The sequence below is a fragment of the Streptomyces sp. NPDC004788 genome (assembly GCF_053601115.1).
Genome location: NZ_JBSGBF010000004.1, coordinates 55,617 through 109,065, shown reverse-complemented (window position 1 = coordinate 109,065; position 53,449 = coordinate 55,617). Strand labels below are relative to the sequence as shown.

Below are 53,449 nucleotides of genomic sequence, written 5' to 3'. Positions count from 1 at the left end.
CACCGTACGGAGCCCCACACGACGCTCATGGTCAACCCGAGCGCAGGCGACGGCAAGGTCATGCGGCTGTACGAGGGCTGGGGCTACCAGGAAATCGGGGTCGTCCAGCCCTCCCCAGACTCTCCGTGGCTTGTCTGCATGGGGCGGAACACGCACTAGCCGCCGGCTTCCGTCGGAAGGCGCGGGCACACGCCAAGAGGCCCCCACGGAGTGGCCTGGGGGCCTCTGGTGTCTGTCCGCATGACTTCACTCAGCTCGGCGGTACTTCCGTACCGACAGCGTCCGGAACACCGCGATGATCAGCACCGACCAGATGATCGACGCCCATACCGGGTGGACCATGGGCCAGGCGTCGGAGGTGGAGACCCCCGGGTTCCCGAACAGCTTGCGGCACGCCTGCACAGTCGCGCTGAAGGGGTTCCACTCGGCGATCGGTTGGAGCCAGCTGGCCATCTGCGCGGAGTCCACGAACGCGATCGAGATGAACGTGACCGGGAAGAGCCAGATGAGACCGCCGGAGGTCGCCGCCTCCGGTGTGCGGACCGAGAGGCCGATGAGCGCGCCGATCCAGGAGAAGGCGTAGCCGAGGAGGAGCAGCAGTCCGAAGGCGAGGAGCGCCTTGGGGACGCCCTCGTGGATGCGCCAGCCGACGAGGAGGGCGACGATCACCAGGACCACGACGGTCAGCGCGGTCTGCACGAGGTCGGCGAGCGTGCGGCCGGTGAGGACCGCGCCGCGGGCCATCGGGAGCGAGCGGAAGCGGTCGATCAGGCCCTTGTGCATGTCGTCGGCGATGCCGGCGCCCGCGCCGGCCGTGGCGAAGGTGACGGTCTGGGCGAAGATGCCGGCCATCAGGAACTCGCGGTAGGTCTGCGGGTCCGTGCTGCCCCCGACAGTCATCGAGCCGCCGAAGACGAAGCTGAACAGCACCACGAACATGACTGGCTGGAGCAACCCGAAGATCAACATCTCGGGAATCCTGGACATGCGAATCAAGTTCCTGCGGGCGATCACCAGGGAGTCGGCCATCATGCTCATGCGCCCTGCCCCTTCCCAGTGAACGCCCGCTGACCTGCGCTTATACAGCTGCAATGAAACTCAACTCTGCGAACGAGATTCGGGATGCGGCTCATCCGGATCAGGTTGCGCTTGGTGATGACCAGCGAGTCGCTGATCGACTGGGCGATGGCGCCGCGCGTCTTCGGCTTCGCCAAGGTATCGGTCACCGCGGTCACTTGACGGCCTCCTTCTTGCTCGCCTTCTCGTTCGCCTTCGCGTTCGCCTTCTTCTCCGCCTTCGCGTTCGCCTTCTTGTCCTCCTCCTCGCGCTGCTCGGCCGCGTGGCCCGTCAGCGAGATGAAGACGTCGTCGAGGGTGGGGCGGCGCAGGCCGATGTCGTCGATCTCGATGTCGAGGGCGTCCAGGTCGCGGATGACCTCGGCGAGGATCTTGGCGCCGCCGGCGACGGGGACGGTCAGCTTGCGGGTGTGCTCCTCGACGGCGATGTCGCCGTGGCTGATGCCGGCCAGGCCGTAGCGGGCCAGGACCTCGCGGGACTGCGGGATCATGTCGCGGTCGTGGACGACGACCTCGACGCGCTCGCCGCCGGTCTGGGCCTTGAGCTGGTCGGAGGTGCCGCGGGCGATGACGCGGCCGTGGTCGACGACGCAGATGTCGTGGGCGAGGTGGTCGGCCTCCTCCAGGTACTGGGTGGTGAGGAGGAGGGTGGTGCCGCCCGCGACGAGTTCCTGGATGACCTCCCACAGGGCCTGCCGGTTGCGGGGGTCGAGGCCGGTGGTGGGCTCGTCCATGAACATGACGGGCGGGGAGACGACGAGGGCGGCGGCGAGGTCGAGGCGGCGGCGCATGCCGCCGGAGTAGGTCTTGGCGGGGCGGTCGGCGGCGTCCGCGAGGTCGAACCGCTCCAGGAGCTCGCCGGCGCGGGCCTTCGCGGCCCTGCCGTCCATCTGGTAGAGCCGGCCGACCATCCGCAGGTTCTCGCGGCCGGTCAGGTACTCGTCGACGGCCGCGAACTGGCCCGACAGACCGATGGAGCGGCGCACCTCGTTGGGATGTCTGAGCACGTCCAGGCCCGCGACCACCGCCCGGCCGCTGTCGGGTTTGAGGAGCGTGGTGAGCACGCGCACGGTCGTGGTCTTCCCCGCGCCGTTCGGTCCGAGCAGGCCCAGGACGGTGCCCTCGGGCACGTCGAGGTCCACGCCGTCCAGTGCTCGTACGTCGCCGAAGGTCTTCACCAGACCTTCGGCGTGGATCGCGCCTGGCATGTGTGTCTCCCAGCGATTTCCAGCGACTTCCAGCGGATTTGGCTAGATTTGAGAGTTTCTGTCCAAGTCTAGGTACGCCGAGCGGGCAGCGCCCGGCGCGCGAGTGACCTGCACCACACGCTAACGCGATACATCGCGATACACAACCCGTTTGCGACGGCTCCCCGGATCAGCCCAGCACCGTGTACCCCGCGTCCCGCAGCGCCGCAGTGACCTCCTCGCAGTGCTCGGGGCCCTTCGTCTCCAGGTGCAGCTCGACCTCCGCCTCCGTGAGACCGAGCCGCGGATCGGTCCGTACGTGACCGACGTCGAGCACGTTCGCGTCGACCACCGTCAGCACCGCGAGCAGCGTCGCGAGCGTCCCCGGCCGGTCGGTCACCTTCAGGCGAAGGCCGAGATAGCGGCCCGCGGCCGCCATGCCGTGCCGCAGCACCCGCTGCATGAGCAGCGGGTCCACGTTCCCGCCGGACAGCACCGCCACCACCGGCCCCCGCCCGTGGAACGCCTCCGGGTCGGCGAGCAGCGCCGCCACCGTGCTCGCGCCGGCCGGTTCGACGACGAGCTTCGCCCGCTCCAGGCAGAGCAGCAGCGCCGAGGAGAGCGCGTCCTCGGAGACGGTGCGCACCTCGTCCACGTACTCCTGGACGAGCCCGAAGGGCACGTCGCCGGGCCGCCCCACCTTGATGCCGTCCGCCATCGTGACCGGCGCGTCGATCGCCACCGGGTGCCCGGCCGCGAGCGAGGGCGGGTACGCCGCCGCGCCCTCCGCCTGCACGCCGACCACCCGCACGTCGGGCCGCACCGACTTCACCGCGAGCCCGATCCCCGCCACCAGACCGCCGCCGCCGACCCCGACCAGGATCGTCCGCACCTCGGGGCACTGCTCCAGGATCTCCAGGCCGACGGTGCCCTGTCCGGCGATGATGTCGGGGTGGTCGAAGGGGTGGATGAAGACCGCGCCGGTCTCCCGCGCGTACTCCTCGGCGGCCGCCAGGGTCTCGTCCACCACGTGTCCGTGCAGCCGCACCTCCGCCCCGTACTCCCGGGTCGCCGCCACCTTCGGCAGCGGGGCGCCCACCGGCATGAAGACCGTCGCGTGCACGCCGAGCAGGTGCGAGGCCAGCGCCACGCCCTGCGCGTGGTTGCCGGCCGAGGCGGCGACCACCCCGGCCGCCCGCTGCTCGGGCCGGAGCCCCGCGATCCGTACGTACGCGCCGCGCAGCTTGAACGAGCCGGTGCGCTGCAGGTTCTCGCACTTGAGGTGCACCGGCGTGCCCACCAGCGACGACAGATGGCGGCTGCCCTCCATCGCGGTCACCCGGGCCACCCCGCCCAGCATCTTCTGCGCCCCGCGGACGTCGTCGAGGATCAGCGGCGGGTGCGGCGCGTGGTGCGCGGGCCGCGGCCGGCCGTGGCTCGGGAAGTGGCTCAGAGGGTGAAAGGGGTCTGGCGTACCGAAGCTCATGACCGCAGTCTCGCAGCTCACGCGGGCCCGGGCCGCCCGGCGAGCGGCCGCCGTGCCCCGTTCGAATCCGGTTCGCGCAGCGCCGGTACGGACCGGGTCCCGTCCGCGTACTCTGTCCCCCACCGACCGCACCGAACACACCGAACATCCACCTGAACCCACCGTCCCCGCACAGGAGAGCCACCACAGCCATGCCCACGTCCCAGGACATGACGACTGAGCTCGACCCCGGTCTCCTCGACGCCCTCCAGCACCAGGTGGCCGTCTTCGCCCGGCGGGCCGAGCAGACCCGGCTCGGCGGCACCGGGCAGCTGCGCAACTCCATGGACCGCGCCGCCTATCTGCTGCTCAACCGACTCGACCAGGAAGGCCCGATGGGCGTGAAGGCGCTCGCCGCCGGCATGGGCATCGACTCCTCCACGGTCACCCGCCAGGTCGCCCCGCTCGTCGACACCGGCCTGGTCAAGCGCACCTCGCACCCCGAGGACGGGCGCGCCGTGGTGCTCCAGCTGTCGCCGCGCGGCCAGGCCCGCCTGGAGGAGGTCCGCACCTCGCGCCGCCAGCTGATGGCGGAGGTCACCGACGGCTGGACGCCCGCCGAGCGGGAGTCCTTCTGCACGCTGCTCACGCGCTTCAACTCGGCGCTCTCCGCACGCCAGTCGGGCCTGCCGGCCGCCAAGGACGAGTCCGCACCGAAGTCCGTGCCGAACTCTTGACCACAGCCGCGCGCTGATCTCATATGAGGACGTGCGCGAGTCGAACAGCAGCCATACCGGCCACCTAGCCGAAAACACCGCTCGCACCCGGGAGTTCCACGCGTTCGTCGCCGGGGCGTCGGGCCGGCTGCTGCATGTCGCGACCCTGCTCACCGCCGAGCAGGCCCACCGCAACCCGCTCGCCCAGGGGCTGCTGACCGGCGCCCTCGCGCACACCTACGCGCACTGGGACCGGTTGCGCGGCGAGGACCCGTACCAGCGCACCCGTTCCGAACTCGCCCTGCGCTTCGCCCGCACGGCCTGGCGCTACCAGCGCGGCCGGGGCGGGGTGCTCGCCGCGCTCACGCCGCAGGAGCGGCTCGTCGTGGTGCTCCGGCTGCACGAGGGGGTCGCCGAGGAGCAGACCGCGGCCCTGCTCGGACTGCCCGAGGAGCGGATCCGGGCCGTCTGCGCCCGCTCCGTGAGCCAGCTGCGGGAGGCGTCGTGAACCGTCACGAGCGCAAGGAGGACGAGGTCCGCCGGCTGATGGAGACCGGGCGGCACCCGCACGTGCCGGGCGACCTCGCCGCCCGGGCCGTGGCCCGCGGCACCCGGCTGCTGCGCCGGGACCGGATCGTCCGCCGCATCGGGTGGGCGCTGCTCGCGCTGGCGGTCGTCGCGTTCGTCGTCTGGGCGTCGGTGGTGCGGCCCTGGGAGGTGCCGCCGGCCGGGACGACGCCCCCGCTCGAAGGCTTCTGAGAACGGACCTAGCCTGGAACCAGGAGCTTGTACGGGGCTTGACAGGAGGTCGACATGGCCAGGAAAGCAACCGACTGCCGGGACTTCCCCAGCGTCTCCAACTGCACGATGTACATGTCGGGCGAGGAGGACGAACTCCTGAAGGCGGCCCTCCAGCACGTGATCTCCGTGCACGGGCACACCGACAGCCCGCAGCTGAGGGAGGACGTCAAGGCGAGCATGAAGGACCCGGTGCCCGGCTCCTGAACGCGCGCGGGCCGGGCCCCTCCGCGGGGACCCGGCCCGAACCCGTGACCCGGTACGAGGACTAGCCCAGCGCCTCGCGCAGGTCCGCCAGCAGGTCGTCCACGTTCTCGATGCCGACCGACAGGCGCACCAGGTCCGCCGGGACCTCCAGGGCGGAGCCGACGACGCTCGCGTGCGTCATGCGGCCCGGGTGCTCGATGAGCGACTCGACGCCGCCGAGGGACTCGCCCAGGGTGAAGAGCTTGGCGCGGTTGCAGACCTGGACGGCCGCCTCCTCGCCGCCCGCGACGCGGAAGGAGATCATGCCGCCGAAGGCACGCATCTGCTTGGCCGCGATCTCGTGGCCCGGGTGCTCCGGCAGGCCCGGGTAGAGGACCTGGGTGACCTTCGGGTGCTGGGTCAGCATCTCGGTGATCTTGCCGGCGTTCTCGGTGTGCCGGTCCATGCGCACGGCGAGCGTCTTGATGCCGCGCAGCACGATCCAGGAGTCGAACGGGCCGGCCACCGCGCCCATCGCGTTCTGGTGGTACGCCAGTTCCTCGCCGAGCTCCGCGTCGGCCGCGATCAGGGCGCCGCCGACGACGTCGGAGTGGCCGCCCATGTACTTGGTGAGCGAGTGCACGACGACGTCCGCGCCGAGCGACAGCGGCTGCTGCAGGTACGGCGAGGCGAAGGTGTTGTCGACGACGAGCTTCACCCCGGCCTGGCGGGCGACGCCCGCGACGGCCTCGATGTCGGTGATGCCGAGCAGCGGGTTGGACGGGGTCTCCACCCAGATCAGCTTGGTGCGCTCGTTGATGGCGCCGCGCACCGACTCGATGTCGGAGGTGTCGGCGACGGAGAAGTCGACGCCCCAGCGCTGGACGACCTTCGCGAAGAGGCGGAAGGTGCCGCCGTACGCGTCGTTGGGGATGACGACGTGGTCGCCGGGCACCAGCAGGGTGCGCAGCAGGCAGTCCTCGGCGGCGAGGCCGGAGGCGAAGGCGAGGCCGCGGCGGCCGCCTTCGAGGGCGGCGAGGTTCTCTTCCAGGGCGGTACGCGTGGGGTTGGCGCTGCGGCTGTACTCGTAACCGCCACGGAGCCCGCCCACACCGTCCTGCTTGTAGGTGGACACCTGGTAGATGGGCGGGACGACCGCGCCGGTCAGCGGGTCGGCGGTGTTGCCCGCGTGGATGGCGCGGGTCTCGAAGCTCTGGTGGGTGTGCTGGTCGCTCATGGGTCAGGAGCGTAGTCCTGAGACGGCCCCCTCGCCGCCTCCTGTCTCATCGGCCGTCTCATCGTGTGTCCCGAGGGAGCCCCATGGGTTCTCCATGGGGCTCCCTTGGGGTTTCCATGGGGTCCTGGACAATGGGGGACATGGATTTCCTCTGGTTCCTCATCGCGCTCGGGATGCTCTGCTTCGCCCTGGGTCCCCTCGTGCTGCGCCGCCGCCGTGGCGGCATCCAGGTGGTGGCGCCGGGCTCGCCCGACGCGGCGGACCCGGAGGCGTACGGATTCCTGCGCCAGGAGGAGCAGGACGTGCGGCTGCCCGGGCCGGACCGGGACCTCCTCGACGTGCTCGACGTCGTACAGGCCACGCAGGACTGGCGGGCCGCCTCGCAGCTGCTGCTGGGGACCGAGAAGGAGGGCGAGGTGCGCTGGCAGCGCGTCCAGGCGTTCGCGGGCGCGGCGTCGCTGGAACTGGCCGAGCGGCCGGGCGTCGGCGGCGCCTGGCTGCGCTCGTGGCGGGCGGAGGCGCCCGAGGACCCGGGCGGCGCGCAGGTCTACGCGGAGTTCCTGGTGCAGCAGGCGTGGCGCACCTCGGCGGCCGGCGCGCAGGACTTCAGGATCATCCTGGAGGAGGCGCGGGCCGCGTGCGAGCAGGCGGCGCTGCTGGCTCCGGGCGACCCCGTGCCGTACGTCTGCGAGCTGGCCGTGGCGCGCGGACTCGGCTACTCCGCGGAGGAGTTCGACCGGCTGTGGGCCAAGGTCATCGACCGCGCGCCGGAGCACATGGGGGCGCATCTGGCCGCGCTGCACTACTGGTGCGAGAAGTGGCACGGGTCGCGCGAGGACGCCGACCGTTTCGCGACGTCGGCGGCGGCGCGCGCGCCGCGGGGCTCGCTGCTGGCCGCGCTGCCGCTGTTCTCCGTCTTCGAGAACCGGCCGGAGATCGTGGTCGGCGTCGACTTCTACCGCACGGCGGTGGTGACGAAGGCCGTCGAGGGTGCGATGTACGCGGTGCACTCGGCCCGGCCGGACGACCCGATGCTGGCGCACGTCCGGCACCTCCTCGTGCACTTCCTGGTCGGCGCCGACCGCTGGGCCGAGGCGATGCACCTGCTGGTGCGCGTCGACGGGTACGTGGGCGCGCTGCCGTGGACGCTGAGCGAGGACCCGGCGGCGGCGTACACGGTGGTGCGGAACCTGGTGGTGGCCGGGTACGAGGCGAACGGCGGGAGCCCGGCGACGCTGCCGCGGTAGGGGCCTTCCGGGGAACACGGTGGGCGCGGGAGGTGTTGTGCCTGTCGCGCCGAACGCAGGGCCGAACGCCGAGGAGAGATGCCGCATGTTCCTGTCCCGCACCCCCGTCCTCCCCACACCCGAGCAGGCCCTGCGCGGGCGCGACGAGCCCGCCTTCGCCGTCCCGGAGCGCCACACGGTCCTCGGCACCCCGCTCCTCGGCCCCTACCCGGAGGGCTTCGAGGTCGCCGACTTCGGCCTGGGCTGTTTCTGGGGCGCCGAGCGCAAGTTCTGGCAGACCGAGGGCGTCTACACGACCCTGGTCGGCTACCAGGGCGGCTTCACGCCGAACCCGCTGTACGAGGAGGTGTGCTCCGGCCTCACGGGCCACACCGAGGTCGTCCGTGTCGTCTTCGACCCGTCCGTCGTCCCGTACGAGCGGCTCCTCAAGCTCTTCTGGGAGTCCCACGACCCCACCCAGGGCTTCCGCCAGGGCAACGACGTCGGCACTCAGTACCGCTCGGCCGTCTACACCCACACCCCCGAGCAGGCCGCCACGGCCGAGGCCTCCCGCGACGCCTACCAGCGCGTCCTGACCGGCTCCGGCTACGGCGAGATCACCACGAAGATCCTCCCGGCCGAGGGCCGCACCTTCTACCCGGCCGAGGCGTATCACCAGCAGTACCTGGACAAGAACCCGGCGGGCTACTGCGGAATAGGCGGGACGGGTGTGTCGTGCCCGGTCGGGGTGGCGCGGGCGGATGGCTGACGGCTGTCCTGGCGGTCGGCGCGGCCTGCCACCAGCAGGTAGAGGCTCGCGCCGGCCGCGAGCGACCAGCTCGACACCCAGAGGAGCTGCAGGCCTAGGCCGAGGCCCGCGGCGAAGCCGAGGAAACCGCCCGTCACCATGACGGCGGCGACCCGATGCCGTCGCGCACCGGCACTCCACTCACGGCGCAGCCAGCTGCCCCGCCGCCATTGGCCCCACACGGCCAGGGCGACGCCGACGAGCATGAACAAGGCGAACGGCAGGGGCATCGGCGGCGAATCGGTGAGCGCCTCCCCACGGCCCACCTGGCGCACCCCCAGGAACAGGAGGAGCGGACCCATCAGCGCGAACACTCCGGCCAGGACGCGCACGAAGCGCACGCCCGGAGGCCGCCGCCAGAACGGCTCGCCGAACGACACGGATCGCGTCGACATCGCGTGCATACGATGTGCCGCGCCCCGGAAGTTCGTCGCCACCACTACGCCGTAGCACTCCATCCAGACTCCGGCCATCAGCGCGTACAACCCGCCGCCCCCGCCACTGCCCGCCATCCCGGCTCCTCCCCTTGCCGTCGGTGACCGTACGCCCGGGCGCGGGCCCACTTCGATGCCGAAAGCAGGCAGTGTTCGGGCCCGGTTGGCTGCCGCGCCCGTACCTCACGCCCCGCACGTCGCCAGTGAGCACCACCGTCTGCGCCCCGACTCGTCCAGGAAGAGCCAGCCGCAGTCCGGGCTCGGGCAGGCGCGGAGGGTGAGGCGGCGGGGGGTGGTGAGGAGGTCGGCGGCGGTGCGGGCGACGGCTCGGGTGGGGAGGTCGAGGCCCGCGGCCGGGGCCTGGCGCCACTGGGCGAGGCCGTCGGGGGCGAGGGTGAGGACGGCGGTGCGGGCGGCGGTCTGGGCGGCGGTGGCGACCGTGCGGAAGGCGCGGGTGTCGGCCGGGTCGGTCAGGCAGGCGTAGAGGGCGGAGCGGAAGGCGCGGGCCCGGTCGAGGGCGGCGGCGGCCTCGTCGGGGCGGGCGGCGGCCTCCTTGAGGAGGCGGTCGACCTGGGCGTCGTCGGCGAGGTCGTGGTGGCCGGCCCAGACGGCGAGGGTGTCGTAGCGGCGCAGCCAGTCGGAGCCCGGGATGGCCGGGGCGCGGTGCCAGCCCGCGTAGGTGTTGCAGAACTCCAGGGCGGGGTGGCCGCCGATGGTCCACGGCAGCCACTGGTCGCGGACCCGGACCGCGTAGAGCGGGGACGGCGGCCGGTCGAGGCGCGGGTCGGCGGCGAGGATCCGGTCGTGCAGGGTGGTGAGCGCGGGGCCGGGTTCGATGCCGAGCTCGGTGACGAGGTGGCGGCGGGTGGCGCGGTACAGCTCAAGTGCCTCGGTCTGCCGGCCGGCCCGGTAGAGCGCGGTCATCTGGGCGGCCACCAGCCGTTCCCTGCCCGGGAGTTCGGCGGCGAGCGGGGTCAGGTCGGCGAGCACCTTTTCGTGCAGGCCCATGGTCAGCTGGGCCTCGGCGCGCTGTTCCAGGGTGGTCAGGCGCAGTTCGGCGAGCCGTCCGCCGAGCCGGTCCCGCAGCGTCTCGTCGGCCAGGCCGTCGAGGAGCGGGCCGCGCCAGAGGGCGAGCGCCCGGTCGTGGCAGCGGAGTTGTTCGCCGGGGTCGCCGGCGACGGCGGCCTGGCCGACGAGGTCGAGGAACTCCCGTACGTCCACGGTGTGGCCGGACGCGTCGATCGCGTAGCCGTCGTGGCGGGTCTCGACGGTCACGCCGTACGGCCTGAGCGCGGCCCGCACCCGGCCGACGTACGTGTGCAGGGTGGCCCGTGCGGCGGCGGGCGGGGCGCCGTTCCACAGCAGGTCGGCGAGGCGGGCGGTGGGGACGGGCCGGCCCGCGTCGAGCAGCAGGATCGCGAGCAGGCACCGCTCCTGACGGCGGCGGCCGAGCGGCACGCGCACGCCCTCGTGGCGGGCCTCGAAGGGGCCGAGGAGGGTGAAGTCCATGGTGCGGGTCACCTTAGGGCGACTGGTCAGGTTGTGGTCAGGGGGCGGGCGGAAAGTGTGGCGAAGGCGCCGGCCGGCGGCGCCGACCACCCTTCTTTTCGAGGAGTTTCCTTGCGACGGATCCTTGTCCCCCTCGTCTCCATCGGCGCTGTCGGCGCCGCCCTCCTCACCACCGCCGCCCCGGCCGGCGCCACCGCCACCGCCACCGGCACGCCCACCGCCACCACCATCGCCACCGCCGACGGCTGGGAGCCCGCGCCCTCCTCCGCCTGGTCCTACCCCGCCGGCGCGCGCTGCGACTTCGCCGTCCAGGGCGCGCCCGTGGTCGACGAGGTCGTGCGCCGCACGATCGGCGTCCAGGAGGACGGCACCAAGGTCGTCGAGTACAAGGGCGACCTCGTCGTCCGCGTCCTCAACCCCGCGACCGGAACGACCTACGACGCCGACGCGAGCGGCCGCGCCCTGGTCGAGCTCCACCCCGACCACTCGCAGACGTGGTACGTGGTCGGCCCGATCCTGGCCGGCTTCGCCGAGGGCGGCGGCAACGTCCCGCGCGGCCTCTACACGGTCGACGGCGCCTACACCCTGGAGGTCTCGCCCACCGGCTACAAGACGCTGACCTTCCTGCACGGCTCGACCGACTCGCTCTGCGAGAAGGTCGCCTGACACACGTCCGGCCCGGCGTCACACCCACAGCAGGATCGCGGCGCCCGGGGCGTCCGGCGTGTGCAGCATCGTCACGCGGTACGCCCGGGCGCCTCCTCCGGGCCCGTGCGCCTCGACCGTGCGGGAGGTGAAGACGCCCACCGAGCGGCAGGCCCACCAGTCGGCCAGGTCGGGCCGTTCGGCGGCGAGCAGCGTGGTCAGAGTACGCAGGCTGGGGTCGTCGGGGCGGGCGTCGGCGCGGGTGCGGACGTGGCGGTAGAGGTCGACGGCGAGCGGGCGCCAGGCGGGGAGGATGCGCTGGTGGGCGGGGTCGGCGACGAGCTGGAGCAGCAGGTTGCGGCGCGGCGCCGGCAGGCGCGCGGGGTCGGGCAGGAGGCTGCTGTACGCGTCGTTCCAGGCCGTGATGGCGAGGGCGCCGTCCAGGAGCACCGCCGGGCTGTCCGGCCAGCTCGCCAGGAGGCCCGCCAGGTCCGCGCCCTCCGGTCCGGGCTCCGGCTCGGGCGCCGCGTACCCGGCGAGCCGCAGCACGTGCGCCCGCGCGTCGGGGTCGAGGCGCAGGGTGCGGCCGACGGCCTCCAGGACCTCGCGGGAGGTCTCCACCCGCCCCTGCTCCAGCCACGTGTACCAGGCGACGCCCACCCCGGACAGGGCCGCCACCTCCTCGCGCCGCAGCCCCGGGGTGCGGCGCCGGCCGGTCACCGGAAGCCCGAGTTCACCCGGCCCGAGACGCTCTCGATGGGCCCGCAGGAAACCGCCGAGCTCACGGCGGCGGGCGAGCCTGTGAGTGTCGGTCACAGCATGAACGCCTTTCTGGTCGCAGGCCGTTCGCCCCGCGAGGCTCGCTCCCATGAGCGAAGACACGACCGTCCTGTGGCGGCTCAACAACGACTCGTCCGGCCTGACTTCCCCCCGCGCCCTGATCCGCGTCTTCACGCGGCCCGGGACCCTGGAGGAGCTGACGGCGCGCTACGAACGCGTCCAGGGCGTGCGACGCGACATGTGGTTCACGTATCCGGAGATGCGGCTCGCCCTCGCCGTGGTCGGCGGCTTCCTCCTCGTGGAGGGCGAGGCGGCGGATCTGGCGCCGTTCCGGGACGTGCACGGCACGCTGCTCGTGAACGACGCGGGCGCGCACCTGCGGCGGCTGCTCGCGGAGGGCGGCGAGGTGCTCGACCCCCTGCGCCCGGTGCCGACCGGCTCCGGCTTCACGGCCCGGCACCCGGACGGCACGGTGGTGGAGTACGTCGAGCACCGCCCGGACGCACGCGGCCGCTGAACCGGCGACCGGCCGGAGTCCCGTGGTCGCTTGATCGGCGGCCGCCCGCCCGGACTCCCGCGATCGCCGCGCCGATCGCCACCCGCCCGGACTCCCGCGGTCGGCGCCGGTCGCCGCCCGCCCTCACACGGTCGCCGCGCCGGTCGCCGCCCTGAGCGCCGCGGCCGTGGCGGCGGCCTCGTACCCCTCCGGGACGCCGTCGACGATCAGGACGTCGCCGGCCATGTGGCGGGTGCGGAGCGGGATCAGCTCCTGGTAGGGCTCGGAGTCGTACCAGGCGCGGGCGTCCTCGTACGTCGGGAAGCCGATGATGACGACGGCGCCGGGCCAGCTGCCCTCGCGGACCTCGCGGGCGGGGGCGCCGTGGACGAGGAAGCGGCCGCCGAAGGGGTCCAGGGTGGCCTGGATGCGCTCCATGTAGACGAAGACCTCCTCGTCGAGGACGGGCTTCGGGTGCAGGTTTCCGATGGCGTATGCGGTCATGGGAACAGCGTGCCGGGCATGCCGTACGGGGTCGATTACCTCGGACGTCATGCCCTGGACGTCATGCCCTGGACGCCATGCCCGGGGCGTCATGCCCGGGACGTCATGCCGGTACGTCATGCCCCGGCGCCGTACAGGACCAGCGGTCAGATCGTCGACGCGTCGATCACGAAGCGGTAGCGCACGTCGGACGCGACGACCCGCTCGTACGCCTCGTTGACCTGGTCCGCGGTGATCAGCTCGATCTCCGCGCCCAGGCCGTGCGCGGCGCAGAAGTCGAGCATCTCCTGGGTCTCCGCGATGCTGCCGATCATCGAGCCGGCCAGCGTCTTGCGGCCGACGATGAGGGAGAAGAGGGCGACCTTGACGGGCTCCTCCGGGGCGCCGACGTTGACCATCGTGCCGTCGGGCTTGACGAGGCTCAGGTAGGCGTTGAAGTCGAGCGGCGCGGAGACGGTGGAGATCACCAGGTCGAAGCTGCCGCGCAGGGCGGTGAAGGTCTCCGGGTCGCTGGTGGCGTAGTAGTGGTCGGCGCCCAGCTTGAGGGCGTCCTCCTGCTTCTTCAGGGACTGGCTGAGCACGGTCACCTCGGCGCCGAGCGCGTGGGCGATCTTGACGCCCATGTGGCCGAGGCCGCCGAGGCCGACGATGGCGACCTTCTTGCCGGGGCCGGCCTGCCAGTGGGTGAGCGGCGAGTAGAGGGTGACGCCGGCGCAGAGCAGCGGCGCGGCGGCGTCGAGCGGGATGCCCTCGGGGATGCGGAGGGTGTAGTTCTCGTCGACGACGATGTGGGTGGAGTAGCCGCCGTAGGTCGGCTCCCCGTTCTTGTCGAGGTCGTTGTACGTGGAGGTGCCCTTGCCGGTGCAGTACTGCTCCAGGCCCTGCCGGCACTGCTCGCACTCGCGGCAGGAGTCGACGAAGCAGCCGACGCCGACGCGGTCGCCGACCCGGTGCTTGGTGACGCCGGCGCCGACCTCGGTGACGATGCCGGCGATCTCGTGACCGGGGACCATCGGGAAGATGCCCTCGCCCCAGCCGTTGCGGGCCTGGTGGATGTCGGAGTGGCAGATGCCGACGTACTTGATCTCGATCAGGACGTCGTGCTCGCCCACCGGCCGGCGCGGCACGGTGGTGCGGACGAGGGGGGCGTTGGCGGCGGGGGCGGCGATGGCGGAGACGTTCGTGGTCATGGCGGCAAGCCTGCCGGATCGTTCCGCCGGCACCCAGACCACTGTTCTGCCTACGACCGCTGTTCCTACCACTGGCAGGGTCAGGAACGTACGTCCAGTGGCAGGCCCGAGCGGGAATACTTGGGACGCATGGACCTCAGTGCCGAACTCAGCGAATTCCTCCGCTCACGGCGTGCCCGGCTCAAGCCGCAGGACGTGGGGCTGCCCGAGTTCGGGCGCCACCGCCGGGTGCCGGGCCTGCGCCGGGAGGAGCTGGCGCAGCTGGCCGGGGTGTCGGTGGCGTACTACACCCGTCTCGAACAGGGCAACGGGCGGAACGTGTCCATGGAGGTCCTCGACGCGATCGCGCGGGCCCTGCGGCTCAGCGACACCGAGCGTGCCCACCTCACGCATCTCGCCCGGCCGACCGTGAAGAAGCGGCAGCGCGCGATGAGCCGCCCGCAGCAGGTCCGGCCCGGCCTGACACAGCTCCTGGACGCCATGGAGGGCGTCCCGGCCCTGGTCGTCGGGCGGCGGATGGACGTCCTGGCCTGGAACCGGATGGCGCGGGCCCTGTTCGGCGACTTCCCCGCCTGGGAGCCGCGCGACCGGAACATGGCCCGGATGGTCTTCCTCGACGCGAACGCGCGCGATCTGTACGTCGACTGGGAGTGCAAGGCCGTCGAGGTGGTGAGCGTGCTGCGGCTGTGCGCGGGGCTCTACCCGGACGACCCGGAGCTGATGGCCCTGGTCGGCGAGTTGTCGGTGCGCAGCGAGGAGTTCCGCTCGCTGTGGGCGGCGCACACGGTGACCGACAAGGGGCACGGCAGGAAGCGGCTGCGGCATCCGCTGGTGGGCGAGATGACGCTGCAGTACGAGTCGCTGAAGGTGTCCGGCGACGACCCGGACCTGGTGCTCGTCACGTACCACGCGGAGCCGGGCTCACCGGCGGCGGACGCGCTGCGGCTGCTCGCGCAATGGGGCGTGGACGAGCCCGTGGACGTACCGGACGACGCGCAGCAGAGCGTACGGAAGGACGCGCCGAAGTAGCCGGGCGTACGAAGCGGCCCCCGCACCGGGTCCGGAGCGGGGGCCGCTTCACGCGTGCCTACGGCTGCCCGTACGGGTCAGAGGGCCGAACCGGCCTTCCACTCCGACCAGCTCAGGTTCCAGCCGTTCAGGCCGTTGTCGGGCGCGATCGTCTTGTCCGCCGAGTTCTTGACGATGACGACGTCGCCGACCATCGAGTGGTCGAACATCCACGCCGCCTGCTGGTTCGGGTCGCCGGCGCCCTTGACGTCGGCGAGGCCCACGCAGCCGTGGCTGGTGTTCACGCTGCCGAAGATCGAGCGCGCGCCCCAGTAGTTGCCGTGGATGAAGGTGCCGGACGTGGACAGGCGCATGGCGTGCGGCACGTCCTTGATGTCGTACTCGCCCTTGCCGTCGGAGTCGGTGAAGCCGACGGTGGCGCCGTTCATCCGGGTCTCCTTGAACTTCTCGGAGATCACCATCTGACCGTTGTAGGTGGTGTTCTGCGGGGAGCCGGCGGAGATCGGGATGGTCTTGATCGTCTTGCCGTCCTGCGTGACGGTCATCGTCTTGGTCTTGACGTCGACCGTCGAGACCTGGTTGCGGCCGATCTTGAAGGTGACCGTCTTCTGCTGGACGCCGTAGACGCCCTTCGCGCCCTCGACGCCGTCGAGGTTCAGCTTCATGGTGACGGTCGAGCCCTCGGCCCAGTAGTTCTCCGGGCGGAAGTCGAGCCGCTGCGAGTTGAACCAGTGGCCGACGACCTCCTGGCCGGAGGTGGAGGTGACCTTGATGCCGCCCTGGACGGCCTTCTTGTCGGTGATCGCCTTGTTGAAGTTGATCGAGACCGGCATGCCGACGCCGACGGTCGAACCGTCCTCCGGCGTGAAGTTGCCGATGAAGCTGTTGGCCTGCGAGACGGTGGTGAAGGAGCCGTTCTCGTGCGCCTCCAGGCCGTCGGCGTCCTTCGCGGTCGCGGCGATCTTGTAGACCGTCGCGCGCTTGAGCTGGACGCTCGGCTGCCAGCTGAGGCCGTCGGCCGCTATCTCGCCCTTGACGGCCTCGCCCTCGGCGGAGGTCATGGTGACCTCGGTGAGCTTGCCGTCGGTGACGGTGACCTTGGCGTCGTTGTTGATCGAGGCGTTCTGCGAGCCGTTCTTCGGCGAGATGGTGATCTGCGCCTTCGACGTCTTCTGCGCGGCGGCCTCGTCGACCTGAGCCTGTGACTGCGGGCTCTGCGAGGCGTCGGCACTGCCGCCCTTGTCGCCGTCGTTGCACGCCGAGAGCACCAGCACGCCGCCGAGCACCGCGGCTGCGGCCGCCAGGCCCCTACGGCGCTTGCCGTCCGTCATCACACGCTTCTCCATCGTCGCCGATTACCTGCCACTTCCCACTGAAACACCGTTGAGCACCCGTCCGGTTGCCTTCCCCGGCGGTTTGTGGGGAACACCACTGATCAACACGCGCCTGCGGGGCATTCGGTTCCCGGCCCCTCCCCGGCACAGGCGAGGGCCCCGGGACGCGGCCGTCCCGGGGCCCTTCCCCGCAGTCCGGGGCGGGTCAGGTGCGGTTGGGTTCGTCGTCCTCCCACCCACCATCTTCGTCGTCGAGCTCCCACTCCATCGCATCGGGGTCGTACTCGATCTCCTCGCTGCTCCAGGACGCCTGCGCGACCTCGACGCCGGGCACGGTGGCGACCACGTCGAAGGGCTCCACGAGGTACGCGAGGGCCTCGGCGCTGTCCTCGGCGACGGCGGCCCGGGCGTGCGTGCGCTCCTCCTCCGGCAGGGCCGGGTCGGCGTCGATCCGGACGGCGGCGGCGTCGGCCAGCTCGGCGGGGCCGTCGATCTCCAGGACGAGATCGATGCGAAGCCGCACATAGCGTGATGTCTCGGAAGTGCTCATGGCCGGAGCGTAGAGCGCCGGACGGCCTCGGCTTTCCCGCGACCCGGTGTGTTCATTAGCATCGGCGCACCCACCGATTCGGGATGCCGGTCACGGCTTCCTTTCGGGGTGTCAATTCACGGTTCCGCAAGGGGGATCGAAAGAACGTGTCCGTCGCCCGACGCCCGCTGCTCACCGCCACCGCCGCGGGGACACTGCTCTGCGCGCTGTGGTTCGTGCCGAACGCGAACGCCACCGGCGAGGGCGGCAGATCGGACGCCCCGCAGTCGTCGGTGGCGGACGACCAGGACCAGGGCCGGCTCGCGGAGACCGGTGGCCTGAGCACGACGCCGTACATCCTGGGCGGGACGCTGTTCCTGGGCACGGGCGCGGGCTTCGTGACGCTGGCGATGCGGCGCGGCGGCCGGGCCTCCTGACCGACGCATGCGCAGGGGTCACCCCCGGCGCCCGGGCCTCCTGACCGACCGCATGCGCAGGGGCCGCCCCGGCGATCGGGCCTCCTGACCGACCGCATGCGCAAGGGTCACCCCCGGCGCCCGGGCCTCCTGACCGACCGCATACGGAAGGGCCGCCCCCGGCGATCGGGGACGGCCCTTCCGTACGGGACGGTCGCGTTACGCCAGCGGTCCGGTGACCGGCTCGACGGCGGCGACCACGCGGCCCTCGCGGACGAAGGCGTCGGCGGCGGCCAGGTCGGGCGCGAGGAAGCGGTCCGGGCCGGGGCCCTCGACGCCGGCGGCGCGCAGCGCCTCGATGACGGCGGCGGAGGCCGGCGCCGGGGCCAGACCGTGGCGCAGCTCGATGCCGCGGGTGGCGGCGTACAGCTCGACGGCGATGACCCGGTTGAGGTTGCCGATGGCGGTGCGCAGCTTGCGGGCGGCGGACCAGCCCATGGAGACGTGGTCCTCCTGCATCGCCGAGGACGGGATGGAGTCGGCGGAGGCCGGGACGGCGAGCCGCTTCATCTCGCTGACCAGGGCGGCCTGCGTGTACTGGGCGATCATCAGGCCGGAGTCGACGCCGGCGTCGTCCGCGAGGAACGGCGGCAGGCCGTGCGAGCGGTTCTTGTCGAGGAGCCGGTCGGTGCGACGCTCGGCGATGGAGGCGAGGTCGGCGGCGGCGATCGCGAGGAAGTCGAGGACGTACGCGACGGGGGCGCCGTGGAAGTTGCCGTTGGAGCGGACCGTGCCGTCGGCGAGGACGACCGGGTTGTCGACGGCGGCGGCCAGCTCGCGCTCGGCGACGGTCCGGGCGTGCGCCATGGTGTCGCGGCCGGCGCCGGCGACCTGCGGGGCGCAGCGCACCGAGTAGGCGTCCTGGACGCGCGGGGCCTCGCCGCTCTGGTAGTGCCCGGTGAGCTCGGAGCCCTTGAGCACGGCCAGCATGTTGGCGGCGGAGGCGGCCTGGCCGGGGTGCGGGCGGATGGCGTGCAGCTCGGGCTCCAGGACCTTCTCGGTGCCGAGGAGGGCTTCGAGGGAGAGCGCGGCGGTGACGTCGGCCGACTTGTAGAGGACGTCGAGGTCGGCGAGGGCCATGATCAGCATGCCGAGCATGCCGTCGGTGCCGTTGAGGAGGGCGAGGCCCTCCTTCTCCTTCAGCACGACGGGCTCGATGCCGGCGGCGGCGAGCAGCTCGCCGGCGGGCTTGACCACGCCGTCGGGGCCCTCGGCGTCGCCCTCGCCCATGAGCGCGAGCGCGCAGTGGGAGAGCGGCGCGAGGTCGCCGGAGCAGCCGAGCGAGCCGTACTCGTGGACGACCGGGGTGATGCCCGCGTTGAGCACGTCGGCCATGGTCTGGGCGACCTCGGGGCGGACGCCGGTGTGGCCGGAGGCGACCGTCTTGAGCCGCAGGAACATCAGCGCGCGGACGACCTCGCGCTCGACCCGCGGGCCCATGCCGGCGGCGTGCGAGCGGACGATGTTGCGCTGCAGCTGGGTGCGGAGGTCGTGGCCGATGTGCCGGGTGGCGAGCGCACCGAAGCCGGTGGAGACGCCGTAGACCGGCTCGGGCTGGGCGGCGAGCGCGTCGATGCTCGCGCGGGCGGTGGCGAGCGCCTTGACGGCGTCGGATGACAGCTCGACGCGCGCGCCGTGGCGGGCGACGTCGATGACGTCCTGCGGGGTGGTGCCGGACGTCCCAAGGACGACAGTCTGCATATCCATATTCAGCACCCTACGGACTGAAGAGCAACATGTCACTAGTCGGCCGGAAGTCGACCGTGGGTTCGGTCTCAGTCTGCGGCAACGGGGGCGAGGAGGCCGGTCCAGTCCTGGGCGGCGGCCCAGTCGGCGAAGGTGTGCCAGCCGACCTCGGGGTACGCGCGGCGCAGGCCGGCGACGTCCACGGCCAGGCCGTGCTCGGCGAAGTACGTGAACATCGCCGCGAGGTCGGTGGAGTACCTGCGCACGACGTCGACGGGCACCTCGTGATGGACGATGGGCCGTCCGGCCGCAGCGGCCAGGACCCGCGCCATGGCGTCGGGCGTCAGCTCGTCGGAGGCGATGTCGATCCGCCGCCCGGCGAACTCCGCGGGGCGGCGGAGGGCGAGCGCGGCGAAGGCGCCGATGTCGGCGGCGGGGATGAGCGTGAGCGGCACGTCGGCGGCCATCGGCCAGGCGAAGGTGCCGTCCCGGAGGGCTTCGAGCGTCCAGCCGTCGGTGTAGTTGTCCATGAAGGCCGCGGGCGCGATCACCGTCCAGGCCATACCGGATTCGCGAAGGTGGCACTCGATCGCGCACTTGCTGTCGTAGTGCGGCACGCCGGTGCCCCGGTCGGCGTGCGCGGCGGACGTGAACACGGTGTGCCCGACGCCGGCGGCCGCGGCGGCGTCGACGAGCGCCCTGCCCTGCCGTATCTCGGTGGCGATGCCGGTGCCGAAGGGCGTGGTGACGGCGAAGAGCGCGTCCGCCCCGGCGAGCGCGGCGTCGAGCGAGTCGCGGTCGTCGAAGTCGGCCCGGCGGATCTCGGCACCGAGGGCACGGAGCTCCTGGGCGGCGGGCGAGGCGGGGTCGCGGGTGAGGGCGCGGACGTGGACGTCGCGACCGGCGGCGAGGAGAGCACGGGCGGTGGCTCCGCCCTGGGCGCCGGTGGCGCCGGTGACGGCGACGGTGAGCATGAGGAACCCCTTCGAGGGAGTGATATCTGCGTGTCACAATCTTTGCGACACGCAGACAATAGTCCACTCCTCTGCGCCGCGCAGACTATTTACGGCTACGGGGCCGAGCCCAGCACCCGAGGAGCCGTCGTCGCCAGAAGGGGCGGGACTCGGTTGCCGCTGCCGTAACCCACAAGTGGCATATTCACTCAATGCGTCCATCCGGACACTCTGCGTGCGGTACGGTTCACGCAAAACGGCCCCCGCGATGGTTGCACCCATGCGCGAGGGCCTCGACCACCAGTGGACGGACCTCCACCGATGATGTATCGGCACTTTATCGCGCCCTCGCGCGGCTTCACCCAGTTCTCGCACGAGCTCATCCGGCATCCGCGCCTCGGCTCCGACGCCGTTCGGCTTCTGACCTGGCAGCTCTCGCTCCCCGACGGGGCCCGTGAATCGTTGTCCCGAACGGCTGAGCGTGCCCGGATCGGGGCATGCGCGTTCACCCGGGCGAAGCGGCAGTTGAAGGAGGAGGGGTTCGTCCACGAGCGGCGGGTGCAGGCCCAGGGCGGGCGGTGGGTGACGCAACAGCTCGTGTCGAACCGGCCGTTGAGCGAGGGCGAGGCCGCGAAGCTGATGGGGCGGATGCCGGTTCCCGTACCCGGAGCCGTGCCCACGCAGCCGAGTCACGGAATTCCGGCCGCCGGTGGGCCGACGGCCCCGCTCACCGGCGGTCATCCAGAGAAAGACCGTGGCGAAGACACCTCCGACCTTCCGCCCGAGCCCGAGCCCGAGCCGGGCGAGCGCGAGCCGGACCCCGAGCGGGACTTCGAGCCGGAACCCGAGCCCGGCCCCCAGCCCGCCGTTCCCGAGGAAGCCCGCGCCCTCATCGGCGCGCTGCCCCTCCTCTCGCCCGCCCTGCGGCACATCCCGCCCGGCATGAAGGACGAGTTGGCCGGCCTGGCGGCCCGATGGCTCGCCGCCGGGCACACGTCGGCCGACGTCCACGCGCACGTGGAGCGCGGCCTGCCCGGCGCCGGGACTCCCGTCCAGCGCCCCGGCGGACTCCTCCGCTACCTGCTGCGCGAGGTCCCGCCCGTGGCGCCCCCGGCTCCCGTAGCACCGCAGCCCGTACCGCCACCGGGACCGCGCCTGTCGGCGCGCCTGAGCGGGGCGCGGGAGTGCGAGGGCGAGCAGCACATCCAGCCGATGCTGTTCCGGCCGGTCGGGGACGAGAAGCTGTGCCGCGCGTGCACGAGCGACCTCGCGGGCTGAACGCAGGGAGCGGGGCGCGCCCGGCGTGCGAACGCACTCCGATCGCCACTCCGAACGCCTCGACCCGCGCCCCTACCCGCGCCCCTCCGTGCGCTCCGCCGGTGGTGCGTCCCGGAAGCGGCGCCGGTCCCTGGCCCCGGGCGGGGCGTCGGCGAGCCGGATCACCGTGCCGTCGCGGCCCGCCACGACGGGCTTGGCGGAGCGGGCGGCCTTGGCCTGGTACTGGGCGGCGTCGGCGAGGCGGAAGAGGCGGCGGGCGGACTTCAGCGGACCGATCGGGTCGCCGGTGGACGCGACCCCGCAGGCGACGCCCTCGCCCAGCTCCAGCTCCGCCGCCCGTACGCACAGTTCCTCGGCGACCGCCACGACCTCGTCGGCCGTCGGGCCGACGGTCAGGAGGCAGAACTCGTCGCCGCCGAGCCGGGCCGCGAGCGCGCCGGGAAGCTGCGCGCCGCAGCGGGAGAGCACGGAGCCGAACCGTTCGAGGAGACGGTCGCCGACGGCGTGGCCGTGGGTGTCGTTGACCCGCTTGAGGCCGTTGAGGTCGCAGACCATGAGGCTGACGACGGAGCCGTCGGCGCGGTAGCGCTCGATGGCCTGGTCGAGGCGGGTGTCGACGGCGCGGCGGTTGGCGAGGCCGGTGAGCGGGTCGGTGAAGGCCAGCTTGCGGACCTCCTCCAGGCGCTCGGCCTGGGCGATGCCGGCCGCGACGACCGCCGCGAGGACGGTCGCGAAGTCGGCCTCGTCCCGGGTGAAGGGCACCGCCCCGGCCGGCCGTGCCACGTACAGCTCGCCCCAGGCCCGGCCGTGGAGCACGATCGGCGCGACCACGCAGCAGCCGCGGCCGCGCCGGCGCAGGCCGGTGACCCGGCCGGTGGAGACCCGGTCGTCGACGGTCTCCACCCAGGCGTCCGGCTCGCCGCCGCCCGCCCAGTGCTCGTGCAGGAACTCGGTGATCTCCGGGAACTGGTGCACGGGGTACGTCTCGGAGTCCGGGAACTCCTCCTCGCCCACCGCCCGCTGCCCGGCGTTCACCAGCACCTTCAGCCGGCCGCGGTCCCGCTGCCAGACGGAGAGCGCGGCGAAGCTGCCGCCCAGCGCCTCACCGGCGCCGAGTGCGGCGGCCCGCCAGAACTCCCGTGGAGTGTGCGCCGCCGCCATCGCCTGTGCCAGTGCCACTACGGCCCGCAACCGCACATCCTCGCCCATTCCTCCAGCTTAGGGATGTTTGGTCCGTTTTCCCCACCGAGACGTCACGGAAAGTTACATATGGTGAAAATCTGGAGCAATTGCACACGGAGAGCATCCGGACGGCCCGCCTCCGGAGCCCCGGGGCTCACTCGCCCGGCCACTCCGGCTTGCGCTTCTCGTTGAACGCCGCCACGCCCTCCGCGCGGTCGCCCGAGAACGCCACCGAACGCCAGGCGCCGTCCTCGACCTCCAGGCCGGCCCGCAGGTCCAGGCCCACGCCCAGCCGCATCGCCTTCTTGGCGGCCCGCAGGCCGACCGGCGAGTTGGCCGCGATCCGGCCGGCCAGCTCCAGGGCGGCGGTCCGGGCGTCGTCCTCCAGGAGGTCCACCATGCCGAGCTCGCGGGCCTCGGCGGCCTCCACCCGGCGCGCCGTGAACACCAGCTCGGCGGCGCGGGCCGCGCCCACCCGGCGCGGCAGCAGCTGCGTGCCGCCGCCGCCCGGGATCACGCCGACCGAGACCTCGGGCAGGCCGACGACGGTGGTCGCGTCGGCCACGATCACGTCGCAGGACAGCGCCAGCTCGTAGCCGCCGCCGAGCGCGAAGCCGTGCACGGCCGCCACGGTCGGCATGGGCAGCTCCAGGACTCCGGTGTACGCGGCGCGGGCGACGGGGCGCTGCCGGACCAGGTCGGCGTCGCTGAAGGAGTTGCGCTCCTTGAGGTCGGCGCCGACACAGAAGGCCCGGTCGTTCGACGAGGTCAGCACGGTCACGCGGACCCTCGGGTCGGCGGCGAGCGCGGCGCAGGCGGCGCCGATGGAGCGGGCCATCTCCGAGGAGACCGCGTTCATCGCCTTGGGCCGGTCGAGGACGAGCTCGGCGACATGACCGCGCTCGTCCCGCCGGATCACGACGAACTCACCAAAACGCTGCTCGGACTGCTCGGACATGGCCGTACACCCTCCCGGTCGAAGCCAGTTAACGCCTGTTAACGGCTGTGCACCGGAGATCTTAGGTCGGACGGCGGCTCAGCAGCCAGGGCTCCACCACACCCAGTCCGCGCACCGGCCGCTGCCACATCGGCTGGAGCGCGAAGCGGTACGACGGGGCCGGCTCGCCCTCCTTGTCGGCGCGGGCGGCCTCCTCCGCCGCCTGGGTCTCGGAGACCGGCGCCTCGCCGGTGCGGGTCAGCTCCTCGGCGAGGGCGCTGTCGACGAGGACGGCGTCCTTGGGCGCTATCGAGGTGAGCCGGCTGGCCAGGTTGACGGTGGTGCCGAAGACGTCGCCCATCCGGGTCGTGACGGTGCCGAAGGAGAGGCCGACCCGGAGCGCGGGCATGGTCTCGTCGTGGCCCAGGGTCTCGATGAGCCGCAGCCCGATCTCGGCGGCGGTGCCGGCGTCGTCGGCCGCGTACAGGACCTCGTCGCCGAGGGTCTTGATGAGCCGGCCGCCGTGCGCGGCGACCAGGTCGGCGCAGGTGGTCTCGAAGGCCTCGACGAGTTCGCCGAGCTCCTCCTCCTCCAGGCGCCGGGTGAGCCGGGTGAAGCCCACCAGGTCGGCGAAGCCGACGGCGAGCCGGCGGTCGACCATCTCCTCGTCGTCGGCGGCCTGCACGACCCGGCCGGTGGCGGCGGCCAGCTGGCGGCGCCACACGTAGATGAGGAACTCCTCCAGCTCGGGCAGGAGCAGCTCGACGAGGGGGTACGTGACCTCGGTGCGGGTCATGCCGGGCTCGGGCGGCTCGGTGAGGCCCTCCAGGAAGGAGTCGATCTGCCACTCGGCGAGCCGGGCGGTGGTCTGTCCGGTGGAGCGGGCGACCTGCACGGCCATCGGCTCGCTGAGCAGTCCGGCCTCGACGAGACCGGCGAGGCGGCGCAGCGCGAGCACGTCGGCCTCGGTGAGCGCCTTGGCCTGGCCGATGTCGGCGAAGCCCATGGCGCGCCAGAAGCGGGAGGCGAGCTCCATGGAGACGCCGGCGGTGCGGGCGGCCTGGAAGGGGGTGTAGCGGCGGTCGGCGCCGAGGATCAGCTGTTCCAGGCGGATCGCGAGGGGGTCGTCGGTCGGTTCCACCGTGTGGTCGACCACATGGTGGGGTGTGGGATAGGTGGGGTTCGCGGCCGGCTGTTCGGCCGCGGCGTCGCCGTTGTCCGCGTCGTCGACGGTCACCGGCCGCCTCCTGCCCGTTCCCTGCCCACTTGCCCTGCCGATCTGTCGCGTGGATCGCGGTCAACGATACGACAGGTGTGTGCTGGCTCACGCCCTGACCGCACCAGGATCGGGCGTGAGCCGTGCGGGAAGTCAGCCGGCGGGGCTCACGCGGCCCTCAGATGGACGATGTCACCGGCCGCCACGGCCTCGGTCCCGCCGCCCTCGGTCTCGACGACGAGCCGTCCGTCGCCGTCGACGGCGACGGCGTCGCCCTCCAGCATGCGTTCGCCGGGCAGGTCGGCGCGGACGCGGCGGCCGAGGGTGGCGCACGCCTTCGTGTACGCGTCCAGGAGGCCGGAGCCGGCCGGGTCGCCGTCGGCCCGGACCCAGTCGCCGTACCACTGCTCCAGGGAGCGCAGGACGGCGCGCAGCAGGGTGTCGCGGTCGGTGGAGACGGCGTCGGCGAGGAGGAGCGAGCCGGCGGTGGGGACGGGGAGCTCGTCGGCACCGAGGGTGACGTTGAGGCCGAGGCCGACGACCACGCCGTCGCCGCCGGCCCGCTCGGCGAGGATGCCGCCGGTCTTGCGTTCCTCACCGGCGACATTCACGAGCAGGTCGTTGGGCCACTTGAGGGAGAGGTCGACGCCGGCGGCCTTGGCCAGGCCGGTGGCGGCGGCCACGCCGGTGAGCAGCGGCAGCCAGCCCCAGCGGTGCACGGGCGCGGCGGGCTTGAGCAGGACGGAGACGAAGAGGCCGGAGCGGGCGGGGGCGGTCCAGGTGCGGTCGAGGCGGCCACGTCCCGAGGTCTGCTCCTCGGCGACGAGCACGGCGCCTTCGGGGAGTTCGCCGGCGCGGGCGGCCAGGTCGGAGTTGGTGGAGCCGGTGGTCTCGACGATGTCGAGGGAGGTCCACAGGCCGTCGGGGAGGACGAGCGCGTTGCGCAGGGCGGAAGCGTTGAGCGGGGGGCGGTCGAGGTCGGACCAGCGTCCCGCTGAGCCTTGGGAGGACGTCATGCAAGTCAGCGTAGGTGTGGCAAACGCCGCACTGCGTGAACCGTGAGGGCGCCGATACGCTACGACGCAGTAGCCAAGGAGTAGTCCTCCGTAGTCCATTCGTGGTCACTTCGCGGGTCGGTTCGCATTCCACGAGACCCCCCGTGACCAGGCAGGGAGCCGCATCCCGATGTCCGAGCCGGCAGAGCACAACGAGATCGACATTCACACGACCGCGGGCAAGATCGCGGATCTGGAGCGCCGGATCGGCGAGGCCACCCACGCCGGTTCCGCGCGCGCCGTCGAGAAGCAGCACGCAAAGGGGAAGCTGACCGCGCGCGAGCGCATCGCACTGCTGCTCGACGAAGGTTCGTTCGTGGAGCTGGACGAGCTGGCCCGGCACCGCTCCAGCAACTTCGGCCTGGAGAAGAACCGCCCGTACGGCGACGGTGTCGTCACCGGCTACGGCACGGTGGACGGCCGCCCGGTCGCCGTCTTCTCGCAGGACTTCACCGTCTTCGGCGGTGCCCTCGGCGAGGTCTTCGGCCAGAAGATCATCAAGGTGATGGACTTCGCGCTGAAGACCGGCTGCCCGGTCATCGGCATCAACGACTCCGGCGGCGCCCGCATCCAGGAGGGCGTCAGCGCGCTCGGCATGTACGGCGAGATCTTCCGCCGCAACACCCACGCCTCCGGCGTGATCCCGCAGATCTCGCTGATCGTCGGCCCGTGCGCCGGCGGCGCGGTCTACTCCCCCGCGATCACCGACTTCACGGTGATGGTCGACCAGACCTCGCACATGTTCATCACGGGCCCCGACGTCATCAAGACGGTGACCGGCGAGGACGTCGGCTTCGAGGAGCTGGGCGGCGCCCGCACCCACAACTCCACGTCCGGCGTGGCCCACCACATGGCGGGCGACGAGAAGGACGCGATCGAGTACGTCAAGTCCCTGCTGTCCTACCTGCCTTCGAACAACCTGTCCGAGGCGCCCGCCTTCCCGGAGGTCGCCGACACCGAGGTGACGGACGAGGACCGCGAGCTCGACACGCTGATCCCGGACTCCGCGAACCAGCCGTACGACATGCACACCGTCATCGAGCACGTCCTCGACGACGGCGAGTTCCTGGAGACCCAGGCCCTGTTCGCGCCGAACATCCTCACCGGCTTCGGCCGCGTCGAGGGCTTCCCGGTCGGCGTGGTCGCCAACCAGCCGATGCAGTTCGCCGGTTGCCTCGACATCGGCGCCTCCGAGAAGGCCGCGCGCTTCGTGCGCACCTGCGACGCCTTCAACATCCCGGTGCTCACCTTCGTCGACGTGCCGGGCTTCCTGCCGGGCGTGGGCCAGGAGCACGAGGGCATCATCCGGCGCGGTGCGAAGCTGATCTACGCGTACGCCGAGGCGACCGTCCCGCTGATCACCGTCATCACCCGCAAGGCCTTCGGCGGCGCGTACGACGTCATGGGCTCCAAGCACCTCGGCGCCGACCTCAACCTGGCCTGGCCGACCGCCCAGATCGCGGTCATGGGCGCGCAGGGCGCGGTCAACATCCTGCACCGGCGCACGCTCGCCGAGGCGGAGGCGAACGGCGAGGACGTCGAGGCGGTGCGCACGCGGCTGATCCAGGAGTACGAGGACACGCTGCTCAACCCGTACATCGCGGCCGAGCGCGGCTACATCGACGGGGTGATCCTGCCGTCCGAGACCCGCGCGCAGGTCGTCAAGGGCCTGCGTCAGCTGCGCACGAAGCGGGAATCCCTGCCCCCGAAGAAGCACGGCAACATCCCGCTCTAAGCCGCTGTCGACCCTCGGGAGGGACACACGATGATCAAGGTCGTACGAGGAAACCCGACCCCGGAGGAGCTGGCCGCCGCACTGGCGGTGGTCCAGGCCCGGGCCGCGGCCACGGCGGCGGCGGCCGCCGCGGGCAGCGGCCCGAGGGTGCCCGAGGGCTGGTCGGACCCGGCGCGGATCGCGCGCAACGTCCGGCCGCGGCCGGGCCCGCGGTCGTGGGCGCGGTCCTACTGGCCGGTGTAGGGATTTCCGTCCGGAGATTCGTCCGGTGAAGGCCGGACCCCCTGTGTGGGGGTCCGGCCTTCGACGTGCCCGGAACCACGCGGCGGCCGAAATCGGCCTGAAGGTACGGGAGTTGCGGGCGCAACCTCGTGCTCGCCTACCGCCCCTCCTGCTGACGGGGCCTCCTCAGGAACAGGGCGGCGGCGAGCACCCCCGTGAGGACCACGGCCGCGTTGACGAGGACCGCGCGGCCGAGGCCGGCCGGCAGGGCGGTCGCGGTGACGACGACGGCGCTCATCACCGGCGTGCCGAGCGTGATCCCGATCTGCTGCGTCATCGTGGCGATGCCGGTGGCCATGCCCTGTTCCGCGTCGGGCAGTCCCGAGGTCGCGGTGACCATGAAGCCGACGATCGCCAGCATGTTGCCGACGCCGCCCGCGAAGGTCGCGGCGAGCAGCACGCCGTACGAGGGGTCGACGAGGCCGAGGGTAGCGGCGGCCTGGAGCGCTCCGCCGGCGATCAGGGCCGTACGGGCCGAGAAGCGGCCGATGAAGCGCGGGGCGAGCAGCCCGCCGAGGACCGTGCCCGCGCCGAGGACGCCGAAGGAGAGGCCGGCGGCGAGCGGTGAGAAGCCGAGCACCTCCTGGAGGTGCAGGGTCATCAGGAAGACCAGCGAGGTCTCGGTGGCGAAGGCGACGAGCCCGGCGAGGTTGCCCCAGACGACGGTGCGGCGCTTCAGGACCCGGACCGGTACGAGCGGGGCCGCGGCCCGGCGCTCGACGAGGACGAACGCGGTGAGCAGTACGGCCGCCGCGGCGAGGGCGCCGAGGACGACGGCGTCGGTCCAGCCGCGTTCGCCGGCCGCGGTGAGCCCGTACACGAGGGAGAGCAGGCCGCCGGTGACGGTGATCGCGCCGGGCACGTCGAGCCGGGGGCGGTCGGCCGGGCGGCTCTCCCGCAGTACGGCGGGGGCGACGAGCAGGACGGCGCCGGCGACGGGCACGTTGACGAAGAAGGCCCAGCGCCAGGAGAGCAGATCGGTGAGCACCCCGCCGAGGACGGCGCCGGTCGTGAAACCGGCTGACATCAGGGCTCCGTTGAGGCCCAGCGCCCGGTCGCGCAGCGGCCCCTCGGGGAAGGCGGAGGTGAGCAGCGAGAGCCCGGCGGGGGTGACGGCGGCGGTGGCGAGGCCCTGGGCGACGCGCGCGGCCATCAGCGTCTCCGGGCCGGTGGCGAGCCCTCCGGCGAGGGAGGCGGCGCCGAGGACGGCCATGCCGCCGAGGAAGATCCGGCGGCGGCCGACGAGGTCGGCGACCCGCCCGAAGAGCAGCGTGAAACCGGCGGCGGCGAGCGCGAAGGCGGTCGCGATCCACTGGAGGCCACCCGTGCTGAAGCCCAGTCCCCGGCCGATGACGGGCAGGGCGACGTTCAGGATCGAGAAGTCGACGGCCAGCATGAACTGGGCGACGAGGAGGACGGCGAGGACGAGGCGCATCCGCCCGGCGAGCCGGGGGGCGACGGTGGGAACATCGAGCGCAACCATGAACAGGACCCCTTAATGGGACGCTAGTTCCGTTAAGATGCCCCAGACGGTAGCAGAGCAAGAGCCGCTAATGGAACAGGAGACCCGTTTGAGCGAGAGCCTGCCGGCCGAGCCCGGCACCGTGCGCCCCGGCGGCCGTACCGCGAAGGTCCGCAGGGCCGTCCTCGACGCGACCGAGGACGCCCTGGTGACCGCGGGCTTCCACACCCTGAACATGGATCAGATCGCCGCGAGCGCGGGCGTCGGCAAGACCACCGTCTACCGCCGCTGGGGCTCCCCCGTCGGGCTCGTCACCGACCTGCTGCGCGACATGGCCGAGCGCTCGCTGCCGTCCGCCGACACCGGCAGCCTGGCGGGCGACCTCCAGGCCAACGCCGACCTGGTGCACGACTCGCTGACCGACCCCCGGCTCGCCGCCCTCTTCCGCGCCGTGATCGCGGCGGCGGCCTGCGACCCGGTCTGCGCGAGCGCCCTGCGCGGCTTCTACCGCACCCGGCTGGCCGAATGGGCCCCTGTCGTGAGCCGGGCCGTCGACCGCGGCGAGCTCACCGCCGACATCGACGCCCTCGAACTCCTCCGGGCCGTCTCGGCGCCGCTCTACTACCGCTTCGCGATCAGCCGCGAGGAGCTGCGGCCCGCCGACGCGGAGCGGGCCGTGGTCGCCGCGCTCGCCGCGGCGGCGGCCGGCGCGTTCGCCCGCACGCGCGACGGGCGGGACTAGCGCGACGGACCGGACCGGCCCCCCGGAGAGGGCCGACCCCCGGACAGGGCCGGCCCGGCGGACGGGACCGGTCCTTACGCGCCAGGGCGCTTGAGTACCCGTACTCAGGCGCCCCCGCCCTCCGGGCCGCAGGATCGGAGGCATGCTCTGGTCCGACCCCGACGACGAGCCGCCGAAGGAACTCCACGACATGGCGGCGATGCTGCGCCGCGCGGGCGTTCTCCTCGCCCTGGCGATGGTGGTCTTGATGTTCATCGCCGGCAGGTGAGGGCTGATCAGGGCGCGCCCCGCACGGGCTCGCTACGCTGCTGCCATGACTGCTGATCGCCGCCGTGTCGTGCTCGCCTCCGCCTCCCCCGCCCGGCTCGGACTGCTTCGGCAGGCCGGCCTCGCCCCCGAGGTGATGGTGAGCGGGGTGGACGAGGACAAGGTGCACGCGCCGACCCCGGCCGATCTGGCCCTCGCCCTCGCCGAGGCCAAGGCCGCCCACGTGGCCGCGCGGCCCGAGGCGATGGGCGCCCTGGTGATCGGCTGCGACTCGGTCCTGGAGCTGGACAAGCAGGCGCTCGGCAAGCCGGCCGACGCCGAGGAGGCCGTCGCGCGCTGGAAGTCGATGCGCGGCCGGGTCGGCATCCTCCAGACGGGCCACTGCGTGTACGACACGACGGCCAAGCGCTACGAGTCGGCCACCGCCTCCACCGTCGTCCGCTTCGGCGAGCCCACGGACGCGGAGATCGCCGCGTACGTGGCGAGCGGCGAACCGCTGCACGTGGCGGGCGCGTTCACGCTCGACGGGCGGTCGGCGCCGTTCATCGACGGCATCGACGGCGACCCGGGCAACGTCATCGGCCTCTCGCTGCCGCTGCTCCGCCGCCTGCTGGCGAAGCTGGACGTCGCGATCACCGACCTCTGGACCTGAGCCCGGCGGGCCTCACGCCGCGGCCGGGGCCTCCCCGGAGGGTTCGGCCGCGGTCTCGCCGTACGCCACCAGCGTGAGCACGATCAGGCCGACCACCAGCATCAGGAACGCGAAGGCCGCCCAGCCGAGCAGCCCGACCGCGACCGCGCCGAGGACGCCGTGCACCACCGCGCAGCCGACGAGCAGGACGCGCCCGGGGCGGCCGGGGCGGCGGTCGCGTATCCCGGCGATCAGCGGGACCAGGCCGCAGAGCAGCAACAGCGCGCCGGAGACGAGGCCGAGGCCCCAGGTGCCGCGGTACATCAGTTCGGGGTCGAGCCCGTTGAGGGACATCGACTGGCCCCGTACGAAACGGGCCATGACCGCGTTGATCGCCACGATCCCCGGCGCCTCCAGGAAGAGCACCGCCGCCGTCACGAGCGCTATCGGTCTGCGGGCCACCTCGGCCACCCCCCTGAATGACTGCTGTTACCTGCGGTACGCGGGTCAACAGGAAGGCTACTGGCCGGTAAAACCTCGGACAAGGGTTCGCGCCACGCTGGCGAACTCCGGGACGCGCTCCGAGGCATGAGCAAAGAATGGTTGCGCCATTCGTAGGGACTCCACAAAGAAACCCATTTGGCGACTGGTCCCGGGAACAGAGACCTGCGCCACACCTCGGAGCTACTGTGCCGTCAAGAATCCCTGCGTACCGTGGTGCGACAAGGGATTTCACGACCCGAGCAAGCCTGGCATCACGCTCCGTGTGGGCAAGCTCACCACTGGGGACGGGTCGAAAGGCCGTGTCGGCAGTCCCTAAACTCAGCTTGTTTCAAGGAGGGAGCCATCGTGCGCAAGGTGCTCATCGCCAACCGTGGCGAAATCGCTGTCCGCGTCGCCCGGGCCTGCCGGGACGCCGGGATCGCCAGCGTAGCCGTCTACGCCGATCCGGACCGGGACGCTCTGCACGTCCGCGCGGCCGACGAGGCGTTCGCCCTGGGCGGTGACACCCCGGCCACCAGTTACCTGGACATGGCCAAGGTGCTCCAGGCCGCGGCGGACTCCGGTGCCGACGCGATCCACCCGGGTTACGGCTTCCTCTCCGAGAACGCCGACTTCGCCCAGGCCGTGATCGACGCCGGCCTCACCTGGATCGGCCCGCCGCCGCAGGCCATTCGCGACCTCGGTGACAAGGTCGCCGCCCGCCACATCGCGCAGCGCGCCGGCGCCCCGCTGGTCGCCGGCACCCCTGACCCGGTCTCGGGCGCCGACGAGGTCGTCGCCTTCGCCCAGGAGCACGGCCTGCCGATCGCCATCAAGGCCGCCTTCGGTGGCGGTGGCCGCGGTCTGAAGGTCGCCCGCACCCTCGAAGAGGTGCCGGAGCTCTACGACTCCGCCGTCCGCGAGGCCGTCGCCGCCTTCGGCCGCGGCGAGTGCTTCGTCGAGCGCTACCTGGACAAGCCGCGCCACGTCGAGACCCAGTGCCTCGCCGACCAGCACGGCAACGTGGTCGTCGTCTCGACCCGTGACTGCTCGCTGCAGCGCCGCCACCAGAAGCTCGTCGAGGAGGCCCCGGCGCCGTTCCTGACGGAGGAGCAGAACGCCCAGCTGTACGCGGCGTCCAAGGCCATCCTCAAGGAGGCCGGCTACGTCGGCGCCGGCACCGTCGAGTTCCTCGTCGGTGTCGACGGCACGATCTCCTTCCTGGAGGTCAACACCCGCCTCCAGGTCGAGCACCCGGTTACCGAAGAGGTCACCGGCATCGACCTGGTCCGCGAGATGTTCCGGATCGCCGACGGCGAGGAGCTCGGCTACGGCGACCCGGCCGTCCGCGGTCACTCCTTCGAGTTCCGCATCAACGGCGAGGACCCGGGCCGCAACTTCCTCCCGGCGCCCGGCACCGTCACCGTCTTCGAGCCGCCGACCGGCCCCGGCGTCCGCCTGGACGCGGGTGTCGAGTCCGGCTCGGTCATCGGCCCGGCCTGGGACTCGCTGCTCGCCAAGCTGATCGTCACCGGCGCCACCCGCGAGCAGGCGCTGCAGCGCGCCGCCCGCGCGCTCGCCGAGTTCAAGGTCGAGGGCATGGCCACGGCCATCCCGTTCCACCAGGCCGTCGTGGTCGACCCGGCGTTCACCGCCGACCCGTTCCGCGTCCACACCCGGTGGATCGAGACCGAGTTCGTCAACGAGATCAAGCCGTTCGCCCCGGCGGGCGGCGAGGCCGACGAGGACGAGACCGGCCGCGAGACGATCGTCGTCGAGGTCGGCGGCAAGCGCCTGGAGGTCTCCCTGCCGTCGTCGCTGGGCATGACCCTGGCGCGGACCGGCCTGGCCGCCGGCGCCAAGCCGAAGCGCCGCGCCGCCAAGAAGTCCGGCCCGACGGCTTCCGGCGACACCCTCGCCTCCCCGATGCAGGGCACCATCGTCAAGGTGGCCGTCGAGGAGGGCGCCGAGGTCCAGGAGGGCGACCTGATCGTCGTCCTGGAGGCCATGAAGATGGAGCAGCCGCTCAACGCGCACAAGGCCGGCACCATCAAGGGCCTGTCCGCCGAGGTCGGCGCCTCCATCACGTCCGGCGCCGCGATCTGCGAGATCAAGGACTGATCCCGGCCCCGGTTCCGACCGGGGTACGGTACGAAGGGCCCGCAGGCATCCACCGCCTGCGGGCCCTTCGTGACACCAGAGCCCTGCGGAGGGAGTACGGATGCGAGCGGACGCGCGCCGCAACCGCGAGCGGCTGCTCGCCGAGGCCCGTGCCGCCTTCGCCGCGCACGGCACCGACGCCTCCCTGGAGGACATCGCGCGCCGCGCCGGGGTCGGCATCGGCACCCTCTACCGGCACTTCCCCAGCCGCGAGGCGCTGCTCGGCGCCGTCTTCCAGGACGCCCTCGCCGCGCTCCTCCACCGCTCCGCGGAGCTGGCCGAGGACCCGGACCCGTGCGCCGCGCTCATGACCTGGCTGCGCACCCTGATCGCCCACGCGAGCGAGTACCGCGGCCTCTCGATCGCGCTCATGTCGGCCTCGCCCGACGGGAGTTCGGCGCTCTCCGAGTGCCGGGGGCCGCTGCGCGCGGCGGGCACCCGACTGCTCGACCGGGCCCGCGCGGCGGGCACGGTGCGCGCGGACGTGCCCATCGGCGACCTGATCCAGCTCGCCAACGCGATCGCCCTGGCCGCCGAACGCTCCCCGGACGACCCGGGGTTGGCGGACCGCCTGCTGGACCTGACGGTACGCGGCCTGAAGCCGTAGCGCGTCCGTACGAGAGCCCGGGCCGCGCGAGAACCCGCCCCGTACACGAGCCCGCGAGCCCCTGCCCGTACGAGCGCCCCGCCCCGTACGCGATCTGTCAGCGGCGGCGCATGTCCGCGACCCGCGCCGCCCGTTCGGGTGCGAGCATCTCGCCGGGGAGGCCGCCCGGGCCGCCGCGGAACTGGCCGCCGGGGAGCCTGCCGCGCTGGCCGGGCAGCGGGACGTCACGGCGCGGGCGGCCGCCGCCGCCCGGTGGGTGCGGCTCGCTCGCGTGCGCGGGGGCGCCGGTGCCGGCCACGGCGATCTGGACGCCCTGGTCGGCGAGGGCCTGGAGCTCGGTGGCAGCGCGCTCGTCGTGGACCGGGGGCTCGTCGGTGACCAGACGGGTGATCACATCCGTCGGCACCGTCTGGAACATGGTGTCGGTGCCGAGCTTGGTGTGGTCGGCGAGCACCACGACCTCCGCCGCCGCCTGCACGAGCGCCCGGTCCACGCTCGCGGAGAGCATGTTGGACGTGGACAGGCCGCGCTCGGCGGTCAGTCCGCTGCCCGAGAGGAAGGCCCGGGAGACCCGCAGCCCCTGGAGCGACTGCTCGGCCCCGCTGCCCACGAGCGCGTAGTTGGAGCCGCGCAGGGTGCCGCCGGTCATGACGACCTCGACCCGGTTGGCGTGGGCGAGGGCCTGGGCGACGAGCAGCGAGTTGGTGACGACGGTGAGTCCGGGCACCCGGGCGAGCCGACGCGCCAGCTCCTGCGTGGTGGTGCCCGCGCCGACGACGATGGCCTCGCCCTCCTCGACGAGGGTCGCGGCGACGTCCGCGATGGCGGTCTTCTCGGCGGTCGCGAGATGGGATTTCTGCGGGAAGCCGGACTCTCGCGTGAGTCCGCCCGGCAGTACCGCACCGCCGTGCCGGCGGTCGAGGAGTCCTTCTGCCTCCAGCGCCCGCACGTCACGCCGTACGGTCACTTCTGAGGTCTGGACGACGCGGGCGAGCTCGCGGAGCGACACGGCTCCATTGGCACGCACCATTTCGAGGATCAACTGGCGACGTTCTGCAGCGAACACGAAACCGACAGTAACGTGACCCACGGCACTTTGGGCCGAAATGCAGAAGTTGCACACAGACGGGGCCCCCAAGTGATATGAGGGACCCCGTCGTTGATCGTTCTATGCCCCGGCTTGCCGGGGGTTGTCCGAGTCGGCGAACCGTTCCCGCAGGCGGGAGCGGTCGCCGGCGCCGGTGTTACGCCTCGCCCGCGGTCTTTCGGGTGTGCAACTGCCGTGCCACTTCCGCGATCGAGCCCGACAGGGAGGGGTACACGGTGAAAGCATTTGCGATCTGTTCGACCGTCAGATTGTTGTCGACCGCGATCGAGATCGGGTGGATCAGCTCGCTCGCACGCGGGGCGACGACACAGCCGCCGACCACGATCCCGGTGCCGGGGCGGCAGAAGATCTTGACGAAGCCGTCCCGGATGCCCTGCATCTTCGCGCGGGGGTTGCGCAGCAGCGGCAGCTTGACGACCCGGGCCTCGATCTTGCCCGCGTCCACGTCGGCCTGGGTGTAGCCGACGGTGGCGATCTCGGGGTCGGTGAAGACGTTGGAGGAGACCGTCTTCAGATTGAGCGGGGTCACCGCGTCGCCGAGGAAGTGGTACATGGCGATGCGTCCCTGCATGGCCGCCACCGAGGCGAGCGCGAAGACACCGGTGACGTCACCGGCCGCGTAGACGCCGGGGGCGGTGGTGCGGGACACCTTGTCGGTCCAGATGTGCCCGGAGTCCTTCAGCCGGACGCCGGCCTCCTCCAGGCCCATGCCCGCGGTGTTGGGGATGGCGCCGACCGCCATCAGGCAGTGCGTGCCGGAGATGACCCGGCCGTCGGAGAGGGTGACCTCGACCCGGTCGCCGACCCGCTTGGCGGACTCGGCGCGGGAGCGGGCCATGACGTTCATGCCGCGGCGCCGGAACACGTCCTCCAGGACGGCGGCCGCGTCCGGGTCCTCGCCCGGGAGCACGCGGTCGCGGCTGGAAACGAGCGTGACGCGGGAGCCGAGGGCCTGGTAGGCGCCGGCGAACTCGGCACCGGTCACACCGGAACCGACCACGATGAGCTCCTCGGGGAGCTCCTTGAGGTCGTAGACCTGGGTCCAGTTCAGGATCCGCTCGCCGTCCGGCTTGGCGTCCGGCAGCTCGCGCGGGTGCCCGCCGGTGGCGATCAGGACGGCGTCCGCGGTCAGCGTCTCCTCGCTGCCGTCGGCGGCCGTGACGACCACCTGGCGCGAGCCGTCGAGCGCCTGCCGCCCGTCGAGCCGGCCGCGGCCGCGCAGCACGCGGGCGCCGGCCCGGGTCACGGACGCGGTGATGTCGTGCGACTGGGCGAGCGCGAGCCGCTTCACACGCCGATTCACCTTGCCCAGGTCCACGCCGACCACGCGGGCGGACTGCTCCAGGGGCGGGGTGTCGTCGGCGACGATGATGCCCAGCTCCTCGTACGAGGAGTCGAAGGTGGTCATCACCTCGGCGGTGGCGATCAGGGTCTTGGAGGGGACGCAGTCGGTCAGGACGGACGCGCCGCCGAGGCCGTCGCAGTCGACGACGGTCACCTCCGCGCCGAGCTGGGCGCCCACGAGGGCCGCCTCGTATCCGCCGGGTCCGCCGCCGATGATCACGATCCGGGTCACTGGGATCTACGCCTCGCGCTCTCGTTCTGCCGGGGGGTCACCCCGCTGGGCTGCAGTGCGTACGCCATTGTCCCGCACGCTTCAAGTGCGTAACCCATTGTCGCGTACGCGCGGCCGGGTCACGCGCCAGGGGCCGGGCGGCCCCCTCCGTCCGGGCCCGCCTCGGACTTCCGCGGCCGCCCCGCCCCTCCCGTACCCTCGACCCCATGTCGCTCTACGCCGCGTACGCCGGCAACCTCGACGCGCGGCTGATGAGCCGCCGCGCACCGCACTCGCCGCTGCGCGGCACCGGCTGGCTGAACGGCTGGCGGCTGACCTTCGGCGGGGAGCAGATGGGCTGGGAGGGAGCGCTCGCCACCATCGTGGAGGCCCCGCGCTCCCAGGTCTTCGTCGCGCTGTACGACATCGCGCCGATGGACGAGGACTCGATGGACCGCTGGGAGGGCGTCGGCCTCGACATCTACCGGCGGATGCGGGTGCGCGTGCACACGCTGGACGGCGACGAGCCGACCTGGGTGTACGTGCTGAACGCGTACGAGGGCGGGCTGCCCTCGGCCCGCTACCTGGGCGAGATCGCGGACGCGGCGGAGTCGGCCGGGGCGCCGCACGACTACGTGATGGAGCTGCGCAAGCGCCCCTGCTGAGGCGGAGCGCCGCGGTCCCTTTTCCGCCCTTGTCGGAAACGACAAGACAACGATCGCAGCTCCGTGCGCGCCGTCATCTACGCGCGTAGGAATTCTCCGGCTAGGCTGCTGCGCGAATCGAATCCGTCCGGGGCTCCCCTCGGACCCCCCTCCCCGAGGCGAGAGACTCAGTGAACGCCACTACCACCCCGTACGAGGCCGCCGAGGCCGCCGCCGCGCGCCTGCGCGAGCTGACCGGTGTCGAGAACCACGACGTCGCCCTGGTCATGGGCTCCGGCTGGGCCCCCGCCGTCGACGCGCTCGGCGCCCCCGAGGCCGAGTTCCCGGTCACCGAGCTGCCCGGCTTCCCGCCGCCGGCCGTCGAGGGCCACGGCGGCAAGATCCGCTCGTACAAGATCGGCGAGAAGCGCGCCCTGGTCTTCCTCGGCCGCACCCACTACTACGAGGGCCGCGGTGTCGCCGCCGTCGCGCACGGCGTCCGCACCGCCGTCGCCGCCGGCTGCAAGACCGTCGTCCTCACCAACGGCTGCGGCGGCCTCCGCGAGGGCATGCGCCCCGGCCAGCCGGTCCTCATCAGCGACCACCTCAACCTGACGGCGGCGTCGCCGATCGAGGGCGCGAACTTCGTCGACCTGACCGACCTGTACTCGCCGCGGCTGCGCGCGCTGTGCAAGGAGGTCGACGAGACGCTGGAGGAGGGCGTGTACGTCCAGTTCCCCGGCCCGCACTACGAGACCCCGGCCGAGATCAACATGGTCCGCGTCCTGGGCGGCGACCTCGTCGGCATGTCCACCGTCCTCGAGGCGATCGCCGCCCGCGAGGCCGGCGCGGAGGTCCTCGGCATCTCCCTGGTCACCAACCTCGCCGCGGGGCTCTCGGGCGAGCCGCTGAACCACGAGGAGGTCCTCCAGGCGGGCCGCGACTCGGCCGCCCGGATGGGCGAGCTGCTGACGCGGGTGCTCGACCGCATCTGACCCTAGGAACCGGGGGCTCCGCCGAAATCCAGCCCCGCCGGCGTCCGAGGCGCGGGGGTCCGGGGGCGGAGCCCCCGGTTACGGGAAGGGGCGGGGTGGGGAAAGGCTCCGCGCAGCGGCACCCGCACCCCCTTCCCCGCCGCCCACCACCACCCGCACCCCCCGAAAGGCACACCACCGTGACGCAGGACGACCTCCTCGCCCGGGCCCAGGCGTGGCTCGCCGAGGACCCCGACCAGGAGACCCGCGACGAACTCGGCGCGCTCCTCGACCGCGGGGACACCGACGAGCTCGCCATCCGCTTCGCCGGCACGCTGCAGTTCGGCACCGCCGGGCTCCGTGGCGAGCTCGGCGCGGGGCCGATGCGGATGAACCGCGCCGTGGTCATCCGCGCCGCCGCGGGCCTCGCCGCGTACCTCAAGGCGAAGGGGCAGACCGGCGGCCTCGTGGTCATCGGCTACGACGCCCGCTACAAGTCCGCCGACTTCGCGCGCGACACGGCCGCCGTGATGACCGGCGCGGGCCTGCGCGCCGCGCTGCTCCCGCGGCCGCTGCCGACGCCCGTCCTGGCGTACGCGATAAGGCATCTGGGTGCCGTCGCGGGCGTCGAGGTGACCGCGAGTCACAACCCGCCGCGCGACAACGGCTACAAGGTGTACCTGGGCGACGGCTCGCAGATCGTGCCGCCCGCCGACGCGGAGATCGCCGCCGAGATCGCCGCGGTGCGCGCGCTCGCCGACGTACCGCGCCCGGACTCGGGCTGGGAGACCCTCGGCGACGAGGTCCTGGAGGCGTACCTGGAGCGGACGGACGCGGTCCTGACGCCCGGCTCGCCCCGTGGCGTACGGACCGTCTACACGGCCATGCACGGCGTCGGCAAGGAGGTGCTGACGGCGGCGTTCGCCCGGCACGGCTTCCCGCCGCCGGCGCTGGTGGCCGAGCAGGCCGACCCGGACCCGGCGTTCCCGACGGTCGCGTTCCCGAACCCGGAGGAGCCGGGCGCGATGGACCTCGCCTTCGAGGCGGCGCGGGCCGTGGACCCGGACATCGTGATCGCGAACGACCCGGACGCGGACCGCTGCGCGGTGGCCGTGCCGGACGCCGCCGTCGAGGGCGGCTGGCGGATGCTGCGCGGCGACGAGGTGGGCGCGCTGCTCGCCGCGCACCTGGTGCACAAGGGCGCGCGGGGTGTGTTCGCCGAGTCGATCGTGTCGTCGTCCCTGCTCGGCCGGATCGCACAGGCCGCGGGCGTCGGCTACGAGGAGACGCTGACCGGCTTCAAGTGGATCGCCCGCGTCGACGGCCTGCGGTACGGCTACGAGGAGGCGCTCGGCTACTGCGTCGACCCGGAGGGCGTCCGCGACAAGGACGGCATCACGGCGGCGCTGCTCGTCGCCGAGCTGGCCTCGAAGCTGAAGGAGCAGGGCCGCACGCTCACCGACCTGCTCGACGACCTGGCGGTGGCGCACGGTCTGCACGCCACGGACCAGCTGTCGGTGCGCGTCGAGGACCTGACCGTGATCGCGAACGCGATGACCGCGCTGCGCGAGAAGCCCCCGGTGCGGCTGGCCGGCCTGACGGTCGTCTCGGCGGAGGACCTGACGAAGGGCACGGAGTCGCTGCCGCCGACCGACGGTCTGCGCTACCACCTGGAGGGTGCGTACAAGGCCCGGGTGATCGTCCGCCCGTCCGGCACCGAGCCCAAGCTCAAGTGCTACCTGGAGGTCGTGGTCCCGGTCGCCGACGCGAGCGGGCTGGCGACGGCCCGCGCGACGGCCGCCGAGGTCCTCTCCTCGGTCAAGAAGGACCTGGCCGAGGCCGCGGGGCTGTGATCCGCGTCTGACGCACGTCAAAGGGCCCGTACGGAACCGTTTCCGTACGGGCCCTTCGGTGTCGCCCTCGCGGGTGAACCGGTTACGGCGGGTGCCGTAACGCGCGTGCCCTCCGCCGTCTGGGCGGGGCCAGGGTGGCCCGGTGCTCACCGCGTCCCCCGCACCGCCCCGGTGCCCGGCCCCACGGCCCGCCGGCCCCCCGCTCCCCCCACTGCTCCGCCGGGCCGCCCCCGCCCTCCTCGGCTATCTGGCGGTACGGGCCCTGGGGCTGCTGGTCCTGGCCCACTGGGCGCACGCCAAGGGGCGGGGCCTGTGGCGGACGCTCGCGACCTCGTGGGACTCGGGCTGGTACCTGGGCATCGCCGACCACGGCTACGACCAGGTCCTCGTCCACCACAGCAGCCTCGCCTTCTTCCCCCTCTACCCGGCCCTGATCAAGGCCGTCGCGGCCGTCACGCCGGGCTCCCGGGCCTCCGTCGGGCTCGTGATCGCCGGGGTCTGCTCGCTGTGCGCCGCGCTCGGGATCTTCGCGGTCGGTGAGCGGCTGCACGGGCGGCGTACGGGTGCGGTCCTGGTGGTGCTGTGGGGGGCGTCGCCGGTGGCGGTGGTGCAGTGGATGGGCTACACGGAGTCGCTGTTCACGGCACTGGCGGCGGGGGCGCTGTACGCGGTCCTGGCCGGGCGCTGGGGGTGGGCGGCGGGGCTCGCGGTGGCGGCGGGGCTGACCCGGCCGACGGGGATCGCGGTCGCGGCGGCGGTGTCGGTGGCGGCGCTGCTCGCGGCCCGGCGCGGCGACCGCCCGGCGCTCGTGGCCGCCTTCGCCGCACCGCTGGGCTGGCTGGGGTTCACGGGCTGGGTGGGGCTGCGGCTCGGCCGCTGGGACGGCTATCTCGCGGTGCAGCGGACCTGGGCGAACGAGTGGGACGGCGGCGCGGTCACCCTGCGCACGCTGCGCGATCTGCTGCTCCACGCCCGGCATCCGCAGCTGTTCCTGGTCGCGGTGTCGGCGGTCCTGGTCGTCACCGCCGCGCTGTACGTGCTCTCGGCTGCGGACCGGCGGGACCGGCAGCCGGTGCCGCTGCTCGTGTTCACCGGGGTGCTGCTCCTGGTGGTCCTGGGCAGCGGCGGCGTGTACTTCCCGCGCGCCCGCTACCTCCTGCCGGGCTTTCCGCTGCTGCTGCCGGTGGCCCTGGCGGTGGCCCGGGCCCGGTTCGCGGCGGCGGCCGTGGTGGTGGGCGGGGCGGCGCTGTCGTCGGCGTGGCTGGGCGGCTACATGCTGCTGGTGTGGCCGGGGCCGCCGTGACCGTACGGGCCCCGGAAGGGCTCAGCCGGTCGCGATGAGGATCACGAGGAGCACGAGGCCGACGAGGGCCGGCGCGATCACCTCGTACGCCCAGCGCACCTGCGCCTCGCCCGCCGTCTCGGCCCGGCCGCCGAGCCGCTCGGCCATGTCGCGCAGGTCCGCGACGGTCTTGTCGGCGGGCGCGTAGCGGGCCTTGATGTCGGTGACGTCGGCGGTGGCGGACGTACGGCCGTGCGGGTCGTCCTGCGAGGCGGTGGCCGCCTTGCGCGCGGCCCTCTTGCGCTGCCGCAGCGACACCGGCACCGCCCACAGCTGGTAGCGGCCGCCGTCGTGCGTCATGACCTCGCTGGAGTAGCCGGCCCGCACGTCGGCGACCGTGCCCCAGGGCAGCGTGATGGTCCGGAACGGGTTGCGGACGCGCAGCCGCAGCTCGTTCGCGTAGACCGCGGGCCGGATGCTGAAGGCCACGATCAGCGGCACGATCGTGATCAGCGTGGCGAGCGTCAGCCACGGCGTCCGCCCGGCGCCGCGCACGATCGCGTCCCCGCCGAAGAACACGACGAGGAGCAGCAGGAACACGCCGCCAGCGATCCCCGTCGAGGAACGGAAGACACGGTCCTCCTGGTCGGGCTCGGAGGGCTGCGCGGAAGGCGTCGGGCTCGTCATGGGCCCGATTGTGCCTCAGCCGTCCCCGTCCGGCGCAGAGGGCCCGGGCCCGGCCCCGCGAGCCCGCGCGTCGGCACGTCGCCGCCCCCGGGCGCGGCGGCCCGACTCCGGGGCGGCCGTCGTCCGGTCCGCGTCTGCCGGAGGCATGTGACGGGACTCACCAGCCCCACCACTTCCCCGCCACCACCTGCGCTTTCGCACGCTCGTCCGAGCGGGCCCCTGTACACGCCGCTACGCGCGTAGATATGCTCGACTGGTGACCATGCCCACCACTGCCACCGCAGCACAAGCTTTCGCCGACGTGACCGCGTCCGACAGCACGCTGCGCCGCTTCCTCCACGGGCTGCCCGGCGTCGACGCCGTCGGCCTGGAGGCGCGCGCCGCGGCCCTCGGAACGCGTTCGATCAAGACCACGGCCAAGGCGTACGCCATCGACCTGGCCATCTCCATGATCGACCTGACGACGCTCGAAGGCGCGGACACCCCGGGCAAGGTCCGGGCGCTCGCCGCCAAGGCCGTCAATCCCGATCCGACCGACCGCACGACCCCGACGACCGCCGCCGTCTGCGTCTACCCCGACATGGTGGCCACCGCCAAGGCCGCCCTGAAGGGCAGCGACGTCAAGGTCGCCTCCGTCGCCACCGCCTTCCCGGCGGGCCGCGCGGCTCTCCCCGTGAAGCTGGCCGACACCGCCGACGCCATCGCCGCCGGCGCCGACGAGATCGACATGGTCATCGACCGTGGCGCCTTCCTCGCCGGCCGCTACCTGGAGGTGTACGAGCAGATCGCCGCCATCAAGGCCGAGTGCGGCGACCGCGCCCGGCTCAAGGTGATCTTCGAGACCGGCGAGCTGTCCACGTACGACAACATCCGCCGCGCCTCCTGGCTCGGCATGATGGCCGGCGCGGACTTCATCAAGACCTCGACCGGCAAGGTCGCGGTCAACGCCACCCCCGCCAACACGCTCCTGATGCTGGAGGCCGTGCGCGACTTCCGCGCCCAGACCGGCATCCAGATCGGCGTGAAGCCGGCCGGCGGCATCCGCAACACCAAGGAAGCGATCAAGTTCCTGGTCCTGGTCAACGAGACCGCCGGTCCGGACTGGCTGGACAACCACTGGTTCCGCTTCGGTGCCTCCAGCCTGCTCAACGACCTGCTCATGCAGCGTCAGAAGCTGGCGACCGGCCACTACTCCGGCCCCGACTACGTGACGGTGGACTGATCACCATGACCTCCCCCTCCTCCCCGTTCGAGTACGCACCGGCGCCCGAGTCCCGGTCCGTCGTCGACATCGCGCCCTCCTACGGCCTCTTCATCGACGGCGAGTTCGTCGACGCGGCCGACGGCAAGGTCTTCAAGACCGTCTCCCCCTCCACCGAGGAGGTCCTCTCCGAGATCGCCCAGGCCGGCGCCGAGGACGTGGACCGCGCGGTGAAGGCCGCCCGCCGCGCCTTCGAGAAGTGGTCCGCGCTGCCCGGCTCCGAGCGCGCCAAGTACCTCTTCCGGATCGCCCGGATCATCCAGGAGCGCAGCCGCGAGCTGGCCGTCCTGGAGACCCTGGACAACGGCAAGCCGATCAAGGAGACCCGCGACGCGGACCTCCCGCTGGTCGCCGCGCACTTCTTCTACTACGCCGGCTGGGCCGACAAGCTCGACCACGCCGGCTACGGCCCGAACCCGAAGCCGCTGGGCGTGGCCGGCCAGGTCATTCCCTGGAACTTCCCCCTCCTGATGCTCGCGTGGAAGATCGCCCCGGCGCTCGCGACCGGCAACACGGTCGTCCTGAAGCCCGCCGAGACGACCCCGCTGTCCGCCCTGTTCTTCGCGGACATCTGCCGCCAGGCCGGCCTCCCGAAGGGTGTCGTCAACATCCTCCCGGGTTACGGGGACACCGGCGCCGCGCTCGTCGAGCACCCGGACGTCAACAAGGTCGCCTTCACCGGCTCGACCGCCGTCGGCCGGTCCATCGCGAAGTCCGTCGCGGGCACCCGCAAGAAGCTCACCCTGGAGCTGGGCGGCAAGGGCGCCAACATCGTCTTCGACGACGCGCCCATCGACCAGGCCGTCGAGGGCATCGTCAACGGCATCTTCTTCAACCAGGGCCAGGTCTGCTGCGCGGGCTCCCGCCTCCTGGTCCAGGAGTCGATCCACGACGAGCTGCTCGACTCGCTCAAGCGGCGCCTGTCGACGCTCCGCCTGGGCGACCCGCTCGACAAGAACACCGACATCGGCGCCATCAACTCCGAGGAGCAGCTGGCCCGGATCACCTCGCTGGTCGAGCGGGGCGAGGCGGAGGGCGCCGAGCGCTGGACCGCCGCCTGCGAGATCCCGTCCGCCGGCTACTGGTTCGCCCCGACGCTCTTCACGAACGTCACCCAGGCGCACACCGTGGCCCGCGACGAGATCTTCGGCCCGGTCCTGTCGGTGCTGACCTTCCGTACCCCCGACGAGGCCGTCGCCAAGGCCAACAACAGCCAGTACGGCCTGTCGGCGGGCATCTGGACGGAGAAGGGCTCCCGCATCCTCGCGGTGGCGAACAAGCTCCGGGCCGGAGTCGTCTGGGCCAACACGTTCAACAAGTTCGACCCGACCTCGCCGTTCGGCGGCTACAAGGAGTCGGGCTTCGGCCGCGAGGGCGGCCGTCACGGTCTGGAGGCCTACCTCGATGTCTGACAGTCAGACCCGTCTTGGCGTCTTCAAGACCTACAAGCTGTACGTGGGCGGGAAGTTCCCGCGTTCCGAGAGCGGCCGGGTGTACGAGGTGACCGACTCCAAGGGCAAGTGGCTGGCCAACGCCCCGCTCTCGTCCCGCAAGGACGCCCGTGACGCGGTCGTCGCGGCCCGCAAGGCGTTCGGCGGCTGGGCGGGCGCGACCGCGTACAACCGCGGCCAGATCCTCTACCGCGTCGCCGAGATGCTGGAGGGCCGCCGGGACCAGTTCGTGCGCGAGGTCGCCGATGCCGAGGGCCTCGGCAAGTCGAAGGCCGCCGCGGTCGTCGACGCCGCGATCGACCGCTGGGTCTGGTACGCGGGCTGGACCGACAAGATCGCCCAGGTCGTCGGCGGCGCCAACCCGGTGGCCGGCCCGTACTTCAACCTGTCCACCCCGGAGCCGACCGGCGTCGTCACCGTGATCGCCCCGCAGGAGTCGTCCTTCCTGGGCCTGGTCTCCGTCATCGCCCCGGTGATCGCGACGGGCAACACGGCGGTGGTCATCGCCTCGGAGAAGTCCCCGCTCCCCGCCCTCTCCCTGGGCGAGGTCCTGGCCACCTCCGACCTCCCCGGCGGCGTCGTCAACATCCTCTCCGGCAAGGCCGCCGAGATGGGCCCGCACCTGGCGGCCCACCTCGACGTCAACGCGATCGACCTCACCGGCGCGGACGCCGACCTGGCCCGCGACCTGGAGATCGCCGCCGCGGACAACCTGAAGCGCGTCCTGCGCCCGCGCCCCACCGAGGACTTCGCCGAGTCCCCGGGCACGGACCGCATGACCGCGTTCCTGGAGACGAAGACCGTCTGGCACCCGACGGGTTCGCTGGGCGCGAGCGGCTCCTCGTACTAGACCGCGTGCGCGCGAGAGGCCCCGACCGTGAAAGGCCGGGGCCTCCTCGTCGTACCGCTACGGCAGCAGGCCCGACGCCAGCGGTCCCGCCACCGGCAGGTCCGCGAGGCCGCCGCCTCGCGTCACGAGGTCGGTCGCCATGTTCGTGCCGACCGGCTTGAAGTCGGCGACCTGGGTGCCGAGGCCGTTGTCGAGCGGGTCCACGCCGGTGTTGGCCAGCGGGTCGATCTGGAGCTCGGTCAGCGGCTTCACGCCCTGGCCGACGCCGTCCAGGGCGGCTTCTCCGTCCGCCTGGGTCAGCGAGTCCACCGGGAGCGGCAGGCCCAGTCCGTCGGCGGCCTGGGCCGCGGCGCCCGCGCCGAGCAGGGCGGCGCCGGCCGCCGTGACGGTGAGCCCGGCCTTCAGCAGGGCGGTGCGGCGGGAGGATCGGGGAGCGGCGTGACTCGCCATGGGGTGGGGTCCTTCCGAAGGGTGGTCGAGCGGGCACCGACAGTAGTGGAGGTGTGATGCTCGATACCAACGGGTCACCTCGGGGGTCCCCTATTGGGGGGAATGGTTCACACTGGTGTCCCGTGAGTTCCCAACCGATCCCGACCCGGGTCGTCCTGCTCGCGGGCCCCTCCGGCTCCGGCAAGTCGTCCCTCGCCGCCCGCACCGGACTGCCGGTGCTCCGTCTCGACGACTTCTACAAGGAGGGTGACGACCCCTCCCTGCCGCTCGTCGACGGCAGCACGGACATCGACTGGGACTCCCCGCTCTCCTGGGACGCGGACGCGGCCGTCGCCGCGATCGAGCAGCTGTGCCGTACGGGGCGGACCGACGTGCCCGTGTACGACATCGCCACCAGCTCGCGCGTCGACCACGAGACCCTCGACATCGAGCGCACGCCGCTGTTCGTGGCGGAGGGCATCTTCGCCGCCGACATCGTGGCCCGCTGCCGCGAACTCGGCGTGCTCGCCGACGCGCTCTGCCTGCGCGGCAGCCCGGCCACCACCTTCCGCCGCCGGCTGCTGCGCGACCTGAGGGAGGGCCGCAAGTCGGTCCCGTTCCTGCTGCGCCGCGGCTGGCGCCTGATGCGCGCCGAACGCTCCATCGTGGCCCGCCAGACCGCCCTCGGCGCCCACCCCTGCGCCAAGCCCGAGGCCCTGGGCCGCCTCGCGGCCGCGGCCGCGGGCCGCTGCCGCACCCCGGCCAACCACTGAGCCGTCCCCGACGCGCGCCGCGCTCACGTGGCCGTTCACCACGCGCACCCGCACCCGCACCCCCACCCCGCCGTACGCAAACGCGCCGAGGGCCGGACAGGATCCCCCGATCCTGCCCGGCCCTCGCCGGTTCCCCCGTACCCCCGTACGGTCCCCCGTGTTTCCCCCGTGGTCCCCCCGTCAGACCTTCAGGCGACCAACTCGCCGAAGGACTCCTCCTCGTCACGGCCGAAGCTCAGCACCTGGTCCTCGCGCAGTCGCCGCAGCGAGCGCCAGATGCTCGACTTCACCGTGCCGACACTGATGTCCAGGATCTCCGCGATCTCCGGATCGGTCCGGCCCTCGTAGTAGCGCAGCACCAGCATCGTGCGCTGCAGTTCGGGCAGCCGGGCCAGCGCCTGCCAGAGGACGGCGCGCAGTTCGGTGCCGCGCATCGCGTCCGTCTCGCCGACCGTCTCCGGCAGCTCCTCGGTCGGGTACTCGTTGAGCTTGCGCCGCCGCCAGGCGCTGATGTGCAGGTTCGTCATCGTGCGGCGCAGGTAGCCGCCGACCGCGGCCTTGTCGCTGATCCGGTCCCAGGCGCGGTACGTGGAGAACAGCGCGCTCTGGAGCAGGTCCTCGGCCTCGTAACGGTCACCGGTCAGGTGGTAGGCGGTGGCGTACAGGGAGGCCCGGCGCTCCTGGACGTAGGCGGTGAACTCCGCCTCCGAACGGGAGGAACGCTCCCCCGTGGCCTCCCCGTACCCCGTACCCCCGTCAGCCAGGGCCACCATGTACGGCGCCTTGCGCTGACGCCCGACGCTGCGAACGCACCCCCGTCCGTTCACCGCGCCGGACTTCTCGGTGCTCCGCGTGACGTCGTGGAGACGCGTGACAACTGCGCTTGAGGTGGTGCTGTGCAGTGCGTTCATCTCGCGCCCCCCGTCGGTTGGAGTCCGTAAGCCCTTGATGACGAAAAGACTGCCCGCCGCACTTCATGGCGGTGTCCGCCGACTGTCACAGCCGTGTCACAGGCCCCGGAGTGACGGAGGCGTGACTGGACGGTCGATCTCGGACGGCCGCATGGGACAGAATGAGGCCGTGCCTTTCCTGTTGCTGATCGAGGACGACGACGCCATCCGCACGGCCCTCGAACTCTCCCTGTCCCGCCAGGGCCACCGTGTGGCCACCGCGGCGACGGGCGAGGACGGTCTGAAGCTGCTCAAGGAGCAGCGTCCGGACCTGGTCGTGCTGGACGTGATGCTGCCCGGCATCGACGGTTTCGAGGTGTGCCGCCGGATCCGGCGTACGGACCAGCTGCCGATCATCCTGCTCACGGCCCGCAGCGACGACATCGACGTCGTCGTGGGCCTGGAGTCGGGTGCCGACGACTACGTGGTCAAGCCCGTGCAGGGCCGGGTGCTCGACGCCCGGATCCGCGCGGTGCTGCGGCGCGGCGAACGCGAGTCCACGGACTCGGCGACCTTCGGCTCGCTCGTGATCGACCGCTCGGCGATGACCGTCACCAAGAACGGGCAGGACCTCCAGCTCACGCCGACCGAGCTGCGGCTGCTCCTGGAGCTGAGCCGGCGGCCCGGCCAGGCCCTGTCGCGCCAGCAGTTGCTGCGGCTCGTGTGGGAGCACGACTACCTGGGCGACTCGCGGCTCGTCGACGCCTGTGTGCAGCGGCTGCGCGCCAAGGTGGAGGACGTGCCGTCCTCGCCGACCCTGATCCGTACCGTACGAGGTGTGGGCTACCGGCTGGACGTTCCTGCGTGACCAAGGGGATCGTCTCGGTACTCCGCTTCACCAGCCTGCGGCTGCGGCTCGTCGTCGTCTTCGCCCTGGTCGCGCTCACCGCGGCCGTGTCGGCGTCCGGCATCGCGTACTGGCTGAACCGCGAGGCGGTGCTCAAGCGCACCCAGGACAGCTCGCTCAACGACTTCCGGCAGGAGATGCAGAACCGGGCGGCGACGCTGCCGCTGCGGCCCACGGAGGACGAGCTGCGGCGCACCGCCGAGCAGATGGCGAGCGGCAGCGCGGGCTACAGCGTGCTGCTCGTCGGCGAGCGGGCGGCCGGCAAGCCGATCGTGGGCGCCTCCGACCCGGACGTGTTCACGCTCGCCGACGTGCCGGAGTCGCTGCGCACGGCGGTGGAGACGCGGCGCGCGGTGACGGAGGGCAATCCGTACCCGTACCACCTGTTCTGGCAGCGGACGCAGCGCGGCGGGACGCCGTACCTGGTCGGCGGGACGAGGATCGACGGCGGCGGGCCGACCGGCTACGTGTTCAAGTCGCTCGCCGCGGAGAAGGCCGACCTCAACTCGCTGGGCTGGTCCCTCGGCATCGCCACCGGCCTCGCCGTGATCGGCTCGGTGCTGCTCGCGCAGGTCGCGGCGACGACCGTGCTGCGCCCGGTGCACCGGCTCGGCGAGGCGGCCCGGCAGCTCGGCGAGGGCAAGCTGGACACCCGGCTGCGGGTCTCCGGCAACGACGAACTGGCCGACCTGTCGCGGACGTTCAACAGCGCGGCCGAGTCGCTGCAGAAGAAGGTCGCGGACATGAGCGCGCGGGAGGAGGCGAGCGCCCGTTTCGTCGCCGACATGTCGCACGAGCTGCGCACCCCGCTGACCGCGCTGACCGCCGTGACCGAGGTCCTGGAGGACGAGCAGGACGCGCTCGACCCGATGATCGCCCCGGCCGTGGCGCTCGTCGTCAGCGAGACGCGCCGGCTCAACGACCTGGTGGAGAACCTGATGGAGGTGACCCGCTTCGACGCGGGCACCGCCCGGCTGGTCCTCGACGACGTCGACATCGCCGACCAGATCACCGCCTGCATCGACGCCCGGGCCTGGCTGGACGCGGTCGACCTGGACGCCGAGCGCGGGATCGTGGCGCGGCTCGACCCGCGCCGCCTCGACGTGATCCTGGCGAACCTGATCGGCAACGCGCTGAAGCACGGCGGTTCGCCGGTGCGGGTGTCGGTGCGGACCGAGACGTCCGCCGAGAGCGGCGAGGAGGACCTGGTGATCGCCGTACGGGACCACGGGCCCGGCATCCCCGCGGAGGTCCTGCCGCACGTCTTCGACCGCTTCTACAAGGCGAGCGCGTCGCGGCCCCGCTCGGACGGCAGCGGCCTCGGCCTGTCGATCGCCATGGAGAACGCCCTGATCCACGGCGGCTCCATCACCGCGGACAACTCGACCGGTGCGGACGGACGGGTGGACGGCGCGGTGTTCGTGCTGCGGCTGCCCCGGGACGCCTCGGGGATAGCGCGCGAGCTGCAGACCCGCAGCAGCCAGGGTGAGGTGCAGGGCGAGGTGGAGGAGAGTTGAGACGTCGCCGTATGAGCCGTACGGGACGGGGACTCGTGGTTTTCGGCGCTGCCGTACTGCTCGCGGGCTGCGGCATCCGTACGACCTCGGTGCCGGTGGACGCCGGCGCGGCCCCCTCGCGGGTGCCGTGCGACACCTCGGCCGGCGCCACGCCCGACGGGGCCGCCCCCGGCACGGGCGTGCCGCTGCACGTGTACCTGCTGTGCGGGGCGCAGCTGGAGCGGGTCGAGCGCCGCTCGCCGCTGCCGGAGGAGAAGGCGGCGGGTGATCCGGTGCGTACGGCCTCGGCGCTGCTCGCCCAGCTGGTGACCGAGCCGTCGGCCGACGAGCGGCAGGCCGGCTTCGCCACGGCCGTGAAGGGCCCGCTGCTGGTCGGCGGCGCCCACAAGGGCGATGTGAAGGGCACGCTGCGGCTCAGCCGCCAGCCCGAGGACCTGCCGGCGGCCGCGCTCGCGCAGATCGTCTGCACCTTCGCCGAGAGCACGGCGGGCGCGGCGGGCGCGGGCGGTGACACGGTGGTGCTCGGCGGCCCGGGCTCGTACGAGCCGCGCCGCTATCTGTGCACGGAGCAGCTGAAGGAGCGCCCGGAGTCGGCGGTGTCGTCGACGCCGGCGACGACCCGGGCGACCGCTCCGGCGACCGCTCCGGCATCGGCTCCCTCCGGCGCCCCCTAAGGGCCGGTCGGGGTTCGATCCGGGTCGGGGCGGAACCGATTCCGCCGGGGGGCGCGTCTTGGGGGGCGTGCAACCTCAAGGTTCGGGCGGTTCGGGCGGTTCCGGCGGCAGTGCCGCCACGGTGGTACGCGTGGCGGGGTTCCTGCTCCTCCTCGCGCATGTGCTCTGCGTCGCCTGGGTGGCGCTCCGGCCGCGGGACGTGGCCTGGGTGACCGCGCCGAACCTGACCCCGCTCGCCGGCATCCGCGCCTATCTGCTGCTCGGCCCGGCCGAGGCGGCCTGGCGGATCGGCAAGGAGCTGCTGCTCCTGGCCCCGCTCGGGGTGCTGCTGCCGATGTGCGACGGGCGTCTGAAGGTCTCGCCGTGGGCGTCCCTGGCCCGTACGACGGCGGCGGGCGCGCTGGTGTCGCTGGCCGTGGAGCTGCTGCAGACGGCGGTGCCCGGGCAGGTCGTGGACGTCGACTCGGTGCTCCTGAACACGGTGGGCGTGGCGCTCGCGCACGTCCTGCTCGTGCCGACGGGGCGGGCGCGGCTGCGGCGGCGGGCGGCGGCGCGGTCGGGCGCCTCCCGGGGGTCCTCCCCAGTGCGGATGCGGCGGGCGGTCCCTCAGGGTCCGACCCCGACGATTCCCAGGGTCGGGATCGCCCCCTAGACCGACGTTTCGTCCCTTCGCCGGCGGCAGCATGGAGGCATCGGACAGCGCGATCACCGGGATCGCCGCCGGAAACGAAGGAGCCCACCATGGCCGCACTTGCCCGCCCCCGTGACGGACGCGTGATCGGCGGAGTGTGCGCGGCGCTGGCCCGGCGCTTCGGCATCTCCGACTGGACGATGCGCGCGATCTTCCTGGTCTCGTGCCTGCTGCCGGGCCCGCAGTTCCTGATCTACCTGGCGCTGTGGGTGCTGCTGCCGGCGGAGAAGTCGCCGAGCATGGCCTGGTAGTCGCCGTACGCATGCCGAAGGGGCGCCCATCCGGTCCGGGTGGGCGCCCCTTCGGCGTGTGCAAGGCCGGCGTGGGTACGGCCGACGTGCGTACGGCTGGCGCGCGTACCGCCAGCTCGCGTACCGCCGGCGCGCCGCTTAGAGCGGCAGGCCGCCGGCCAGGCCGCCGAGGCCGCCCACCGGCAGGCCGTTCAGCGGCAGGCCGCCGAGGAGGCCGGTCGCGCCCTGGAGCGGGGTGGCGGCGAGGCCGCTCTTGGCGCCGTCCAGCGGCAGGTTCGACGCCTGCTTCTGCACCTCGCCCGGGAGGTTCTGGGCCTGGTCGACCGCGCCGGGCACGGCGTTGACGGCCTGCTCCGCGCCGCTGCCGACGGCGGTCTCGCCGCCGGCCAGGGCCGCGTCGGTGCCCGCGGGCAGCTCGGTGACGTCCTCGCCGACCGGGACGGTGTTGGTGACCAGGCCCAGGGCGTCCGGGCCGGCCGGCTCCGGGGCGGGGGCGGCGGAGGCCGTGCCGGCGGCAGCGGCGGCGAAAGCGGCACCCAGGACGGCGACACCGAGCTTCTTGGCGGCGGACTGCTTCATCAGAAAATCTTCCTCGGGAATCTCGGGGATCACGGGGCGGGGAATTCGTGGAATGCAGAGCGGCTACGCAACCTAACGAGCGAATGCCCCGTCCGCAAACACCGAAATGCGGCCGGGCGTGGTGCGCCCGGCCGCTCCGATGATCGTCCCGGAGGCCCTCGCTCAGCCGGTCGGGCGGGAAGACTCGCTGGTGGTGGCGGTCTGCTGGAACAGCCATTCGGACTTCAGCTCGGCATATCCCGGCTTGATGACGTCATTGATCATGGCGAGTCGTTCATCGAAAGGAATGAACGCTGATTTCATCGCATTGACCGTGAACCACGCCATGTCGTCGAGCGTGTAACCGAACGCCTCGACCAGGAATTCGAATTCCTTGCTCATGCTGGTGCCGCTCATCAGCCGGTTGTCGGTGTTGACCGTCGCCCGGAAGTGCAGCTTGCGGAGCAGTCCGATGGGGTGCTCCGCGTACGAGGCGGCGGCACCGGTCTGGAGGTTGGAGGTCGGGCACATCTCCAGCGGGATCCGCTTGTCGCGGACGTACGCGGCGAGCCGGCCGAGGCTGACCGAGCCGTCCGCGGCGACCTCGATGTCGTCGATGATCCGCACGCCGTGGCCGAGCCGGTCCGCGCCGCACCACTGGAGCGCCTGCCAGATCGACGGCAGGCCGAACGCCTCGCCCGCGTGGATCGTGAAGTGGTTGTTCTCCCGCTTCAGGTACTCGAAGGCGTCGAGGTGACGGGTGGGCGGGAAGCCGGCCTCGGCGCCCGCGATG

59 protein-coding genes (2 of these 59 only partly in view) are annotated in these 53,449 nt (G+C 72.6%); 32 read left to right on the top strand and 27 right to left on the bottom strand.

Going from position 1 to position 53,449, the window contains the following annotated elements; genetic code table 11:
* On the top strand, positions 1-159 hold the 3' end of the coding sequence (locus tag ACWEJX_RS03640) for a GNAT family N-acetyltransferase (RefSeq protein WP_451605974.1). Its footprint begins 381 nt before the window's first position; only the last 159 of its 540 coding nucleotides appear in the window; its start codon lies beyond the left edge, outside the window; its stop codon occupies positions 157-159.
* A gap of 87 nt (positions 160-246) precedes the next feature.
* On the opposite strand, the gene ACWEJX_RS03635 is transcribed toward ACWEJX_RS03640, so the two are convergent.
* The 4 genes from ACWEJX_RS03635 to ilvA all read right to left on the bottom strand — a co-directional run bounded on the left by ACWEJX_RS03635 (position 247) and on the right by ilvA (position 3,749).
* Positions 247-1,029: an ABC transporter permease gene (locus ACWEJX_RS03635; protein WP_451605973.1), complete on the bottom strand. Its 783-nt coding sequence runs from the start codon at positions 1,027-1,029 to the stop codon at positions 247-249.
* 5 nt (positions 1,030-1,034) lie between these two features.
* Positions 1,035-1,235 (bottom strand): hypothetical protein, encoded by a 201-nt coding sequence (locus tag ACWEJX_RS03630; protein ID WP_451605880.1) that lies wholly within the window; start codon positions 1,233-1,235, stop codon positions 1,035-1,037.
* The gene (locus tag ACWEJX_RS03625) at positions 1,232-2,284 is read right to left on the bottom strand and encodes an ATP-binding cassette domain-containing protein (RefSeq protein ID WP_451605879.1); all 1,053 of its coding nucleotides are present in this window, start codon (positions 2,282-2,284) and stop codon (positions 1,232-1,234) included. The genes ACWEJX_RS03630 and ACWEJX_RS03625 overlap by 4 nt, the downstream gene beginning before the upstream one ends.
* Before the next feature lie 169 nt (positions 2,285-2,453).
* Positions 2,454-3,749: a threonine ammonia-lyase gene (gene ilvA, locus ACWEJX_RS03620; RefSeq protein WP_451605878.1), complete on the bottom strand. Its 1,296-nt coding sequence runs from the start codon at positions 3,747-3,749 to the stop codon at positions 2,454-2,456.
* Positions 3,750-3,940: 191 nt separating this feature from the next.
* Here ilvA and ACWEJX_RS03615 point away from each other — a divergent pair, with 191 nt between their 5' ends.
* From ACWEJX_RS03615 to ACWEJX_RS03600, 4 genes are read left to right on the top strand one after another with little or no spacing between them, the layout of a single operon-like run.
* Positions 3,941-4,465 (top strand): MarR family winged helix-turn-helix transcriptional regulator, encoded by a 525-nt coding sequence (locus ACWEJX_RS03615; RefSeq protein ID WP_451605877.1) that lies wholly within the window; start codon positions 3,941-3,943, stop codon positions 4,463-4,465.
* Positions 4,466-4,496: 31 nt separating this feature from the next.
* A complete protein-coding gene (locus ACWEJX_RS03610) occupies positions 4,497-4,952 on the top strand; it encodes a sigma factor-like helix-turn-helix DNA-binding protein (protein WP_451605876.1) in 456 nt (151 codons plus the stop codon).
* Positions 4,949-5,203 carry a hypothetical protein gene (locus ACWEJX_RS03605; protein WP_451605875.1) on the top strand — a complete coding sequence of 85 codons (255 nt, stop codon included), beginning with the start codon at positions 4,949-4,951 and terminating at the stop codon, positions 5,201-5,203. Before ACWEJX_RS03610 ends, ACWEJX_RS03605 begins: the two co-directional genes overlap by 4 nt.
* 54 nt (positions 5,204-5,257) lie before the next feature.
* Positions 5,258-5,449, top strand: coding sequence for a DUF1059 domain-containing protein (locus ACWEJX_RS03600; RefSeq protein ID WP_451605874.1), 192 nt, complete (start codon positions 5,258-5,260; stop codon positions 5,447-5,449).
* A gap of 61 nt (positions 5,450-5,510) precedes the next feature.
* Here ACWEJX_RS03600 and ACWEJX_RS03595 read toward each other — a convergent pair whose 3' ends face one another.
* Positions 5,511-6,665 (bottom strand): cystathionine gamma-synthase, encoded by a 1,155-nt coding sequence (locus ACWEJX_RS03595; RefSeq protein ID WP_451605873.1) that lies wholly within the window; start codon positions 6,663-6,665, stop codon positions 5,511-5,513.
* Positions 6,666-6,805: 140 nt separating this feature from the next.
* On the opposite strand from ACWEJX_RS03595, the gene ACWEJX_RS03590 reads away from it, so the two are divergent.
* A complete protein-coding gene (locus ACWEJX_RS03590) occupies positions 6,806-7,912 on the top strand; it encodes a hypothetical protein (protein ID WP_451605872.1) in 1,107 nt (368 codons plus the stop codon).
* Between the two features lie 85 nt (positions 7,913-7,997).
* Complete coding sequence (gene msrA, locus ACWEJX_RS03585) at positions 7,998-8,660, top strand: peptide-methionine (S)-S-oxide reductase MsrA (protein ID WP_451605871.1); 663 nt, start codon at positions 7,998-8,000, stop codon at positions 8,658-8,660.
* On the opposite strand, the gene ACWEJX_RS03580 is transcribed toward msrA, so the two are convergent.
* Both ACWEJX_RS03580 and ACWEJX_RS03575 read right to left on the bottom strand, forming a co-directional pair.
* Positions 8,597-9,211, bottom strand: a complete 615-nt coding sequence (locus ACWEJX_RS03580; RefSeq protein WP_451605870.1) for a hypothetical protein — start codon at positions 9,209-9,211, stop codon at positions 8,597-8,599. The two genes, msrA and ACWEJX_RS03580, sit on opposite strands and share 64 nt — an antisense overlap.
* A gap of 105 nt (positions 9,212-9,316) precedes the next feature.
* Entirely contained in the window at positions 9,317-10,642 is a 1,326-nt protein-coding gene (locus ACWEJX_RS03575) for a BTAD domain-containing putative transcriptional regulator (RefSeq protein WP_451605869.1), read from the bottom strand.
* Positions 10,643-10,753: 111 nt separating this feature from the next.
* Here ACWEJX_RS03575 and ACWEJX_RS03570 point away from each other — a divergent pair, with 111 nt between their 5' ends.
* Entirely contained in the window at positions 10,754-11,308 is a 555-nt protein-coding gene (locus tag ACWEJX_RS03570; RefSeq protein WP_451605868.1) for a hypothetical protein, read from the top strand.
* 18 nt (positions 11,309-11,326) lie between these two features.
* Here the strand turns inward: ACWEJX_RS03570 and ACWEJX_RS03565 are convergent, their stop codons facing one another.
* Entirely contained in the window at positions 11,327-12,103 is a 777-nt protein-coding gene (locus tag ACWEJX_RS03565; protein ID WP_451605867.1) for a helix-turn-helix domain-containing protein, read from the bottom strand.
* A 52-nt stretch (positions 12,104-12,155) separates the two neighbouring features.
* Here ACWEJX_RS03565 and ACWEJX_RS03560 point away from each other — a divergent pair, with 52 nt between their 5' ends.
* Positions 12,156-12,584 carry a VOC family protein gene (locus tag ACWEJX_RS03560; protein WP_403795938.1) on the top strand — a complete coding sequence of 143 codons (429 nt, stop codon included), beginning with the start codon at positions 12,156-12,158 and terminating at the stop codon, positions 12,582-12,584.
* Between the two features lie 123 nt (positions 12,585-12,707).
* Here ACWEJX_RS03560 and ACWEJX_RS03555 read toward each other — a convergent pair whose 3' ends face one another.
* Positions 12,708-13,067: a DUF1330 domain-containing protein gene (locus ACWEJX_RS03555; RefSeq protein ID WP_451605866.1), complete on the bottom strand. Its 360-nt coding sequence runs from the start codon at positions 13,065-13,067 to the stop codon at positions 12,708-12,710.
* 146 nt (positions 13,068-13,213) lie between these two features.
* Positions 13,214-14,257 carry an NAD(P)-dependent alcohol dehydrogenase gene (locus ACWEJX_RS03550; protein ID WP_451605865.1) on the bottom strand — a complete coding sequence of 348 codons (1,044 nt, stop codon included), beginning with the start codon at positions 14,255-14,257 and terminating at the stop codon, positions 13,214-13,216.
* 129 nt (positions 14,258-14,386) lie between these two features.
* On the opposite strand from ACWEJX_RS03550, the gene ACWEJX_RS03545 reads away from it, so the two are divergent.
* Positions 14,387-15,286 (top strand): helix-turn-helix domain-containing protein, encoded by a 900-nt coding sequence (locus ACWEJX_RS03545; RefSeq protein WP_451605864.1) that lies wholly within the window; start codon positions 14,387-14,389, stop codon positions 15,284-15,286.
* 77 nt (positions 15,287-15,363) lie between these two features.
* Here ACWEJX_RS03545 and ACWEJX_RS03540 read toward each other — a convergent pair whose 3' ends face one another.
* Both ACWEJX_RS03540 and ACWEJX_RS03535 read right to left on the bottom strand, forming a co-directional pair.
* A complete protein-coding gene (locus ACWEJX_RS03540; RefSeq protein ID WP_451605863.1) occupies positions 15,364-16,632 on the bottom strand; it encodes a L,D-transpeptidase in 1,269 nt (422 codons plus the stop codon).
* Between the two features lie 193 nt (positions 16,633-16,825).
* Entirely contained in the window at positions 16,826-17,170 is a 345-nt protein-coding gene (locus ACWEJX_RS03535) for a hypothetical protein (protein WP_451605862.1), read from the bottom strand.
* A 146-nt stretch (positions 17,171-17,316) separates the two neighbouring features.
* On the opposite strand from ACWEJX_RS03535, the gene ACWEJX_RS03530 reads away from it, so the two are divergent.
* Positions 17,317-17,586, top strand: coding sequence for a hypothetical protein (locus ACWEJX_RS03530; protein ID WP_451605861.1), 270 nt, complete (start codon positions 17,317-17,319; stop codon positions 17,584-17,586).
* A 198-nt stretch (positions 17,587-17,784) separates the two neighbouring features.
* Here ACWEJX_RS03530 and hutH read toward each other — a convergent pair whose 3' ends face one another.
* Together hutH and ACWEJX_RS03520 are read right to left on the bottom strand one after the other, a co-directional pair.
* Positions 17,785-19,326, bottom strand: coding sequence for a histidine ammonia-lyase (gene hutH / locus ACWEJX_RS03525; protein ID WP_451605972.1), 1,542 nt, complete (start codon positions 19,324-19,326; stop codon positions 17,785-17,787).
* 74 nt (positions 19,327-19,400) lie between these two features.
* Positions 19,401-20,285, bottom strand: a complete 885-nt coding sequence (locus ACWEJX_RS03520) for an NmrA/HSCARG family protein (RefSeq protein WP_451605860.1) — start codon at positions 20,283-20,285, stop codon at positions 19,401-19,403.
* A 300-nt stretch (positions 20,286-20,585) separates the two neighbouring features.
* Between ACWEJX_RS03520 and ACWEJX_RS03515 the strand changes: the two genes are divergently transcribed.
* Positions 20,586-21,542 carry a hypothetical protein gene (locus ACWEJX_RS03515; protein WP_451605859.1) on the top strand — a complete coding sequence of 319 codons (957 nt, stop codon included), beginning with the start codon at positions 20,586-20,588 and terminating at the stop codon, positions 21,540-21,542.
* 72 nt (positions 21,543-21,614) lie between these two features.
* On the opposite strand, the gene ACWEJX_RS03510 is transcribed toward ACWEJX_RS03515, so the two are convergent.
* The 4 genes from ACWEJX_RS03510 to ACWEJX_RS03495 form a co-directional block, all read right to left on the bottom strand.
* On the bottom strand, positions 21,615-22,751 hold the full coding sequence (locus ACWEJX_RS03510; RefSeq protein ID WP_451605858.1) for a diguanylate cyclase domain-containing protein: 1,137 nt from the start codon (positions 22,749-22,751) through the stop codon (positions 21,615-21,617).
* 127 nt (positions 22,752-22,878) lie between these two features.
* Entirely contained in the window at positions 22,879-23,682 is an 804-nt protein-coding gene (locus ACWEJX_RS03505; protein ID WP_451605857.1) for an enoyl-CoA hydratase/isomerase family protein, read from the bottom strand.
* Between the two features lie 61 nt (positions 23,683-23,743).
* Positions 23,744-24,898 carry an adenylate/guanylate cyclase domain-containing protein gene (locus ACWEJX_RS03500; RefSeq protein ID WP_403795909.1) on the bottom strand — a complete coding sequence of 385 codons (1,155 nt, stop codon included), beginning with the start codon at positions 24,896-24,898 and terminating at the stop codon, positions 23,744-23,746.
* Between the two features lie 146 nt (positions 24,899-25,044).
* The gene (locus tag ACWEJX_RS03495; protein ID WP_451605856.1) at positions 25,045-25,893 is read right to left on the bottom strand and encodes a biotin--[acetyl-CoA-carboxylase] ligase; all 849 of its coding nucleotides are present in this window, start codon (positions 25,891-25,893) and stop codon (positions 25,045-25,047) included.
* 169 nt (positions 25,894-26,062) lie between these two features.
* Here ACWEJX_RS03495 and ACWEJX_RS03490 point away from each other — a divergent pair, with 169 nt between their 5' ends.
* A complete protein-coding gene (locus ACWEJX_RS03490; protein WP_451605855.1) occupies positions 26,063-27,667 on the top strand; it encodes an acyl-CoA carboxylase subunit beta in 1,605 nt (534 codons plus the stop codon).
* Positions 27,668-27,697: 30 nt separating this feature from the next.
* Positions 27,698-27,910, top strand: coding sequence for an acyl-CoA carboxylase subunit epsilon (locus ACWEJX_RS03485; RefSeq protein WP_403795900.1), 213 nt, complete (start codon positions 27,698-27,700; stop codon positions 27,908-27,910).
* Positions 27,911-28,046: 136 nt separating this feature from the next.
* Here ACWEJX_RS03485 and ACWEJX_RS03480 read toward each other — a convergent pair whose 3' ends face one another.
* On the bottom strand, positions 28,047-29,432 hold the full coding sequence (locus tag ACWEJX_RS03480; RefSeq protein WP_451605854.1) for an MFS transporter: 1,386 nt from the start codon (positions 29,430-29,432) through the stop codon (positions 28,047-28,049).
* A 70-nt stretch (positions 29,433-29,502) separates the two neighbouring features.
* Between ACWEJX_RS03480 and ACWEJX_RS03475 the strand changes: the two genes are divergently transcribed.
* The 3 genes from ACWEJX_RS03475 (at position 29,503) to ACWEJX_RS03465 (ending at position 31,072) form a co-directional block, all read left to right on the top strand.
* Positions 29,503-30,153 (top strand): TetR/AcrR family transcriptional regulator, encoded by a 651-nt coding sequence (locus tag ACWEJX_RS03475; protein ID WP_451605853.1) that lies wholly within the window; start codon positions 29,503-29,505, stop codon positions 30,151-30,153.
* 142 nt (positions 30,154-30,295) lie between these two features.
* Positions 30,296-30,421: a morphogenic membrane protein MmpB gene (mmpB, locus tag ACWEJX_RS03470; RefSeq protein ID WP_451605852.1), complete on the top strand. Its 126-nt coding sequence runs from the start codon at positions 30,296-30,298 to the stop codon at positions 30,419-30,421.
* 45 nt (positions 30,422-30,466) lie between these two features.
* Positions 30,467-31,072, top strand: a complete 606-nt coding sequence (locus ACWEJX_RS03465) for a nucleoside triphosphate pyrophosphatase (protein WP_403795888.1) — start codon at positions 30,467-30,469, stop codon at positions 31,070-31,072.
* A gap of 12 nt (positions 31,073-31,084) precedes the next feature.
* On the opposite strand, the gene ACWEJX_RS03460 is transcribed toward ACWEJX_RS03465, so the two are convergent.
* Positions 31,085-31,513: a hypothetical protein gene (locus ACWEJX_RS03460; RefSeq protein WP_451605851.1), complete on the bottom strand. Its 429-nt coding sequence runs from the start codon at positions 31,511-31,513 to the stop codon at positions 31,085-31,087.
* 387 nt (positions 31,514-31,900) lie between these two features.
* Between ACWEJX_RS03460 and ACWEJX_RS03455 the strand changes: the two genes are divergently transcribed.
* Both ACWEJX_RS03455 and ACWEJX_RS03450 read left to right on the top strand, forming a co-directional pair.
* The gene (locus ACWEJX_RS03455; RefSeq protein ID WP_451605850.1) at positions 31,901-33,655 is read left to right on the top strand and encodes an acetyl/propionyl/methylcrotonyl-CoA carboxylase subunit alpha; all 1,755 of its coding nucleotides are present in this window, start codon (positions 31,901-31,903) and stop codon (positions 33,653-33,655) included.
* Between the two features lie 100 nt (positions 33,656-33,755).
* Entirely contained in the window at positions 33,756-34,301 is a 546-nt protein-coding gene (locus tag ACWEJX_RS03450; RefSeq protein ID WP_451605849.1) for a TetR/AcrR family transcriptional regulator, read from the top strand.
* A gap of 97 nt (positions 34,302-34,398) precedes the next feature.
* Here ACWEJX_RS03450 and ACWEJX_RS03445 read toward each other — a convergent pair whose 3' ends face one another.
* On the bottom strand, positions 34,399-35,331 hold the full coding sequence (locus ACWEJX_RS03445; RefSeq protein WP_451605971.1) for a DeoR/GlpR family DNA-binding transcription regulator: 933 nt from the start codon (positions 35,329-35,331) through the stop codon (positions 34,399-34,401).
* Between the two features lie 214 nt (positions 35,332-35,545).
* Positions 35,546-36,985, bottom strand: coding sequence for an NAD(P)H-quinone dehydrogenase (locus ACWEJX_RS03440; RefSeq protein WP_403795877.1), 1,440 nt, complete (start codon positions 36,983-36,985; stop codon positions 35,546-35,548).
* Between the two features lie 206 nt (positions 36,986-37,191).
* Between ACWEJX_RS03440 and ACWEJX_RS03435 the strand changes: the two genes are divergently transcribed.
* The 4 genes from ACWEJX_RS03435 to ACWEJX_RS03420 all read left to right on the top strand — a co-directional run bounded on the left by ACWEJX_RS03435 (position 37,192) and on the right by ACWEJX_RS03420 (position 41,738).
* A complete protein-coding gene (locus tag ACWEJX_RS03435; protein ID WP_403795874.1) occupies positions 37,192-37,629 on the top strand; it encodes a gamma-glutamylcyclotransferase in 438 nt (145 codons plus the stop codon).
* A 170-nt stretch (positions 37,630-37,799) separates the two neighbouring features.
* A complete protein-coding gene (locus tag ACWEJX_RS03430) occupies positions 37,800-38,603 on the top strand; it encodes a purine-nucleoside phosphorylase (protein WP_403795871.1) in 804 nt (267 codons plus the stop codon).
* A 179-nt stretch (positions 38,604-38,782) separates the two neighbouring features.
* On the top strand, positions 38,783-40,435 hold the full coding sequence (locus tag ACWEJX_RS03425) for a phospho-sugar mutase (protein ID WP_451605848.1): 1,653 nt from the start codon (positions 38,783-38,785) through the stop codon (positions 40,433-40,435).
* Positions 40,436-40,577: 142 nt separating this feature from the next.
* Positions 40,578-41,738, top strand: a complete 1,161-nt coding sequence (locus ACWEJX_RS03420; RefSeq protein WP_451605847.1) for a hypothetical protein — start codon at positions 40,578-40,580, stop codon at positions 41,736-41,738.
* A 21-nt stretch (positions 41,739-41,759) separates the two neighbouring features.
* On the opposite strand, the gene ACWEJX_RS03415 is transcribed toward ACWEJX_RS03420, so the two are convergent.
* The gene (locus ACWEJX_RS03415; protein WP_451605846.1) at positions 41,760-42,404 is read right to left on the bottom strand and encodes a PH domain-containing protein; all 645 of its coding nucleotides are present in this window, start codon (positions 42,402-42,404) and stop codon (positions 41,760-41,762) included.
* Between the two features lie 262 nt (positions 42,405-42,666).
* Here ACWEJX_RS03415 and deoC point away from each other — a divergent pair, with 262 nt between their 5' ends.
* From deoC to ACWEJX_RS03400, 3 genes are read left to right on the top strand one after another with little or no spacing between them, the layout of a single operon-like run.
* Positions 42,667-43,626 carry a deoxyribose-phosphate aldolase gene (gene deoC / locus ACWEJX_RS03410; protein WP_451605970.1) on the top strand — a complete coding sequence of 320 codons (960 nt, stop codon included), beginning with the start codon at positions 42,667-42,669 and terminating at the stop codon, positions 43,624-43,626.
* A 5-nt stretch (positions 43,627-43,631) separates the two neighbouring features.
* Complete coding sequence (locus tag ACWEJX_RS03405; protein ID WP_451605845.1) at positions 43,632-45,077, top strand: aldehyde dehydrogenase family protein; 1,446 nt, start codon at positions 43,632-43,634, stop codon at positions 45,075-45,077.
* Complete coding sequence (locus tag ACWEJX_RS03400; RefSeq protein WP_451605844.1) at positions 45,070-45,966, top strand: aldehyde dehydrogenase family protein; 897 nt, start codon at positions 45,070-45,072, stop codon at positions 45,964-45,966. The genes ACWEJX_RS03405 and ACWEJX_RS03400 overlap by 8 nt, the downstream gene beginning before the upstream one ends.
* A 57-nt stretch (positions 45,967-46,023) precedes the next feature.
* Here ACWEJX_RS03400 and ACWEJX_RS03395 read toward each other — a convergent pair whose 3' ends face one another.
* Positions 46,024-46,416: a hypothetical protein gene (locus ACWEJX_RS03395; RefSeq protein ID WP_451605843.1), complete on the bottom strand. Its 393-nt coding sequence runs from the start codon at positions 46,414-46,416 to the stop codon at positions 46,024-46,026.
* A 56-nt stretch (positions 46,417-46,472) separates the two neighbouring features.
* Here ACWEJX_RS03395 and ACWEJX_RS03390 point away from each other — a divergent pair, with 56 nt between their 5' ends.
* The gene (locus ACWEJX_RS03390; protein WP_451605842.1) at positions 46,473-47,168 is read left to right on the top strand and encodes a uridine kinase family protein; all 696 of its coding nucleotides are present in this window, start codon (positions 46,473-46,475) and stop codon (positions 47,166-47,168) included.
* 188 nt (positions 47,169-47,356) lie between these two features.
* Here ACWEJX_RS03390 and ACWEJX_RS03385 read toward each other — a convergent pair whose 3' ends face one another.
* Entirely contained in the window at positions 47,357-48,079 is a 723-nt protein-coding gene (locus ACWEJX_RS03385) for a SigE family RNA polymerase sigma factor (RefSeq protein WP_451605841.1), read from the bottom strand.
* A gap of 169 nt (positions 48,080-48,248) precedes the next feature.
* Between ACWEJX_RS03385 and afsQ1 the strand changes: the two genes are divergently transcribed.
* The 5 genes from afsQ1 (at position 48,249) to ACWEJX_RS03360 (ending at position 52,098) form a co-directional block, all read left to right on the top strand.
* Positions 48,249-48,926 (top strand): two-component system response regulator AfsQ1, encoded by a 678-nt coding sequence (gene afsQ1 / locus ACWEJX_RS03380; protein ID WP_403795842.1) that lies wholly within the window; start codon positions 48,249-48,251, stop codon positions 48,924-48,926.
* Positions 48,923-50,482 carry an ATP-binding protein gene (locus ACWEJX_RS03375; RefSeq protein WP_451605840.1) on the top strand — a complete coding sequence of 520 codons (1,560 nt, stop codon included), beginning with the start codon at positions 48,923-48,925 and terminating at the stop codon, positions 50,480-50,482. Before afsQ1 ends, ACWEJX_RS03375 begins: the two co-directional genes overlap by 4 nt.
* Positions 50,483-50,493: 11 nt before the next feature.
* Positions 50,494-51,156: a hypothetical protein gene (locus ACWEJX_RS03370; protein WP_451605839.1), complete on the top strand. Its 663-nt coding sequence runs from the start codon at positions 50,494-50,496 to the stop codon at positions 51,154-51,156.
* 130 nt (positions 51,157-51,286) lie between these two features.
* Complete coding sequence (locus ACWEJX_RS03365; RefSeq protein WP_451605838.1) at positions 51,287-51,808, top strand: VanZ family protein; 522 nt, start codon at positions 51,287-51,289, stop codon at positions 51,806-51,808.
* An 89-nt stretch (positions 51,809-51,897) separates the two neighbouring features.
* Complete coding sequence (locus ACWEJX_RS03360; RefSeq protein ID WP_451605837.1) at positions 51,898-52,098, top strand: PspC domain-containing protein; 201 nt, start codon at positions 51,898-51,900, stop codon at positions 52,096-52,098.
* 138 nt (positions 52,099-52,236) lie between these two features.
* On the opposite strand, the gene ACWEJX_RS03355 is transcribed toward ACWEJX_RS03360, so the two are convergent.
* Entirely contained in the window at positions 52,237-52,677 is a 441-nt protein-coding gene (locus ACWEJX_RS03355) for a hypothetical protein (protein ID WP_451605836.1), read from the bottom strand.
* 162 nt (positions 52,678-52,839) lie between these two features.
* A protein-coding gene (locus ACWEJX_RS03350; RefSeq protein ID WP_403795826.1) for an adenosine deaminase crosses the window boundary here: on the bottom strand, positions 52,840-53,449 show its 3' portion. 545 nt of this gene lie beyond the right edge of the window; the window shows 610 of its 1,155 coding nt (coding positions 546-1,155); its start codon lies beyond the right edge, outside the window — the gene reads right to left on this strand; it ends in the stop codon at positions 52,840-52,842.

What these genes read in the sequence shown, in the direction of transcription:
- ACWEJX_RS03635 (WP_451605973.1), bottom strand. Translation starts at nt 1,029, where the DNA reads ATGGCCGACTCCCTGGTGATCGCCCGCAGGAACTTGATTCGCATGTCC.
- ACWEJX_RS03625 (WP_451605879.1), bottom strand. Translation starts at nt 2,284, where the DNA reads ATGCCAGGCGCGATCCACGCCGAAGGTCTGGTGAAGACCTTCGGCGAC.
- ilvA (WP_451605878.1), bottom strand. Translation starts at nt 3,749, where the DNA reads ATGAGCTTCGGTACGCCAGACCCCTTTCACCCTCTGAGCCACTTCCCG.
- ACWEJX_RS03615 (WP_451605877.1), top strand. Translation starts at nt 3,941, where the DNA reads ATGCCCACGTCCCAGGACATGACGACTGAGCTCGACCCCGGTCTCCTC.
- ACWEJX_RS03600 (WP_451605874.1), top strand. Translation starts at nt 5,258, where the DNA reads ATGGCCAGGAAAGCAACCGACTGCCGGGACTTCCCCAGCGTCTCCAAC.
- ACWEJX_RS03595 (WP_451605873.1), bottom strand. Translation starts at nt 6,665, where the DNA reads ATGAGCGACCAGCACACCCACCAGAGCTTCGAGACCCGCGCCATCCAC.
- ACWEJX_RS03590 (WP_451605872.1), top strand. Translation starts at nt 6,806, where the DNA reads ATGGATTTCCTCTGGTTCCTCATCGCGCTCGGGATGCTCTGCTTCGCC.
- msrA (WP_451605871.1), top strand. Translation starts at nt 7,998, where the DNA reads ATGTTCCTGTCCCGCACCCCCGTCCTCCCCACACCCGAGCAGGCCCTG.
- ACWEJX_RS03580 (WP_451605870.1), bottom strand. Translation starts at nt 9,211, where the DNA reads ATGGCGGGCAGTGGCGGGGGCGGCGGGTTGTACGCGCTGATGGCCGGA.
- ACWEJX_RS03575 (WP_451605869.1), bottom strand. Translation starts at nt 10,642, where the DNA reads ATGGACTTCACCCTCCTCGGCCCCTTCGAGGCCCGCCACGAGGGCGTG.
- ACWEJX_RS03560 (WP_403795938.1), top strand. Translation starts at nt 12,156, where the DNA reads ATGAGCGAAGACACGACCGTCCTGTGGCGGCTCAACAACGACTCGTCC.
- ACWEJX_RS03555 (WP_451605866.1), bottom strand. Translation starts at nt 13,067, where the DNA reads ATGACCGCATACGCCATCGGAAACCTGCACCCGAAGCCCGTCCTCGAC.
- ACWEJX_RS03550 (WP_451605865.1), bottom strand. Translation starts at nt 14,257, where the DNA reads ATGACCACGAACGTCTCCGCCATCGCCGCCCCCGCCGCCAACGCCCCC.
- ACWEJX_RS03545 (WP_451605864.1), top strand. Translation starts at nt 14,387, where the DNA reads ATGGACCTCAGTGCCGAACTCAGCGAATTCCTCCGCTCACGGCGTGCC.
- ACWEJX_RS03540 (WP_451605863.1), bottom strand. Translation starts at nt 16,632, where the DNA reads ATGGAGAAGCGTGTGATGACGGACGGCAAGCGCCGTAGGGGCCTGGCG.
- ACWEJX_RS03535 (WP_451605862.1), bottom strand. Translation starts at nt 17,170, where the DNA reads ATGAGCACTTCCGAGACATCACGCTATGTGCGGCTTCGCATCGATCTC.
- hutH (WP_451605972.1), bottom strand. Translation starts at nt 19,326, where the DNA reads ATGCAGACTGTCGTCCTTGGGACGTCCGGCACCACCCCGCAGGACGTC.
- ACWEJX_RS03520 (WP_451605860.1), bottom strand. Translation starts at nt 20,285, where the DNA reads ATGCTCACCGTCGCCGTCACCGGCGCCACCGGCGCCCAGGGCGGAGCC.
- ACWEJX_RS03515 (WP_451605859.1), top strand. Translation starts at nt 20,586, where the DNA reads ATGATGTATCGGCACTTTATCGCGCCCTCGCGCGGCTTCACCCAGTTC.
- ACWEJX_RS03510 (WP_451605858.1), bottom strand. Translation starts at nt 22,751, where the DNA reads ATGGGCGAGGATGTGCGGTTGCGGGCCGTAGTGGCACTGGCACAGGCG.
- ACWEJX_RS03505 (WP_451605857.1), bottom strand. Translation starts at nt 23,682, where the DNA reads ATGTCCGAGCAGTCCGAGCAGCGTTTTGGTGAGTTCGTCGTGATCCGG.
- ACWEJX_RS03495 (WP_451605856.1), bottom strand. Translation starts at nt 25,893, where the DNA reads ATGACGTCCTCCCAAGGCTCAGCGGGACGCTGGTCCGACCTCGACCGC.
- ACWEJX_RS03490 (WP_451605855.1), top strand. Translation starts at nt 26,063, where the DNA reads ATGTCCGAGCCGGCAGAGCACAACGAGATCGACATTCACACGACCGCG.
- ACWEJX_RS03485 (WP_403795900.1), top strand. Translation starts at nt 27,698, where the DNA reads ATGATCAAGGTCGTACGAGGAAACCCGACCCCGGAGGAGCTGGCCGCC.
- ACWEJX_RS03480 (WP_451605854.1), bottom strand. Translation starts at nt 29,432, where the DNA reads ATGGTTGCGCTCGATGTTCCCACCGTCGCCCCCCGGCTCGCCGGGCGG.
- ACWEJX_RS03475 (WP_451605853.1), top strand. Translation starts at nt 29,503, where the DNA reads ATGGAACAGGAGACCCGTTTGAGCGAGAGCCTGCCGGCCGAGCCCGGC.
- mmpB (WP_451605852.1), top strand. Translation starts at nt 30,296, where the DNA reads ATGCTCTGGTCCGACCCCGACGACGAGCCGCCGAAGGAACTCCACGAC.
- ACWEJX_RS03465 (WP_403795888.1), top strand. Translation starts at nt 30,467, where the DNA reads ATGACTGCTGATCGCCGCCGTGTCGTGCTCGCCTCCGCCTCCCCCGCC.
- ACWEJX_RS03450 (WP_451605849.1), top strand. Translation starts at nt 33,756, where the DNA reads ATGCGAGCGGACGCGCGCCGCAACCGCGAGCGGCTGCTCGCCGAGGCC.
- ACWEJX_RS03445 (WP_451605971.1), bottom strand. Translation starts at nt 35,331, where the DNA reads ATGGTGCGTGCCAATGGAGCCGTGTCGCTCCGCGAGCTCGCCCGCGTC.
- ACWEJX_RS03435 (WP_403795874.1), top strand. Translation starts at nt 37,192, where the DNA reads ATGTCGCTCTACGCCGCGTACGCCGGCAACCTCGACGCGCGGCTGATG.
- ACWEJX_RS03415 (WP_451605846.1), bottom strand. Translation starts at nt 42,404, where the DNA reads ATGACGAGCCCGACGCCTTCCGCGCAGCCCTCCGAGCCCGACCAGGAG.
- deoC (WP_451605970.1), top strand. Translation starts at nt 42,667, where the DNA reads ATGCCCACCACTGCCACCGCAGCACAAGCTTTCGCCGACGTGACCGCG.
- ACWEJX_RS03405 (WP_451605845.1), top strand. Translation starts at nt 43,632, where the DNA reads ATGACCTCCCCCTCCTCCCCGTTCGAGTACGCACCGGCGCCCGAGTCC.
- ACWEJX_RS03400 (WP_451605844.1), top strand. Translation starts at nt 45,070, where the DNA reads ATGTCTGACAGTCAGACCCGTCTTGGCGTCTTCAAGACCTACAAGCTG.
- ACWEJX_RS03395 (WP_451605843.1), bottom strand. Translation starts at nt 46,416, where the DNA reads ATGGCGAGTCACGCCGCTCCCCGATCCTCCCGCCGCACCGCCCTGCTG.
- ACWEJX_RS03390 (WP_451605842.1), top strand. Translation starts at nt 46,473, where the DNA reads ATGCTCGATACCAACGGGTCACCTCGGGGGTCCCCTATTGGGGGGAAT.
- ACWEJX_RS03385 (WP_451605841.1), bottom strand. Translation starts at nt 48,079, where the DNA reads ATGAACGCACTGCACAGCACCACCTCAAGCGCAGTTGTCACGCGTCTC.
- ACWEJX_RS03370 (WP_451605839.1), top strand. Translation starts at nt 50,494, where the DNA reads ATGAGCCGTACGGGACGGGGACTCGTGGTTTTCGGCGCTGCCGTACTG.
- ACWEJX_RS03360 (WP_451605837.1), top strand. Translation starts at nt 51,898, where the DNA reads ATGGCCGCACTTGCCCGCCCCCGTGACGGACGCGTGATCGGCGGAGTG.
- ACWEJX_RS03355 (WP_451605836.1), bottom strand. Translation starts at nt 52,677, where the DNA reads ATGAAGCAGTCCGCCGCCAAGAAGCTCGGTGTCGCCGTCCTGGGTGCC.